Annotated in this window: 44 protein-coding genes and 1 pseudogene (1 of these 45 running past the window's edge); 22 read left to right on the top strand and 23 right to left on the bottom strand. The window is 54.7% G+C overall.

Features of this window, described 5'->3' with window-relative positions:
- Both cyoB and cyoA read right to left on the bottom strand, forming a co-directional pair.
- Positions 1-1,396: the 5' portion of a cytochrome o ubiquinol oxidase subunit I gene (cyoB, locus tag TMES_RS20350; protein WP_085586013.1), read on the bottom strand. The gene continues 608 nt to the left of window position 1, outside the view; only the first 1,396 of its 2,004 coding nucleotides appear in the window; it begins with the start codon at positions 1,394-1,396; its stop codon lies beyond the left edge, outside the window.
- 75 nt (positions 1,397-1,471) lie between these two features.
- On the bottom strand, positions 1,472-2,521 hold the full coding sequence (cyoA, locus tag TMES_RS20345; RefSeq protein ID WP_085586011.1) for a ubiquinol oxidase subunit II: 1,050 nt from the start codon (positions 2,519-2,521) through the stop codon (positions 1,472-1,474).
- A 394-nt stretch (positions 2,522-2,915) separates the two neighbouring features.
- On the opposite strand from cyoA, the gene TMES_RS20340 reads away from it, so the two are divergent.
- Positions 2,916-4,256, top strand: coding sequence for an MFS transporter (locus tag TMES_RS20340; protein ID WP_085586009.1), 1,341 nt, complete (start codon positions 2,916-2,918; stop codon positions 4,254-4,256).
- A gap of 174 nt (positions 4,257-4,430) precedes the next feature.
- Here the strand turns inward: TMES_RS20340 and TMES_RS20335 are convergent, their stop codons facing one another.
- From TMES_RS20335 to TMES_RS20325, 3 genes are all read right to left on the bottom strand, one after another.
- Positions 4,431-5,642, bottom strand: coding sequence for a methyl-accepting chemotaxis protein (locus TMES_RS20335; protein WP_158091282.1), 1,212 nt, complete (start codon positions 5,640-5,642; stop codon positions 4,431-4,433).
- A 153-nt stretch (positions 5,643-5,795) separates the two neighbouring features.
- Positions 5,796-6,278, bottom strand: a complete 483-nt coding sequence (locus TMES_RS20330) for an RrF2 family transcriptional regulator (RefSeq protein ID WP_085586006.1) — start codon at positions 6,276-6,278, stop codon at positions 5,796-5,798.
- Between the two features lie 165 nt (positions 6,279-6,443).
- Complete coding sequence (locus tag TMES_RS20325) at positions 6,444-7,361, bottom strand: LysR family transcriptional regulator (RefSeq protein ID WP_085586004.1); 918 nt, start codon at positions 7,359-7,361, stop codon at positions 6,444-6,446.
- Positions 7,362-7,501: 140 nt separating this feature from the next.
- On the opposite strand from TMES_RS20325, the gene TMES_RS20320 reads away from it, so the two are divergent.
- On the top strand, positions 7,502-8,356 hold the full coding sequence (locus tag TMES_RS20320; RefSeq protein ID WP_085586002.1) for an oxidoreductase: 855 nt from the start codon (positions 7,502-7,504) through the stop codon (positions 8,354-8,356).
- A gap of 111 nt (positions 8,357-8,467) precedes the next feature.
- Here TMES_RS20320 and TMES_RS20315 read toward each other — a convergent pair whose 3' ends face one another.
- The gene (locus TMES_RS20315; RefSeq protein WP_085586000.1) at positions 8,468-8,686 is read right to left on the bottom strand and encodes a DUF3126 family protein; all 219 of its coding nucleotides are present in this window, start codon (positions 8,684-8,686) and stop codon (positions 8,468-8,470) included.
- A 309-nt stretch (positions 8,687-8,995) separates the two neighbouring features.
- Between TMES_RS20315 and TMES_RS20310 the strand changes: the two genes are divergently transcribed.
- Together TMES_RS20310 and hpt are read left to right on the top strand one after the other, a co-directional pair.
- The gene (locus TMES_RS20310; protein WP_245835528.1) at positions 8,996-9,730 is read left to right on the top strand and encodes a glutathione S-transferase; all 735 of its coding nucleotides are present in this window, start codon (positions 8,996-8,998) and stop codon (positions 9,728-9,730) included.
- Between the two features lie 63 nt (positions 9,731-9,793).
- A complete protein-coding gene (hpt, locus tag TMES_RS20305; RefSeq protein WP_085585998.1) occupies positions 9,794-10,330 on the top strand; it encodes a hypoxanthine phosphoribosyltransferase in 537 nt (178 codons plus the stop codon).
- 105 nt (positions 10,331-10,435) lie between these two features.
- Here hpt and TMES_RS20300 read toward each other — a convergent pair whose 3' ends face one another.
- The 6 genes from TMES_RS20300 to TMES_RS20275 form a co-directional block, all read right to left on the bottom strand.
- The gene (locus TMES_RS20300; RefSeq protein WP_085585996.1) at positions 10,436-11,074 is read right to left on the bottom strand and encodes a phage holin family protein; all 639 of its coding nucleotides are present in this window, start codon (positions 11,072-11,074) and stop codon (positions 10,436-10,438) included.
- Complete coding sequence (locus TMES_RS20295; RefSeq protein ID WP_085585994.1) at positions 11,071-11,370, bottom strand: ElaB/YgaM/YqjD family protein; 300 nt, start codon at positions 11,368-11,370, stop codon at positions 11,071-11,073. Before TMES_RS20295 ends, TMES_RS20300 begins: the two co-directional genes overlap by 4 nt.
- A gap of 107 nt (positions 11,371-11,477) precedes the next feature.
- Positions 11,478-12,650: a 4-hydroxybenzoate 3-monooxygenase gene (gene pobA / locus TMES_RS20290; RefSeq protein WP_085586053.1), complete on the bottom strand. Its 1,173-nt coding sequence runs from the start codon at positions 12,648-12,650 to the stop codon at positions 11,478-11,480.
- Between the two features lie 222 nt (positions 12,651-12,872).
- On the bottom strand, positions 12,873-14,453 hold the full coding sequence (locus tag TMES_RS20285; RefSeq protein WP_085586051.1) for an OpgD/OpgG family glucan biosynthesis protein: 1,581 nt from the start codon (positions 14,451-14,453) through the stop codon (positions 12,873-12,875).
- 222 nt (positions 14,454-14,675) lie between these two features.
- Positions 14,676-14,975, bottom strand: a complete 300-nt coding sequence (locus TMES_RS20280; protein WP_158091281.1) for a type II toxin-antitoxin system RelE/ParE family toxin — start codon at positions 14,973-14,975, stop codon at positions 14,676-14,678.
- On the bottom strand, positions 14,975-15,223 hold the full coding sequence (locus TMES_RS20275) for a type II toxin-antitoxin system ParD family antitoxin (RefSeq protein WP_085585990.1): 249 nt from the start codon (positions 15,221-15,223) through the stop codon (positions 14,975-14,977). Before TMES_RS20275 ends, TMES_RS20280 begins: the two co-directional genes overlap by 1 nt.
- 288 nt (positions 15,224-15,511) lie before the next feature.
- On the opposite strand from TMES_RS20275, the gene TMES_RS20270 reads away from it, so the two are divergent.
- Positions 15,512-16,339 carry an HAD-IIB family hydrolase gene (locus tag TMES_RS20270; RefSeq protein WP_143589755.1) on the top strand — a complete coding sequence of 276 codons (828 nt, stop codon included), beginning with the start codon at positions 15,512-15,514 and terminating at the stop codon, positions 16,337-16,339.
- 2 nt (positions 16,340-16,341) lie between these two features.
- Entirely contained in the window at positions 16,342-17,580 is a 1,239-nt protein-coding gene (locus tag TMES_RS20265) for a glycosyltransferase family protein (RefSeq protein ID WP_085586049.1), read from the top strand.
- Between the two features lie 87 nt (positions 17,581-17,667).
- Here the strand turns inward: TMES_RS20265 and TMES_RS20260 are convergent, their stop codons facing one another.
- Positions 17,668-18,510, bottom strand: coding sequence for an SDR family oxidoreductase (locus tag TMES_RS20260; protein WP_085585988.1), 843 nt, complete (start codon positions 18,508-18,510; stop codon positions 17,668-17,670).
- Positions 18,511-18,616: 106 nt separating this feature from the next.
- Here TMES_RS20260 and TMES_RS20255 point away from each other — a divergent pair, with 106 nt between their 5' ends.
- Complete coding sequence (locus TMES_RS20255) at positions 18,617-19,561, top strand: LysR family transcriptional regulator (protein ID WP_085585986.1); 945 nt, start codon at positions 18,617-18,619, stop codon at positions 19,559-19,561.
- Here the strand turns inward: TMES_RS20255 and TMES_RS20250 are convergent.
- Positions 19,537-21,351, bottom strand: a complete 1,815-nt coding sequence (locus TMES_RS20250) for an alpha-amylase family glycosyl hydrolase (protein WP_085585984.1) — start codon at positions 21,349-21,351, stop codon at positions 19,537-19,539. The genes TMES_RS20255 and TMES_RS20250 overlap by 25 nt on opposite strands.
- A 184-nt stretch (positions 21,352-21,535) precedes the next feature.
- Positions 21,536-23,251 (bottom strand): thiamine pyrophosphate-requiring protein, encoded by a 1,716-nt coding sequence (locus TMES_RS20245; RefSeq protein WP_085585982.1) that lies wholly within the window; start codon positions 23,249-23,251, stop codon positions 21,536-21,538.
- 214 nt (positions 23,252-23,465) lie between these two features.
- Here TMES_RS20245 and TMES_RS20240 point away from each other — a divergent pair, with 214 nt between their 5' ends.
- Both TMES_RS20240 and coaA read left to right on the top strand, forming a co-directional pair.
- Positions 23,466-24,236 carry an IclR family transcriptional regulator gene (locus TMES_RS20240; protein WP_085586047.1) on the top strand — a complete coding sequence of 257 codons (771 nt, stop codon included), beginning with the start codon at positions 23,466-23,468 and terminating at the stop codon, positions 24,234-24,236.
- Between the two features lie 236 nt (positions 24,237-24,472).
- A complete protein-coding gene (coaA, locus tag TMES_RS20230) occupies positions 24,473-25,429 on the top strand; it encodes a type I pantothenate kinase (protein WP_085585978.1) in 957 nt (318 codons plus the stop codon).
- 21 nt (positions 25,430-25,450) lie between these two features.
- On the opposite strand, the gene TMES_RS20225 is transcribed toward coaA, so the two are convergent.
- Positions 25,451-26,431: an AraC family transcriptional regulator gene (locus tag TMES_RS20225; RefSeq protein ID WP_085585976.1), complete on the bottom strand. Its 981-nt coding sequence runs from the start codon at positions 26,429-26,431 to the stop codon at positions 25,451-25,453.
- 90 nt (positions 26,432-26,521) lie between these two features.
- Here TMES_RS20225 and TMES_RS20220 point away from each other — a divergent pair, with 90 nt between their 5' ends.
- The gene (locus tag TMES_RS20220; protein ID WP_085585974.1) at positions 26,522-27,730 is read left to right on the top strand and encodes an MFS transporter; all 1,209 of its coding nucleotides are present in this window, start codon (positions 26,522-26,524) and stop codon (positions 27,728-27,730) included.
- A 124-nt stretch (positions 27,731-27,854) separates the two neighbouring features.
- On the opposite strand, the gene araD1 is transcribed toward TMES_RS20220, so the two are convergent.
- Both araD1 and TMES_RS20210 read right to left on the bottom strand, forming a co-directional pair.
- Entirely contained in the window at positions 27,855-28,844 is a 990-nt protein-coding gene (gene araD1, locus TMES_RS20215) for an AraD1 family protein (protein WP_085585972.1), read from the bottom strand.
- A 47-nt stretch (positions 28,845-28,891) separates the two neighbouring features.
- Positions 28,892-29,665 (bottom strand): SDR family NAD(P)-dependent oxidoreductase, encoded by a 774-nt coding sequence (locus TMES_RS20210; protein ID WP_085585970.1) that lies wholly within the window; start codon positions 29,663-29,665, stop codon positions 28,892-28,894.
- Positions 29,666-30,319: 654 nt separating this feature from the next.
- Between TMES_RS20210 and TMES_RS20205 the strand changes: the two genes are divergently transcribed.
- On the top strand, positions 30,320-31,066 hold the full coding sequence (locus TMES_RS20205) for a FadR/GntR family transcriptional regulator (RefSeq protein WP_085585968.1): 747 nt from the start codon (positions 30,320-30,322) through the stop codon (positions 31,064-31,066).
- A gap of 14 nt (positions 31,067-31,080) precedes the next feature.
- On the opposite strand, the gene TMES_RS20200 is transcribed toward TMES_RS20205, so the two are convergent.
- The 4 genes from TMES_RS20200 to TMES_RS20185 form a co-directional block, all read right to left on the bottom strand.
- Positions 31,081-31,665 carry a DoxX family protein gene (locus TMES_RS20200; RefSeq protein ID WP_245835527.1) on the bottom strand — a complete coding sequence of 195 codons (585 nt, stop codon included), beginning with the start codon at positions 31,663-31,665 and terminating at the stop codon, positions 31,081-31,083.
- Complete coding sequence (locus tag TMES_RS20195) at positions 31,662-32,474, bottom strand: HvfC/BufC N-terminal domain-containing protein (protein ID WP_085585966.1); 813 nt, start codon at positions 32,472-32,474, stop codon at positions 31,662-31,664. The genes TMES_RS20200 and TMES_RS20195 overlap by 4 nt, the downstream gene beginning before the upstream one ends.
- Entirely contained in the window at positions 32,471-33,391 is a 921-nt protein-coding gene (gene bufB, locus TMES_RS20190; protein WP_085585964.1) for an MNIO family bufferin maturase, read from the bottom strand. The genes TMES_RS20195 and bufB overlap by 4 nt, the downstream gene beginning before the upstream one ends.
- 77 nt (positions 33,392-33,468) lie before the next feature.
- Positions 33,469-33,765: a BufA1 family periplasmic bufferin-type metallophore gene (locus TMES_RS20185; RefSeq protein ID WP_085585962.1), complete on the bottom strand. Its 297-nt coding sequence runs from the start codon at positions 33,763-33,765 to the stop codon at positions 33,469-33,471.
- 557 nt (positions 33,766-34,322) lie between these two features.
- On the opposite strand from TMES_RS20185, the gene TMES_RS20180 reads away from it, so the two are divergent.
- The 4 genes from TMES_RS20180 (at position 34,323) to TMES_RS20165 (ending at position 39,423) form a co-directional block, all read left to right on the top strand.
- Complete coding sequence (locus TMES_RS20180; protein ID WP_085585960.1) at positions 34,323-35,369, top strand: aldo/keto reductase; 1,047 nt, start codon at positions 34,323-34,325, stop codon at positions 35,367-35,369.
- 66 nt (positions 35,370-35,435) lie between these two features.
- Complete coding sequence (locus TMES_RS20175; RefSeq protein ID WP_085585958.1) at positions 35,436-36,746, top strand: MFS transporter; 1,311 nt, start codon at positions 35,436-35,438, stop codon at positions 36,744-36,746.
- A gap of 459 nt (positions 36,747-37,205) precedes the next feature.
- Positions 37,206-38,228, top strand: coding sequence for a fatty acid desaturase (locus tag TMES_RS20170; protein ID WP_143589754.1), 1,023 nt, complete (start codon positions 37,206-37,208; stop codon positions 38,226-38,228).
- Between the two features lie 58 nt (positions 38,229-38,286).
- Complete coding sequence (locus tag TMES_RS20165; RefSeq protein ID WP_085585954.1) at positions 38,287-39,423, top strand: extracellular catalytic domain type 1 short-chain-length polyhydroxyalkanoate depolymerase; 1,137 nt, start codon at positions 38,287-38,289, stop codon at positions 39,421-39,423.
- Between the two features lie 117 nt (positions 39,424-39,540).
- Here the strand turns inward: TMES_RS20165 and TMES_RS20160 are convergent, their stop codons facing one another.
- Complete coding sequence (locus TMES_RS20160; RefSeq protein ID WP_245835526.1) at positions 39,541-40,197, bottom strand: Crp/Fnr family transcriptional regulator; 657 nt, start codon at positions 40,195-40,197, stop codon at positions 39,541-39,543.
- 233 nt (positions 40,198-40,430) lie between these two features.
- Between TMES_RS20160 and TMES_RS20155 the strand changes: the two genes are divergently transcribed.
- From TMES_RS20155 to TMES_RS20120, 7 genes and pseudogenes are all read left to right on the top strand, one after another.
- Positions 40,431-40,667 (top strand): hypothetical protein, encoded by a 237-nt coding sequence (locus TMES_RS20155; protein ID WP_085585950.1) that lies wholly within the window; start codon positions 40,431-40,433, stop codon positions 40,665-40,667.
- A 1,380-nt stretch (positions 40,668-42,047) separates the two neighbouring features.
- The gene (locus TMES_RS23435; protein WP_281253502.1) at positions 42,048-42,179 is read left to right on the top strand and encodes a hypothetical protein; all 132 of its coding nucleotides are present in this window, start codon (positions 42,048-42,050) and stop codon (positions 42,177-42,179) included.
- A gap of 199 nt (positions 42,180-42,378) precedes the next feature.
- Positions 42,379-50,925, top strand: a complete 8,547-nt coding sequence (locus TMES_RS20145; protein ID WP_085585946.1) for a glycoside hydrolase family 94 protein — start codon at positions 42,379-42,381, stop codon at positions 50,923-50,925.
- A gap of 323 nt (positions 50,926-51,248) precedes the next feature.
- A complete protein-coding gene (locus TMES_RS20140; RefSeq protein ID WP_085585944.1) occupies positions 51,249-52,451 on the top strand; it encodes an IS1380 family transposase in 1,203 nt (400 codons plus the stop codon).
- A 126-nt stretch (positions 52,452-52,577) separates the two neighbouring features.
- Positions 52,578-53,527, top strand: a pseudogene (locus tag TMES_RS20135) (IS481 family transposase).
- A 402-nt stretch (positions 53,528-53,929) separates the two neighbouring features.
- The gene (locus tag TMES_RS20125) at positions 53,930-55,708 is read left to right on the top strand and encodes an ATP-dependent nuclease (protein ID WP_085585940.1); all 1,779 of its coding nucleotides are present in this window, start codon (positions 53,930-53,932) and stop codon (positions 55,706-55,708) included.
- Positions 55,705-57,600: an ATP-dependent helicase gene (locus tag TMES_RS20120; RefSeq protein WP_085586043.1), complete on the top strand. Its 1,896-nt coding sequence runs from the start codon at positions 55,705-55,707 to the stop codon at positions 57,598-57,600. The genes TMES_RS20125 and TMES_RS20120 overlap by 4 nt, the downstream gene beginning before the upstream one ends.
- Positions 57,601-57,671 lie beyond the last annotated feature (71 nt).

Genomic DNA, 57,671 nt, shown 5'->3' with positions numbered 1-57,671 from the left:
ACATTTTGCCCCAGAACGGATCAAGCTTGAAACCGAACGCTTTCGGGAACCAGTAGGTGATACCGGCGAAAACACCGAACACCACGCCACCAATGATCACGTTATGGAAATGTGCAATCAGGAACAGGCTGTTATGCAGAACAAAGTCGGCCGGCGGCACGGCAAGAAGAACGCCGGTCATGCCACCGATAACAAAGGTCAGCATAAAGCCGATGGTCCACAGCATCGGCACTTCAAACCGGATGCGGCCCTTATACATGGTAAACAGCCAGTTGAACATTTTCGCGCCCGTCGGGATCGAAATGATCATGGTGGTGATACCAAAGAACGAGTTCACACTCGCGCCAGAGCCCATGGTGAAGAAGTGATGCAGCCAGACCAGATAGGACAGGATCGTGATCACCACGGTCGCATAGACCATCGAGCTGTAGCCAAACAGACGCTTGCCGCAGAAGGTCGCAACGACTTCAGAAAATACACCAAAGCAAGGCAGGATCAGGATGTACACCTCGGGGTGACCCCAGATCCAGATCAGGTTGATATACATCATCACGTTGCCGCCCATATCATTGGTAAAGAAATGGGTGCCGACATAACGGTCAAGGGAAAGCAGGGCTAAAACAGCGGTCAAAACCGGAAACGCTGCCACGATCAGAACGTTGGTGCAAAGTGCGGTCCAGGTGAAAACCGGCATCTTCATCATCGACATGCCCGGCGCGCGCATTTTAACAATCGTCGCGATCAGGTTAACCCCGGAAAGCAGGGTGCCCAGACCGGCGACCTGCAGGCCCCAGATGTAATAATCAACGCCAACCCCGGGACTATGCGAAATATCGGACAGCGGCGGATAAGCCAGCCAGCCGGTTTTTGCAAATTCACCAACAAACAGCGAAATCATAATGATCATCGCGCCAGCGGCCGTCATCCAGAAACTGAAATTGTTCAGATACGGAAACGATACGTCGCGCGCACCAATTTGCAGCGGCACAACAAAGTTCATCAAACCGGTGACGAACGGCATTGCTGCAAAGAAGATCATGATCACGCCATGCGCGGTGAAGACCTGGTCATAATGGTGCGGCGGCAAAAACCCGGCCGAGTCGCCAAACGCCATTGCCTGTTGCGCGCGCATCATCAGCGCATCGGAAAAACCGCGCAACAGCATGATCAGGCCGAGAATGATATACATCACGCCGATCTTTTTATGATCAACGCTGGTAATCCATTCCTGCCACAAATAGGTCCATTTGCCGAAATAGGTGATTGCGCCCAGCACCGCCAGGCCACCAATCATCACACCAATAAAGGTCACGACCAGAATGGGTTCATGGTAGGGAAATGAATCAAGGGAAAGCCGACCAAAGATCAACTTTAACAGATCCGGATTTGAAGGCATCGGTTTACTCTTCTTTTCAATGCGGCTGTGCCAGGCACAGCCGCCAAGGTCCGATAAATTAGGATCGCGGTTCGATCAGGGCTTCTGTGCCGTGGCGCCATCGTCCGACATGCCCGCCATTGGCGCACTTTCGGGGGAATGTTCGCCATGTGACATATCGGCCGTCGGCTCGCCTGCTTGTGAATGCTCCCCGTGCGGCATGCCGCCCGCGTGACCATTCTGGGCATCGATCATCATCATCTCGTTCATGCACATCTTGGACTTGTCGACGCACATGTTAACCACCGCATTAAACAAATCCGGGTCGACACCATTGTAATAGTGTACCGGCTCTGCCGTGGTCGGCTTCGCCAGATCCAGATAATGCGCCCGATCAAGATCACCTTCGCCGTCAGACTTCACCTTTTCAACCCATTGGTCGAAATCGGCCTGCTTCATACCGTGAAACTTGAAATGCATGTCCGAAAAACCGGCCCCGCTATAGTTCGCGGAGAAGCCTTTATAGACACCTTCCTTGTTGATCACAGCGTGCAGCTTCGTTTCCATACCCGCCATCGCATAGATCTGACCGGCAAGGGCAGGAATATAGAAGGAGTTCATGATCGACGAAGACGTAATCTTGAAATTGATCGGCACATCAACCGGGGCTGCCATTTCGTTAACCGTGGCAATGCCAAGTTCCGGGTAAATGAACAGCCACTTCCAGTTCATGGAAACGACTTCAACGGTCAGCGGTTTCATGTCCTGCGTCACAGGCCGCGACGCATCAAGCCGATCGAGCGGGCGATACGGATCCAGCGTATGCGTGCTGACCCAGGTAATCGCGCCCAAGGCAATAATGATAAGCAGCGGCGCAGACCAAATGATCACTTCAAGACGGGTGGAATGATGCCAGTTCGGCTCGTATTCCGCCTCTTTGTTTGACTGGCGATATTTCCAGGCAAAAAACACTGTCAGTGCCATCACCGGAATGATGATGATCAGCATCAGAATGCTGGAGATAATAATCAGGTCGCGTTGCTGCACCGCAACGTCGCCCGAGGGGTGCATCACAACCAGATTGCATCCGTTTAACAGAAGCAAAAGAGGTGCAATCAGCAGGCCGCGTGAAAGTTTTGATGACATACGCTTGATCTTTTGACCAGTCTCAGGACGAGACCATTTGCAAACAAAACAGCAATATCCGGATTGCGCCCCAAGAGCCCCAATCACGTCAATTACCTGTCGTTCCCGGATTTAGTTTCAAAAACATGACGATAACGAACCGCCATGTCTGACGAAAATTAAGCTGGTCAAATTCCAACCAGTGGCAGGATTGCTACATCCGACAGCCAATTTTGTCAACCCCGGCACCCCAGCTTTTCCGCCACATTTGCCATGCCTGTGCGTCATAAGTGCTATTCCCAATCAAGAGGCGATTTGACACCAATGATTTACAGGCTCATAGTTGTTTTAAGACCAATTCCAAATCTGGCTTTGACCCAACCATAAAGGTCATAAAACATAAGGGAGGGGTATAATGAGTTATCCCAGTGAGTCCTACGCAGCGGCGTCCTCCTCACAACTCGAGCGTGATGTTCGCCAGCTTTCAACGCGTACCCAGGTCGACCCCGGCAAGATCGCTTTGGGTGTCATTATTGGTCGCACGTCGGAGTTTTTCGACTTTTTCACATATTGCATTGCAGCAGTAATTGTATTTCCCCGCCTTCTGTTCCCGGCTGACGATCCGGTCACCGGAACGCTTTATTCCTTCGCCATTTTTTCACTTGCGTTCATTGCCCGTCCGGCAGGGTCGCTTTTGTTCATGGCGGTTGACCGGCGTTACGGGCGCGGGGCAAAACTCACAGTTGCAATGTTCCTGCTTGGTGGTTCCACCGTCGCCATCGCCTTTATACCCAGCTATGAAAGTGCTGGCGTATTGGGGATTTACCTGCTTTGCGCCTTCCGTTTTGCCCAGGGACTTGCCCTTGGCGGCGCATGGGACGGGCTGGCATCCCTTCTGGCCCTTAATGCCCCGCAAAACCGCAAGGGCTGGTACGCGATGATGCCACAACTGGGCGCACCGCTGGGCTTTATTGTGGCTGCCGGGCTGTTCGCCTATTTCTTAATGACGCTAAGCGATGCCGACTTTATGGACTGGGGCTGGCGTTATGCCTTCTTTGTCGCCTTTGCCATCAATGTGGTGGCGTTGTTTGCCCGTCTGCGGCTGGTAGCAACCACCGAATTTGGCCATTTGCTTGACCAGAACGAACTTCAGGCCGTGCGTGTCACCGACACCTTCAAGGTTCACGGTCGCACCATCCTGATGGGGGCGTTTTTGCCGCTGGCAAGTTATGCCCTGTTTCATCTGGTTACCGTGTTTCCGTTAAGCTGGGTCAACCTTTATACCGACCATTCCGTGGGCCGGTTCCTGATTATCCAGCTGATCGGCGCGGTTATCGGCATGGGCACCATTGCCGCATCGGGCATTATTGCCGACCGGATCGGACGGCGTAAATTGCTGGGCATTTGTGCGGTTATCATTGGTGTGGGCAGTTTTGCCACCCCGTTCCTCTATCAGGCCGGGGCCATTGGCGAAGACATTATTGTTCTGGGCGGCTTTGCCGTGCTGGGCCTGTCCTTTGGTCAGGCGGCCGGTGCCCTGGCATCAAACTTCCGCCAGCAATACCGCTATACCGGGTCGGCCATCACATCGGACCTTGCCTGGCTGATCGGGGCCGGCTTTGCCCCGCTGGTCGCCTTGTTCCTGTGTGACCGGTTTGGTCTGATCATGGTGGGGGCTTATCTGTTATCGGGCGCGATCTGTACGCTGATCGCGCTTTATTTCAACAAGCAGATGGTCGAAACCCAGGTTGACTAACACCTGACGCCAACCACGCGCACCACCTTCTGGGCGCGCAGCGTGAACTGGTATTATCGAACTGACATCAAGGGCGGCATCATAACGATGTCGCCCTTTGCAGTTTAGCAGCCCTTTGCACATCCGCACGGATCATGCCACGCAACTCCCGTCAGGCACGGGCGGCACGGCCCATTACTGCTGCGTGCGGATCATGCGGCGCAAACGCTGCATCACCTCGTAATTGCTGGCTTCCATCACGCTTAATGCCTTCAGGGCCTGTTCCATGTTTCCGGCGCGATACTGCCCCACAGCAATGCGGGCATTTTCATGCACCTGGCGATGTGGTTCCTCCATCGCAGCAAAGTCAGGCAGGCGGGCAAATTGCCCCTGCCCCGACCCGCCATAATACCATTGCCCCAACCGACAATCGGTTTCAGGGGGAAAATCGGCCTCGGTTGCGTTTGAAAGCCCCATAAACACCCTATAAACCTCCAGCTTCAGCTCCAGCTCTTCAAGATTGGCAAGCTCGACCTCGCTTAGCATCGCCGCCGTCGCCAGCGCCCGGGACGACTGGTCGGAAATTTCAACAATTCGGCCGGTACGGGCCAAAATGTCCCCCGCCTCGTTTTTCAAATGGCTGGCGGCATGGGAATTGGCCCGCATATTGTCATCGGTGGTGCTGGCGGTCTTTTTAATGTCGCGCACCAGCGACCCGATATCGCTGGTCGCAGTTGCGGCCTGCCCGGCAAGGGTGCGCACTTCGGTTGCGACCACGGCAAACCCTGCCCCGGCCTCTCCGGCGCGCGCGGCTTCCATACTGGCATTAAAGGCCAGCAACCGGGTTTGGCGCGATACATTGTCAATCAACGACAAAATGGTGCTGATACGGTTGGCATCGGCATTTAATTCCGAAATTTTCTGCGATGCCTGATCAACCTTGGCACTGATTGACACAATCTCGGCAACCATTTCCTGCAAGCTGGCCTGGCTGGCCTCGGTTTCACGCCGCGCATCCTGATTGGCGCGGCTATGATCAATCAGCAATGACGATAACTCGCCAAATGATTCCCGCACCGACACCAGCGAATGACCAAACCCGTCCAGATTGCGAAAAACCACCTGATAAACGTCGCGCTCATGCTCAAGCTCGCCAATGCGCGCCAAAAGCCCGGCTTCGCGCGCGGTCGCCATATCTGCACCTTCGGGTACGCTGCCCGCAGCCCCCAAATCGCCCCCGTCACGCACGGGCAACCCGGCCTGTGCGGCTTGCCAAACATCCTTGCGGGCGCGACCCTCGCCCGCGATTGAAACCGCCCCCGAAACCGAACCGGCCTCGGCCGCTATTACCGGCGCAGAACCCGCGCCTGTCGCCCCGCCATCCGGTCTTTCCTGCACTGCGTACATGCTATCCTCCGTGCTTTGCGTCCATTCATCCCGTCCCTCGCTGCACCGGTTTCGGGCAACAAAAACAGGTTCTTTTAACATATATTTAAAATACATGTTAAGCCACAAATTGCATGGCTGATGTGACGCTGCGCCGCCCCGCAAACGGCACATTCATTTTAGCACGGTAGAAATACGCGGCTTAACTAGCCTGTGTGCAGGCACCAGCCCCAATATGTCGGCAAGGGCTGCTTGCGGCGCAATCAGGTCGGCCAGCACATAGCCATCCAGCACGTCATAAAATGCCTCGCGCGCCTTAAAAAGGGCACCGCGCAAAATGCAGGCGGCTTCAATTTTGCAACAGCCCGCATGTACCGGGTCGAAACATTCAACAATATGGCTGTCTTTTTCGGTTTCACGCACCACCGCACCAACATTAATATCGCCCGCCGGGCGCGCCAGCATCATGCCACCACCCTTGCCACGCACGGTGGTGATAATGTTTTGCCGCGCAAGGTGATGCACAACCTTCATCAAATGATTGCGCGAAATATCATAGGCCGTGGCAATTTCATCAATCGTTGCCAAACCATCGCCATGCAGCCCCAGATAAATCAGGGTGCGCAAGGTGTAATCGCTAAAACCCGTCAATCGCATTGTTAATCCCCGACATCGCCATTACCAATCGTCCCAATACCGCCAACACGCACCAGAACCAATAGAACCAATATTTTTAATGCATCTTATATTCTAAACAAGCATCGCCCGGCAGCGCAGGTAAAAATCGCACAGGTTTCGCATCCGCAAAATCACACACAGCCATCATGCCGGGTCATCACATCGGTTGGCCGCCCGCAAAAAATCAATCACGGCCCGGACGGCAGGCGGGGTGTGATGCTGGCGGGCGTAATACACATACCAGCCGGGGAAATCGGGCGAATAACTTTCCAAAAGCGGCACCAGTTTCCCGGCATCAATCAGCGGCTGCATCCATTGCGACGACCAATAGGCAAAGGCAATGCCAGCCCCTTGCGCCGCCGCCTGCAGGGCTGTGTCACGGTGCGATACAATCAACGCGCCATTCACCGCCACATTGAACCAGCGCCCGTCGTCGTTAAATTCCCAATTATAGATTTTATTGCTGCCCGGTTTGCGCCAGTTAATGCAGTTATGCCCCAAAAGGTCAGCCGGTGTGTGCGGCCTGCCATGCTGCGCCAGATAATCGGGCGATGCCACTGCCACCTGGCGCAAATCCGGCCCCAGCTTGACCGCGATCATGTCTTTTTCCACAAGCTCGCCCAGGGTAATGCCAATATCAAAGCCATCGCCGACAATATCGATCATGGCATCATTAATGCCCAGTTCCAGGGTGATGTCGGGAAATTGCTGATAAAAATCGCCCAAATGCGGCTCCACCAGGGTTGCCAGTGCCAAACGCGGCAAAACCAGCCGCACCGTCCCGGCCGGGCGCCCCGGCAGGTTTCGCACCTCGCCAAGGGCGGCTTCCATTTCGCCAAGGGCGGGTTTAAATCGGTCAAACAGGCGCTGCCCGGCCTCGGTCAGGGCGGTGCTGCGCGTGGTGCGGTTCAGCAACTGCACCCCGATCCGCGCTTCAAGCTGACGAATGGTCTGGCTTAAGGTCGAGGGCGAAATCCGCAGCCGGGCCGCGGCACGCGAAAAATTGCCTTCCTCCACAATGGCGACAAACGCCCGCAAATCGGCAAATTCACTGCCTCGCATTATACACCATTCTCCACATAGTCTGTTTCATTCTTACATTATAGCCCAAACAATGCGTCGCCACTAGCCTGCCCTTCCCATGCCCGGGTCCGTCAAAAACGCCGCCCCGGGCACGACCGAAAAACCGAAAGGGCCAAAAAATGGCAAATCCCACCGCAAAAACGTTTCTGATTACCGGTGTCAGTTCCGGCTTTGGCAAAGCCTTTGCCATCGCCGCCTTGCAGGCTGGTCACAAAGTGATTGGCACCGTGCGCAACGACGCCGCCAAACAGGCATTTGAAAAGCTGGGTGGTCATGCCACCGCGCTTATTCTTGATGTCACCGATTTTGATAACATCCCCCCCGCCATCACCGCCTTGCACCAAACGGCTGGGCCGATTGATGTTTTGGTCAACAATGCCGGTTATGGCCACGAAGGCATTCTCGAAGAAAGCCCGCTTTCCGACCTGATTGCCCAGTTCAACGTAAATGTGTTTGGCGCGGTTGCCATGATCAAGGCGGTTTTGCCCACCATGCGACAGCGCAAAAGCGGTCATATCATCAACATCACCTCGATGGGGGGCTTCATTACCATGCCGGGGATTTCGTATTATTGCGGGTCGAAATTTGCGCTGGAAGGTATTTCCGAAACCCTTGCCCGCGAAGTCGCCCATCTGGGCATCCATGTCACTGCGATTGCGCCGGGGTCTTTTCGCACCGATTGGGCCGGGCGGTCCATGGTGCGCACCGAACGCAGCATTGATGATTATAACACCCTGTTTGACCCTATTCGCGATGCCCGCACCGCCAAAAACGGCCAACAGGCGGGCGACCCGGCCAAGGCCGCCCAAGTCTTGCTTGATATTATCAACCACGAAACACCCCCGGCCCATTTATTATTGGGGGCGGACGCCGTGGTGCTGGTTCGCGACAAAATGGCATCACTGGCCGATGAAATTACCCGCTGGGAAGATGTCAGCCGGTCGACAGCCTTTGCTGACACCCCGTCGGCATAGCGAATAAGGCAGCTTCTTTCATCAGCCATAAAAAAACGCCCCTCATCGCGGGGGCGTTTTTATACTTTGGTTCGTCGTGGCGAAAACAGCCCCCTGAACAAACAGGTTTGCTTAATCCAGCGACGGCAAATCTTCTTCAAGGATCATGATCTGCAAGGAATAGCTGACTTCACCTTCGTCTTCGTCGCGGTGCAAAACACCCAGAAATTCGTCGCCGACGCGCATTTCAATCGGATGATCCTTGGCCCGCGGCGGGTCAATGACAATGCGGTTATTATCAAAAGTGCGACGCAAATACTTGGTTACCCGCGCGATTTCGGTCGGTGTCATGGTCTGTTTCCTTGTTTCCATCTGTGGTCGTCGATCCACCGTTCCAAACAACGGCCCCCGGCGCGTTTATGTTCCGGTTCGGTGGAAGGCGATAAATTACGTGCTTTTCCTTTCACAAACCGGACCGATAAATCAAGCCCGTCGCGTGTAAAATGTCCAAAATTTTACCTTGTTCGGGCAAAATAGATAGCACAACCCATTATAACCGGCCAATCACACCGCGAAAACCAAAACTGCCCCCCCGCGTCTTCACGGCTGATGGCCGCAAAGATGGTTGCAAACCCGACACCATGTCTGTACTCCAAAAACATGACCGATCAGATGCAAACGCCCGCCACCATCCTTCCAGATACGACCGCAATGCCGGTTTTATACAGCTTTCGGCGCTGCCCCTATGCCATGCGCGCCCGTATGGCGTTGCTGGCTGCCGGTATTGTTGTGGAACTGCGCGAAGTTGTCCTGCGCGACAAACCCGCGGCATTGCTTGCGGCATCGCCCAAGGCCACTGTGCCTGTGTTAATCCTTGGCGATGGCACCGTCATTGATCAAAGCCTGGAAATCATGGTCTGGGCCCTGGCCGAGGCCGACCCGCAGCAATGGCTAACCCCGCAAAGCGGCGACCTTGATGATATGCTGGTATTAATCGCGCAAAATGACGGCCCGTTTAAAAACCACCTTGATCGCTATAAATACGCATCGCGCTATGACGGGGCCGATCCGGCTTTTCATCGCCAACAGGCCGAAAAAATTCTGAACCGGCTTGATGGTCGGCTTGCGGTTGGCAAATATCTGTACGGCACCCGCCCGGCCCTGGCCGACTATGCCATTGCCCCGTTTATTCGCCAGTTTGCCCGCATCGATCCGGAAAAATTTGATGCCCTGCCCTTTGCCCACCTGCAACGCTGGTTGCACGACATGCTGCAAAGCCCGTTTTTTGCCAATGCCATGACCAGATATGCCCAGTGGCACGATGGCGATAAACCGGTATTGTTGCAGGCCACCGCACCAATAACATCAGATATTCAACCGCAAGCAGGCTGGTAAAGGCCCATTGCCTGTGATAGCAACGCCTGCATTGAACCATTCCACCTTCGGGGACCCGGACTGATGGCCGATTATGATATCAAGCCGTTGATCACTGCTGAGGAAATTGCCGCGAAAATCGATACGCTGGCAGCCCAGATCAACGAGAATTTCAAAGATACCGAAAAGCTGATCGTGGTCGGCTTGTTGCGCGGCTCGTTCGTGTTTATCGCCGATCTGGCGCGTAAACTGACCGTTCCGGTCGAAGTCGATTTCATGGTCGCGTCAAGCTATGGAGACTCGACCGAAAGCTCGCGCAATGTCCGCATCATCAAGGATCTTGACGGGCAAATTCGCGGCAAGGACGTGCTTCTGGTCGAAGACATCATCGATACCGGCTATACCCTGTCCGAAGTGGTGCGCCTGCTTAACACGCGCGACCCCAATCGGCTTGAAATTTGTACCCTGCTTAACAAACCGTCGCGGCGCGATATCAACATTGCCATCGATTATTGCGGCTTTGATATTCCCGACGAATTTGTGGTCGGTTACGGCATCGATTACGCCCAGAACAATCGCAACCTGCCCTATATCGGCACGGTGCATTTTCACGGCGAATAATCCCGGCCTCCATCCACGCAAAAATACAAAACCGGCGATCGGGCTTTCCCGTTCGCCGGTTTTTCATATCTCGTACGTCAATGGCAATAACGACAATCTGGCAGGTTATTTTTGCGTCATTCCCGGATCACGCGAAAAGGCATCCGAAACGGGTTCAGGTTTGGCGCCATCAAAACCGTCGGGGTGATCGGGGCCATCAGGGTCAACGGCAAACCCCGCCACCCCCGGATCATCGGCAGCACCACCAGCAGCGCGGGCGACACGCTCCTGTGCTTGCGCATAGGCCGCCTCGGCCTGCGCCACAGCAGCTTCTGCTGCGCGCCGGCGTTCAAACGTGCCCAGACCATCAAGGTTTTGTAAAATACGTTCAAACCCTTGGCTCATGCCGTTTTTATCGCCTTGCCCGGTGGCAAAACCGGCCTTTGCCGCATCCATCAGCATATCAATAATAATATCATCTTCGGTGCGACCGGCTTTATGGGCGTTGTCGGGTTTATCCTGCTCGAATGTCGGGCTTTTACCAAACCAGATTGCCATCGTGACAAGGCCCAGCACAATCAGCACAACACCAATGGTCAGCGCGCTGACCACCGGCCCGACCTGGGCCGCAAGCCCCATATAAATGGCGGCCAGCACAAACCCGGTGCCAACCAGCATCACCAGCCCGATTATGGCGATGGCCGCAAGCCTTGCGGCTGCGGCCTGCGCCATGTCACCGATGGCATCGATGAGCTGATCGATCATCGACGCATCAAGCGGCCAAGTATCAGGCCGACACCAAAGGTTGCAGCAACCGTCAGCAGCGGACGTTCGCGCACCTGATCAACGGCCACGTCACGGGCATGGTCAAACTGCTCACGCGCCTGACCCGAAACTTCACGAACCCGCTGGGCAGCCTGTGCCGTGCGGGTTTCAATGTTGTCGCCAGCAATCGATTTCAGAGTTTTGGTCACTTCTGCCAGATCCTGGCGCAGAATTTCGACCTCAGCCTGAAGTTTTGAGGTGTCGGCGCTCGTTTCGGCTTCATTCTTGGTCACCATTGGGACCTCCTGTTTTGTTTTAAACCGTTGCCTCACACAACACCCACCTAACGCGCCGCAGAGCTGCCGGTTCCAAAACAATTGTGATAATTTAGAGGCAGCTGATATTAGTAAGGTAACCCGACATAATTCTCCGCCAGCATCGTCTTGCCGGCATCCGATGACAGGACATAATCCAGTTCGGCCTGGCGCACCCGGCCATCAAAACTGTTTTCATCGCCAAACCGGTGCAACATCGATGTCATCCACCACGAAAACCGTTCCGCCTTCCACACCCGTGCGGTTGCCGTTGCCCCGTACCCCGCCAGAAGGGCGTCGTTATTGTCCTTGAATTTGGCAATCAACGCCTTTGAAAGATAATGCACATCGCTTGCCGCCAGATTTAGGCCCTTGGCCCCGGTGGGCGGCACAATGTGGGCAGCATCCCCCGCCAAAAACAACCGCCCGTGCGACATGGGTTCGGCAACAAAGCTGCGCAGCGGCGCAATGCTTTTTTCAAACACCTCGCCTTCATTCACCAGCCCGGCGTCTTCCTCGCCCAGCCGCAGGCGCAATTCATGCCAGAAGCGGTCATCGGACCAGTCTTCAATTTTATCCTCGATCGGTACCTGCACATAATGGCGCACCACTGTTTGCGATCGCATCGAACACAGGGCAAAACCGCGTGAATGGCGGGCATAAATCAGCTCGTCGGCAACCGGTTTGGCCTTTGCCAACACACCTAACCAGCCAAACGGATAAACCCGCTCAAAGGTTTTGAGTTTATCCTGTGGCATGGTCTGGCGACCGACCCCATGGTACCCATCGCACGCGGCGATATAGTCGCACGTTACCCGCTGTTCGGTGCCATCGTGCAGATACCGAACATAGGGCTGATTGCTTTCAACATCATGCAAGCTGACATTTTCGGCGTTAAAGACAATTTCGCCACCATGCCCTAAACGCGCAGCAATCAAATCCCTGGTCAGTTCGGTCTGACCATAAATCATCACGGTCTGCCCGCCGGTCAGGGCTTTCATATCGATATGGTGGCGCTTGCCTTCAACACTGATGTAAATGCCGTCATGCAAAATGCCTTCGGCATTCATCCGGGCATCGACGCCCACTTCGCGCATCAGGCCGACCGTTCCCATTTCCAGCACCCCGGCACGAATGCGCCCTTCAACATAATCCCGGCTTTTGCGTTCCAGAATAATCGAACCGATGCCGCGCACATGCAACAAATGCGACAACAACAGACCCGCCGGGCCACTGCCAATGATAACCACGGGAACATGCATGACGTTTTCCTTTATGATCTTTTTATAAAACGGCCAAAGGCCGCTTCCCTGTTGATCACAGGATAAAACGCCACCGGTTTTGGCAAAATGGACAAACCGGGAAAAGAACAGCACAAAACGAACATCTATAACCAAACGGATATAGAAAATATTTTAATGCTTATAAATGCCAAACGGGCCGGAAAGACCCGGCCCGTTTAACTGTTTACATGTAATCTGGTTTTAAAACTGATGCTCGCGATGCTCAAACACCCAGCTTTCGGTCAATAATCGGTCACCTTCTTTAAGGGCGGCGCGCAAATTAACCGGCCCGTTGCCATCGGGGAAAATATCAAACACCAGCCGCCAGTAATCCTGCCCGACCACCCGCAAGCAATAGGCATTTTGAATGGCGGCGTTACTGGCGCTAACATCGGGCACCACAGTTTTTTGTTCGGTGGTGTAATTGGCCAAATCACCCCCGGCAAAATCAATGGCATATTTCAAACCTTTATCCGGGCGTTTTTGCCCCGGCACCCCGGCCCGGCCGGTACGCGTTGCAATGGCATGACCGACTTTTACATCGCCAAACAGGCCATCCCCCATCCAGTGCATGCGGTATTGAAAGGCACGTTCTTCCCCGGCGGGGACTTCTTCATCTGTTGTCCAATAGGCAACGATATTGTCGTGAATTTCATCATCGGTGGGAATTTCAAGCAGCTGAACCATGCCTTTTTGCCAGTCGCCTTTGGGCTCGATCCATAGCGAGGGACGGCGATCATAAAACACGCCATCATCTTCATAATTGGCAAAATTGCGGTCGCGTTGCATGAGCCCGAAACCCTTGGGCGACTGGTCAACAAAGCTGCTGGTACGGGTATGTTTTGGGTTATCAAGCGGCCGCCACAGGCGTTCGCCCGATCCGGTCCAAATCGCCAGCCCGTCATTATCGTGAATTTCCGGTCGCCAATCCACCGCTTCGTCGCGGTTAATTTCAGAAAACCAGAACATGCTGGTCAACGGTGCCACGCCAAGGCGACGCACCGCCTGACGGGTGAAAAACCGCACCGTCACATCCATAACAATGTCGCGGTCATTTGGTTTCTGGCACGCAATCTGCACCGCCCCGGTCAGGCTCGGGCTATCAAGCAATGCATAAATATGCATGCCGCCATCATGGGTCGGCTCCAGCCAAAATTCGGTAAACCTCGGGAATTCTTCGGTTTTATCATGCAACGCAGTGTTCACGGCCACCGCGCGCGCCGACAGGCCATATTGGTCCTGCGGCCCGGCCGAGCGAAAATACGATGCCCCTAAAAAAGCCAGCCAGTCGCGCGAAGGGTCGTTGTCATATAACAGGCGAAACCCGCCCCAACCGGCATCCTCGGGCATATCGGCAGCTTTTATATCGCCCTTATAATCAAAGGCGGACGGGTCATATTGCACTTCGCGGGCCTGCCCGTCGCTCACCGTATAAATCCGCACCTTTTCCATGGTGCCACGGTTCTGATGAAACGGGGCAACCGGCGGCACGCCATCTGTGTTGCGCCATAACGACTTTTCGGTATCAAACTTGATTTGCTGGTAGGCATCATAATCAATGCGCGACAGAACGTTTTTTAACGCATCGGAAATTTCCGGGGCCTGATAGGGCTTTTTTGCCTGTTCGCGCGCCCAGCCCAGAACCCCTTCAAACGAAAACGGTTTTTTCTCGCCCATTGGCAATGCGCCCGTTCCGGCGGCAAAGGCGCGCGACAATGTGCCGGGCACAAGGCCCGCTGCCGCTGCGGCACTTACAAAACCAATAAAACTCCGACGTCCCATTTTCACGCCCATCAAGCGACTTTCACCTTTAAAATCATGTTTCGGCATTCGTTTTTCTTAAATCACAAAGACATGCAACCAAATTTTGCAATCCTTGCTCCCGATATGCCGGTGAAAAATGGCATGGTCAGGGCCAGCATTTTCACATCGCCATCAATCGCCTGAAACAGCCCGGTATATTTCGACGTTCCACGCTATCGCGCCGATATCGCAGGATTTCAACTAGCTGGAAAGCTGTGATGTAACATCCATATTCTGGTGCAGAACACGAATGATCAATATGCCACCATCGCCATGGTGCGCGTAAATGATCAGATGTTTTTCATAATGAGAGATTCGCACAGGCGGAACAAAGTCCTGCCGTTCATGCGACATTTCCGGCATCCTTGCCAGCACTTCAAACTTTTCATTCAAGCCATCAAGATACCGACGCCTGCGTTCGATACCCCATGTCTTTTGGGTATTGGAAGCGATACCCCGGATATCGGCATAAGCGGCCTTACTAACCGAAAAACCGGACACTATTTTGCGCCCGTTTCCTGGTCCATGTCGTGCTGTAACGCTGCCATGCTGAACGTCTCGACAACGCCACTGTTTAAACCTTCCGTGATCGCCATTTGCAAAGCCTGAAACTTTGCCTCACGCTCCTCAAGGATGCGCAACCCGGCCCGAACCACTTCACTTGCCGACCCAAACCGGCCCGAGGATACTTGTGCCTCGATAAACCCCGTGAAATGATCGCCAAGGGAAATACTGGTCGTCTTTGACATGATTTATGCCTCCACTGTCAGACCAAAATACCAATATATACTATAATACAGTAATTTCAATTTTGGAAGCGGGCCGCCCCAATCCCGACCGCGACAGAACCCGATGCAGCAGCCCCAGAGCCCAACGACATCGGCAAACCTTAAGTGATGATTTTCCATACAGCTTCTTGCCGATACAAAAATGTGCGTAAAATTTAATCTTTGCACTGTCGCCCAATTGAAGGTGCTGTGCTAGACTTCAATTGCAAATGCTACAACATGCTGTTTTCACAACGTTTTGCGAGATAGATGCAACATCTGACCGGACTTGTCGTTTTCACCGACCTGGATGGCACCCTGCTGGATCACGATGACTATTCCTGGGAGGCGGCGCGCCCCGCCCTTACACGGCTGCGCGAAAACGACATTCCCGTGCTGGCGATTTCTTCCAAAACCCTGGCCGAATTACACGCCCTCAATGCCCGCCACCATCTGTTTGCCGGTTTGATTGGCGAAAATGGCGGCGCAATTGAAATTAACGGCGATATGCGCCAGCTTGGCCCGCAAACTGCCACCATTGATGCCGCCCGCGATGAAATTGCCAAAACGGTATCGGTGCCGGTCGCCGGGTTTCGCACCAGCACGGCGGCCGAAATTGCCAAGGCTACCGGCCTGCCATTGGCCGATGCGGCCCTTGCCGGGCAGCGCAACTGTTCTGATCCGCTAATATGGCAGCCCCCCCGCGCCGACATTGACCAAGCCGGGAACATTGCCCGTGAATTTGGGTTAAAACTGGTTAAAGGGGGCCGCTTTTACACATTATGCGGCGAAACAGACAAAGGAAGCGCCATGCAAACCGCACTGATGATGCTGCAAGAAACCGGCAAACTGCCCCAAAGCCGTGCGGCCATCACCACCATTGCCCTGGGTGATTCCCCAAATGATGCCGGGATGTTGGCCCATGCCGACATTGCGGTGCAAATTCCGGTTAAGCACGGCCCGGTCCCACAGCTTGATCTGGGTGGAAAAACCGCCCGTCTTGCGCCAAAACCGGGGCCAGCGGGCTGGAACATCATGATAAATTCAATACTCGACGATCTGTCGCAAACGCCAACATCAATAACAAAAGCGAGGTAAAAATGGCCGATTTTCATCAGGGTGGCCCGATCACAACCCTTCATTCGATTATTGATCGTGACCCGGAAGAACTCGCTTATGAAATGACGGCCTTTGCCCGATCTCGCCGTCAGACCCTTATTTTGCCGTGCCTGTATTCCGAGCTTGAAACACCGGCAATGACCACCATCCTCGAAGGGCTTAAAAAGGCCACCTATATTGACCAGATCGTGGTCGGGCTGGACCGCGCCAACGAAACCCAATACGCCTATGCGCGCGAGTTTTTTAAAGACCTGCCCCAGCGCACCCGCATTCTCTGGAACGACGGCCCGCGTCTGCGCGCCGTGCATGACCGGCTGGCCGATTATGATCTTGCCCGTTACGAACCGGGCAAGGGCCGCAATGTGTGGTATTGCATGGGCTATACGCTGGCAACCGGGCGCAGTTCGGTCATTGGTATTCACGATTGCGACATTGCCACCTACACCCCCGACCTGCCCGCCCGCCTGATGTATCCCATTGCCAACCCGGCCTTTAATTTTGCCTTTGCCAAGGGATATTACGCGCGCGTTGCCGGGGGCACGCTGAAGGGCCGGGTGTGCCGCCTGTTTGTCACCCCGCTGATCCGGGCGTTAAAACAGGTGGTCGGCAAAACCGATTTTCTGAATTACCTGGATTGTTTCCGTTATGCGCTATCGGGCGAAATTGCCATTCGCACCGATGTGGCCTATGGCCTGCGCGTGGCATCGGACTGGGGTCTGGAAATTTCCATGCTGTCGGAAATGTATCGTAACCATACCGTTCACCGTTTGGCGCAGGTCGATATCGCCGATATTTACGACCATAAACACCGCGAATTTGACCCGGCGCAAAAAGACGATGGCCTGTCACGCATGGCCAGCGACATTGCCAAATCGCTGTTTCGCAAGCTCGCCACCCAGGGCACGGTTTTTTCCCACGAAACATTCCGCACGCTTAAAGCCACCTATTACAGAACGGCCCTGGACCTGATCGAGCAATACCGCGCCGACGCCTTGTTTAACGGCCTTAAAATCAACCGCGACGAAGAAGAAAAATGTGTCGAGGTTCTGGCCGAAGTGATCATTAGTGCCGGGCAGCATTATCTGGATAACCCGCTGGAAAGCCCGTTTATTCCCAGCTGGCAGCGGGTTGAAAGCGCGATGGACGACATTTTCGAACAGCTTTCCGCCGCGGTCGAAGACGATTTGAATGACGGCGAGATTGGCAAAGTTGCCAGATAGCAAACACCAAAGAAAACCCGTTAAAAAACAGGCCGGGGTGGCATATATCCCGGCCTGTTTGCATGTCAGATGTCTGTATCAGCCATATTATTTTGCGGCCTCTGGATCAAAATAACGGTGCATATGTGCGATATAGGCATCTTCGCCCTTATGCAGGCGCGCATCGACAAAGCCGCGTGCATCATCGCCAACGTAATAGCGCAACCGGCTGCTGCCATCGGTTACAGCCTGCTCAACAAAACCCGCGACATAATCGGAATCCATTAAACGGCCCCCGGCCATTTTGGCGAATGCGGCGTTCATTTTCTCTACAAAATCCTGATAATCGCTCAGGCTTTCGGTTTTGGAAAATTCCTGTGCGCTGCGGGCATGAAATTCGGTGGAACTGACCCCGCCATGCGGAATAACCAGTTTTACCGTAATGCCCTGCGAGGCCAGTTCATAAGAAACGGCTTCGCTAAAGCCTTCAAGGGCAAACTTGCTGGCACAATAAAGCGAAATCATCGGCAGGCCAAAAACACCGGCCCCGGAACTGACATTTACAATCGTTCCGTTTTTATGGCTGCGAAAATGGGGCAAAATTGCCCGCGTGACATCCATCACGCCAAAGACATTTACCTGAAACTGCTGGTCGATCTGGCTTTGGCTTAGCCCCTCAAACAGGCCATATTGACCAAAGCCCGCATTGTTTACCACCGCATCAATCCGGCCAAACCGGTCGATGCCTGCCGCTATCGCATCCTCAATGCTGGCACGGTCCTGCACATCAAGCCGGGTGACCAGCACATGGGGCAACGCGCGCAATTCGGTGTTTTTTTCCGGGCTGCGCTGGGTGGCAACCACGTTCCAGCCCAGCGCGGCAAACCGTTTTGCCGTGGCCTTGCCAATCCCGGACGATGTTCCAGTGATCAAAATTGTTTTCGGGTTCATTTCAGGCTCCACCAGTCTGTGTCATTGACGATAGCGCACCATAGAAAGGTTTTATTGTTCGAATAAGCGAGATATTATTGCATGAAGTAATGCAGGAAATTGCACAATGAACAAAGGTGGCCTTTTAGAACTTCACGGTGTGGTCGCGGTTGCTGCGCACCGCAATTTTCGCGCCGCTGCGGTGGAACTTGGCCTGTCGCCATCTGCGCTGAGCCATGCGATTTCCAGCCTGGAACAGCGCCTTGGCGTGCGCCTGTTTAACCGCACCACGCGCAGCGTCTCGCTTACCGAGGCCGGGCGCGAATTTGTCGAGCGCATTCGCCCCGCCCTGACCGACCTTTCCGATGCCATGGAAATCGCCAACAAGTTCCGGCAAAAACCGCGCGGCACCTTGCGCCTTAATACGTCCGAGGGGTCAGCCCGGCTGTTTTTAATGCCGGTGGTGGCCCGCTTTATTGCCGCCTATCCCGATATGCATGTCGATATCGTCACCGATGGCAAACTGGTGGATATTGTTGCAGGCGGGTTCGATGCGGGCATTCGCCTGTTTGAAACCGTCCCGCAAGATATGATCGCTGTTCCCTGTGGCCCGCCCGAACAATTTGTTGTTGTCGCATCACCTGGCTATTTGCAAAATTGCGGCTTGCCCGCCCCGATAAATCCGGCGGACCTCGCGGCACATGCCTGCCTGCGGTTACGCCTGCCCAGCGGCAAAATCTATCGGTGGGAGTTTGAAAAACGCGACCAGCAAATTGAAATCGATGTAACCGGCCCGATCACGCTAGATAGCTCGAACATGATTGTCGAGGCCGCGATTGCCGGGTGTGGCATTGCCTATGTTACCCGCCATCAGGCAGCCCCACATTTACAATCGGGCGAGCTTACCCAAATGATGGATGACTGGACACCGCCCTTTCCCGGCCTGTGCCTGTATTATCCCGGCCACCGCCATGTTCCGGCGGGCTTGCGGGCCTTTATTGATGTGCTGAAAGCATCGGTTTCAACCGCGCCCGAAACACCGGCCCCCTATACCGGCATCGCGTCGCGGTAACGCTGCAACAACCGGCTTTCGGTGCGATGGCGGCCATCAAGGTTGGAAATCCACAAAATCTGATAAGGCGCCAGCGTCATAATGCCATCGTAATCAGTGATCACTTTGGCTGTAATCAAGTCCTGCCAGCCCTCATTCATGATCAGGTTAATGCGCGACAGGTCCAGATCCTGATCTTGCGCGGTCAGGTTAAACACACAAAAAATGCTTTGATCATTCAAATGGCTTTGCCGCCATACACCTAACAATTCCGAGCCCAGATTAAGGGTATATTGCGTGGCATTGGGGTGAAAGGCCGGTTGCCCCTGACGGATCGACATCAGGGCGCGCAACTGCCCGAAGGCCTGCTGGGGCATGCCCGGTGTTTCAAGGGCGGCTTCGGCATCGGCCAATTGCCAGATTTTGCGGTTCAAGCGGCGGGGAATCCCGGTGAGTTCATAACCGTTCTGGTCATTTTCCGATGCAAAAATAGACTGCACATAAATCGCGGGAATACCTTCCAGCGACATGGCAATCGCCTGCGACATCACAAACCGTTCCAGCCCGAATGCCCGCTCGCCGGCAAAGCTTTCGGCCAGCATGCTAAACAATGTCACGTTTAGCTCATAAGGGCGTTGCCCGCCCCCGGCCACCGAGCGAAAGCTTACCTCGCCACCCATTTTGCGCGCATGTTCGGTCATTTGGGTAATGTCTTCATCGGGCACGATATTTTCAGCCGGGCGCAAGCCAATGCCATCGTGGCTGGCGGTAAAGTTAAAAAAGGTGCAGCCCGCCGGGGCTGGCGGCATCGCCATGATGCATTTACGGATATAATCCGACCGGCCACTTAGCAGCGCGTGCAAAATAACCGGCGGCAGGGAAAAATTGTAAATCAGGTGCGCTTCATCCTGCTGGCCAAAATAGGACAGGTTTTCAACCATCGGCAGGTTGGTTTCGGTAATAAACACCAGATCGGGTGCCACCGCGTTGGCCGCCAGCCGCAGCGCCTTGATGATTTCATGGGTCTGATCAGCATTGATCGACGCTGTACCGGATTCCTTCCAGATAAACCCGATCGCATCGAGCCGGATCACGCTGACACCGTGGCTGGCATAATCGAGCACGATTTTCAGAATTTCAAAAAACACATCGGGGTTGCTGTAATCCAGATCAACCTGATCATAGCTGAACGTACACCAGACATGCTTTGGCCCCAGCGCCGTTTCGACCAGATTTAACAACGGATGGCTGCGCGGGCGCACCACCTGTGAAATGTCGTCATCGGGGTTGGCGGTTTTAATGTAATTAACGCCCGGTTCCTGCCCGGCCAAAAACTGCCCGAACCATTCATGCGATGCCGAAATATGGTTCGCCACCAGATCGGCCATCACCTTGGCATGTTTGGATAAATCTTCGACATCTTCCCACGTGCCCAGTTCCGGGCGCAGCGTGGTGAAATCGGAAACCGAAAAACCATCGTCGGATGTGAACGGGTGAAAGGGCAAAATATGAATGCCCGGCAACCAGTCTTTCAGCCATTTCTGATGAAAATCGCGCAAGGATTTAAGGCCCTGATAGCCATTGCGTGAAATGCTGTCGCCATAGGTAATTAAAAACGCGTCGCGCTGGTCCCATTTTCGCAAGGATTCCTCGGCAGGTTCGGGGCCGTCGCCGTCAATTGGCAAGTCCAGCACCTCGAACACACGCCGCACCAGCAAAACCGGATCATGCTGTGGATAAACATCGGCCAACAGATTTCGCATTGCACTGGCAAAAGCAATCCGTCCAGACGTCCCAACAACCCGGTCCATTCGACCTCCTTAAAACAGGCAATTCAATTGATTGAATCCAATCAAATAATTTTTCTGCCTATGATGCAAGCAGCGATTTGTCGTTGCCTGGCAAACAGGCACGACAAACCCCTGCATTGCAGCATGGTGGCGACTACCGGTTGGCAAATCAAACCGGCAACATGGCGTTTGTTAAAACAACCCGCTATGGCGCAATGGTAATTTCCACCAGCGCATGGGTGCCATTGGTTTCGATATGGGCGATGGCGTCGTTTAACACCGCCGCCAGATCGGCAGGCTTTTCCACCCTGGCCGTCCACGCCCGGCTGGCTTGCGCGGTTTTGGTAAAATCGGGGCTGGGGGTTAACGATGTCAGCGGCATGCGATTGGTTTTTGATGCATAACCATCGGGATACATCCCGGTGACAGACTGTCGCACCGCCCCCCATTCGTTATTGTTTAAAACCAAAATAAGAACGGGCAGGTTCAATGCCTCGGCAATCTGGTGGCACGCGGTCGGGTTGGCAAACATATACGAACCATCGCCCATGGTTGCGACCACCAACCGGCCCCGATTGGCCAGTGAAAACCCCATTGCCGCCGGAAACGACCAGCCCAAACCGCCCGAATGCGGTTCCTGGTACCACGCCTGATGATGGGTTAAATCCATCGGTTCTAACGGGCAGCCCAGTTCGGAAAACACCGTGGCATTCTTGCCCGCAATCGCGGCTGAAACACCGCGCGACACATAGGCCTTTGTCATTGGTGTGGTGGCACCGGCAGCCGCTGCCGCCAGTGCCTTTTGCCGGGTTTCGCGGTTACGCGTGGCCACCGCGTCATAGCGGGTTTTGCATTTATCGGCGTGATCGGCATGTTTAGGGGAAAGCACCTCGGCCAGTGCCAAAATAACATCGGCGGTTTCACCGACCAGCGATATATCCGCCGGGAAATTTCGCGACGGAACCCGGGCATAAAGCGGGTCTTGGCCGATCTGGATCACCTTGCAATCATCATGCAGGGTATGAATATCGGGTCCCCACGGGGCCAGACAATCTATCACCACCACAAGGTCGGCCTCTTTCATATAGGCCGTCGGGTCGATCCCGCCAAACATGGCATGATCGGTCGCAATCGCCAGCTGGATCGCCCAATATTGCACCACCGGAACGCCCCACTGGCTTGCCATCTGCGCCAACGCCGCAAACCCGGCAGCGGACCCTGCCCCGCGCTGGGCAATAATCAGCGGGCGTTGCGCCTGTGCCAGCATTTCGGCGGCCTCGGCCAGCAAATGGCGCGGCGGTGCGATCTGCACGGGTTGCATCCGTGACGGGCCTTCGATGTGCTCGCCGGGGCATGGCTCGCACAAAACCTCGCGCGGCAGGCTGACATAAACCGGGCCTTTGGGCACGGAATTGGCAATGGCATAGGCACGGTCCACGGTTTCGGGTACCTGCTCGGGGAATTTCAGTTCGTAATCCCATTTTACCGCTTCACGCACCAGGGCGGTCTGATCGCGCATTTCCTGGCCCCAGCCAATTGGCACGGTACGCGCGCCCAAACGCCCCTTTTCCATGACCGGGGTACGGCCGGAAAACAGCAAAATCGGCACATGTTCGGTCGCGGCATTAATCGCGCCAATGGCACAATTGGCCAGGCCGACATTGGTATGCGCCATCACCGCTTGCGCGCGCCCTGTTGCCCGATAATAACCATAGGCCATGCCCATGGCGGCATTTTCGTGCGGCATAATCAGGGCTTCGGGCAGGTCAATGTCCTTGGCGGCGGCTTCGGCCAGCCCTTCAATGATCGGCGGAAAATCGGTGCCGGAATTGGCAAAAATATAATCAACCCCCACCGCTTTCATCCGCGCCAGAACCGCCCCCCCGGCTGTCAGTGTTAATGCTGCTTTACGATCCGCCATGTCCCCGCCCTCTTTTTCATATTTCTATATTTGAAATATAATTTACAATATAGTATATTACGTGAAATTTGCCGCCGTCAAGCTGCGGCGGTATTTGCGTGGCCGCGATCCAGGTCCGACGGCGGCATTACAGGCGCGGTGGCCTGACAACGCCTTTTCACACCGGGAAACGCACATTCCCGCCCCGATCAGGTTCTTTTGCAAAGGCGATGACATGACCACACAGTTAAACGGATCGGTGCTAAAGGCCTTTCGCATTCTTGAGCTGTTTGCCGCAGGGCGCAGCGAAATGAGCGCGGGCGAGGTCGCGAAAGAATTAAAAATCAACCTGATTACCGCACACAGGTTTCTTCATACCCTGGAACAGGCCGGTGCGCTGCGCGTGACCGCACGCGGGGTTTTTCGTTTGGGCTATATGTTTGCCGATCTGGGCGAACGGGTTTTGCGCGATGGCGGCCCGGCCCTGGCCCTGCAACCCGTACTCGATGATCTGGCACGGGCCACCGGTGAAGCCTGCATGGCAACCCGGTTTGAAAACGACATGGCGGTTTGCATTGCCAAGGCACTGCCGGGCAGGTCGCTTTATGTCGATATCCGTATTGGCACCAAACTGGATGCCTTTTGCACCGCACATGGCAAGCTGTGGCTGGCCTTTATGGAAGATGAAAAACGCGACACCTACCTCGCCACCGCCCATCTTTCAGCCCTGACCGCCACCACCATTACCGGAAAGTCGGCGTTAAAACAGGAGCTGCAGCGCATCCGCGAGGATGGCTTTGCCCTTAATGACGGCGAACGCGAAAGCGACATTTACGCCATTGCCGTGCCGGTTACCAACCGCACCGACCGCATGGTCAGCGCCCTTTCCACCTTTGGCACCGCCCGCGAAATTGTCCATCAGCGCCGCGCCCGCCTGTTGCGCCATCTTCAAGATGCCGCCCTTGCCGCCCAAAGCGCCCTTTACGGGGGCAGCGCCGGCACCTGAATTGACAAAGGCCCAGCGCAGACTACATGCAAGGCGCGTTTTTAACGAGACCCGCCAACCCCGCCACCTGCCCGGCTAAAAAATACGTAAAACTGCGGAATTTTCGGCCTTTTTCGACGAAATTGCCCCTGTTGGTCAAAGTTATTGACCAAATCATCACCGTTAACATTGCATCGCCCCCGCCCAAACGGCATAAAGCGACAAGATAAACCAAACCAAAAGCAGAGAAGGCCGTAATGACCCTTTCCCCGTCGTCGCCTTACCCTGACCGCTATGCCCTGTTTGACCGGGACATGTGGCAGGCCGTAGGTGAAAACACGGCCTATCATCTTGCCGCTGCCGACCTTGATGCGCTGCGCGGCCTCAACGACACCACCGATCAGGATGACCTGTCGGCAATTTTTGCGCCGCTGATCCATTTGATCCGCACGCACCGCGACCATCTGGCATCCCTTAAAACCGGGATGGGCAATGTGTTGGGCACCCCGCCGCGCAAAGCACCCTATATCATCGGGGTTGCGGGCAGTGTTGCGGTGGGTAAAAGCACCTTTTGCCGGGTTTTGCGGCAAATGCTGGCGCAATCGCTGGGCAGTGCGGGCCGGGTTGATTTGATGTGTACCGACGGTTTTTTATGGCCGCTGGCCGATCTGGAAGAACGCGGCCTTCTGGCGCGCAAGGGTTTCCCCGAAAGCTATGATCGCCGCGCCCTGCTTGACACACTTGAACAGATCAAAGACGGGGCAGAACAGGTCGAAATACCGGTTTATTCGCACGTAACCTATGATATCGACCCGGATCGCAAACAGATTATTGATAACCCCGACATTCTGATTGTCGAAGGGTTAAATGTTCTGGAAATCAGCACGGTTGGCAGCCCGGTCGCCCAGACCCATGCCGGTGACTATTTCGATTTCACCCTGTATCTGGATGCCGATGAAGACGATATTCGCACCTGGTATATTCACCGTTTTCTAACCTTGAAAAACAGTGTGTTTCAAACCCCGGAATCCTATTTCCACCGCTATGCCCATTTAAATGACGACGAGGCGCGCATCCTTGCGGGCGACATATGGGCCAATATCAATGCCAAGGTGTTGGAACAGCATGTGGCCCCGTCACGTTTTCGCGCCGACGCAATTTTGCGCAAGGGCAAAGGCCACCGGGTGGAAACAGTTGCCGTGCGCAAACCGTAAAACAGGCTTTAGCGCAAGCCCCTAGGCCCGGCGCACACCGCCGGGCGAAGTGCCGGTTACCCGTTTAAATGCCCGGCTGAATGCAGCAGCGGAGCCATAGCCCAGCCGTTCGGCCACGGTATCAACCGGCATGCGGTCGCGGCTGATCCATTGGGTGGCCAGGCGCATGCGAAAATCGGCGACATAGCGCAGCGGGGTGATGCCCGTAACGGCCAAAAACCGTTCGGCAAAAACCGAGCGCGATGTTCCCATTTCCGATGCCATGCTTTCCACCGTCCAGTTACGGCCCGGATCACGGTGCAAGGCACCAATAACCCGCCCTAGCCGGGGATCACGCAGCGCCTCGACCCAGCCGGTGGCATCACCACAGCCACATTCCACCCAACCCCGGATAATGGAGGCCGAAACAACATCGGCCAGGCGGGTAACAATGGCACCATACCCGGCCCGTTCAGAACAAACCTCGCGCGCCATGGCTTCCAGAATCGGCAATATTTCGGGGTTACGTTCCAGCAAGGTGCCGACCTGCATGATTTCGGGCATCATGCCAATCAGCGGGCTCATACAGCCGAGATCAAATTCCATGCAGCCGCTAAAAAACAGTACGCTGTCATCCACACCCTGTTTCGGGTCGCAGGCGGTAATGGCGTCAAAGCGATTACAGATCGGGGCGGCAACAAAGTTTTCAATATTGTCCGCGGTAATATCGGGCGATGATAACAATTCGTGGCCCACGCCACGCGGCAACAACACGGCATCGCCGGTTTGCAGCACACATTGCCCGCCCGAAACACAGCGCAAATAAACCGGCCCACGCGCAACAAAGTGAAACTGGGCCCGCGCAACATCGTCGCCAAAGCGCACACCAAAAGGCGGGGCCATTTGCACCCGGCTGTAATGCAAGCCAAACAGGCGCATCCCCATCAGCAATTCGCTGATCAGGTCGGTTGCAACGTGCTCTGGTGCTGCACTGCGATATTTTTCGGACGATTGATCAATCATTCAAGAGTATCTGGCATAGATCGTCTGGGAATACCAGCCTATTTTAGGATCAATCAAAATTGCATCCTTACAGACAGGACATAGATAAGAATGAACGACACAAACACAAGCACCCCGATTGCTGGCGGGCCAACAGCCCCGGCATGGGGGGCAGTCATTTCCATGACACTGGGTGTGTTTGCTCTGGTTACGGCGGAATTTCTGCCTGCCAGTCTTCTCACCCCGATGGCGCGCGACCTTGGCATTAACGAAGGCATGGCTGGACAGGCCGTGTCGGCCACCGCCATTGTCGCCCTTATTACCTGCCTTTTGATCGCAACCCTAACCCGCCGTTTTGACCGCCGTCAGGTTTTACTGGGTTTTTCGGTTTTGCTGATCATATCAAACATTTTGGTGGCAATCGCGCCCAACCTTGAATTCCTTATTATGGCGCGCGTCTTGCTGGGTATTGCACTTGGCGGGTTCTGGACAATGGCCGCTGCCGTTGTCATGCGGCTGGTACCCGAACATCTTATCCCGCGCGCCTTGTCCATCCTGTTTAGCGGGGTATCGGTTGCCACCGTATTTGCCGCCCCGCTGGGCAGTTTTCTGGGCGATATTATCGGCTGGCGCAATATTTTCCTGCTGGCCGGTGGTTTGGGTGTGATTGCCCTGATGGTGCAGTTTGCCACCCTGCCTAAACTGGCACCAAGTGGCCATGCAAGCTTGCGTACCCTTTTTGAGGTTATGACGCGGCCCAGGATGCGGTTTGGCCTGATCATGACCATGCTGATCTTTACCGGCCATTTCGCCATGTTTACCTATGTGCGCCCGTTTTTGGAAAACGTTACTGGCGTGGCGGTTTCCGGCGTCTCGGGCATCTTGTTAGGCTTTGGTATTGCCAATTTCCTTGGCACCTATCTGGCTGGCGTGCTGATTGAGCGTAATTTAAAACTGACCCTGACCGTTATGCCCGTGATCATGGGTCTTGCCGGGTTGGGCCTTGCCACCTTGCAGGGCGACGCACCGGTGGCTGATGCCATCCTGATTGCCATTTGGGGCATGGCCTTTGGCGCCATGCCCGTTGGCTGGTCCACCTGGATCACGCGAACTGTGCCCGACGAAGCCGAAAGCGGCGGCGGGTTGCTTGTCGCATCAATCCAGTTTGCTATTGCCATCGGTGCGGCCCTTGGCGGGGTTATTTACAATGCCAGTGGTGCGCTTGGCGTGTTTAGCGTTAGCGGGGTTTTGCTGCTGACGACCGGTGTGATGGTTGCCATGGGGTTGCGCACCGCCCCGATTGCGGTCGAGCAAAACTAGGCACAACCGCCATATCCACAAAACATAAAGAAAACCCGGCCCCCAAACGGGGCCGGGCAAGTTCGCAGGGAGGCTGGTTCGATAGAGTGCCTGACAGGTTGGTACCTGTCGGCAAAACATGGCGTTAAATCGCGCGGATTTTTACCGGGCGTTCTTCACTAACTTTCAAGCGATTGCGGATCGGACGGCCAAAAGTTTCCGACACAATTTCAAATTTATCGCCATCCTGTGTCGTCACACCATCGGCAAAGCTAAGGGTTGCTGTGCCAAAATAATGGGCGTGAATATCGCCGGGGTGACAAAACAGGTCATATTTGAAATGGTGATATTCAAGGTTCGCCAGTGAATGCGACATATTGTCTTCACCGCTGACAAACGGCTTTTCCCAAATCACCTTGCCATCACGATATAACCGCGACGTGCCTTCGACATGGGACGGTAAATCACCCAACAATAATTCCGGCCCCAGCGCACAGGCGCGCAATTTTGAATGCGCCAGATAAAGGTAATTCTGGCGTTCCATCACATGGTCGGAAAACTCGTTACCAAGGGCAAAGCCCAACCGCACCGGAGTGCCATCGTCGTCAATCATGTAAATGGCGGCTATTTCGGGTTCTTCGCTGCCATCAAGGGCAAAGGACGGGCTGGGAATATCGGCCCCCGGTGCCACAACCACCGATCCGTCGCCTTTGTAAAACCATTCCGGTTGCACACCATGCTGGCCCGCACCGGGTTTTCCACCCTCGACCCCCATGCGGAACATTTTCATGGAATCGGTTTCATCAACTTTTTTGGTGTCCCCCGTATGCATATTGGCCCGCGCCGAGGCCGAGCCCAAATGCGTCAACCCCGTACCGGTGACCAGAAAATGTGCCGGGTCGGAATGGCTGATCGGGGGTAACAAACGGCCAGATCTGGCAACGGTGTCGTAATCAATCCGGGCATCGCCCATTTGCGCTGTTGCCGCCTTGGCAAGGGTAATGCCCTCGGCCAGCGCAATTTTCGCAAGCTCGCGAACCGACGCCACACCGCGCAGGGGCACAAGGGTAGCGTTATCTTCAACCACGGCAACGGCGGCATTGCCTTCTTCGTCACGAAATTGAACCAGTCTCATTTTTTTATCCTGCAAGAATACGTGCGGGCTTGGCCCAAAACGCGGATTTAAACCCAGCCACCATCGACAATGAAGTTTTGCGACGTAATCATCCGGCTTTCGTCAGACGCCAAAAACAGCGCCATCCGGGCGATATCGTCGGGCATGACCTTGTTTTTCAGGCATTGCCGTTCGGCAATTTCCTTTTCGGCGGCTTCATCCACCCACAGATCAAGCTGGCGCTGTGTCATCACCCAACCGGGCACAAGGGTGTTAACCCGGATACCATCCTTGCCAAGGTCGCGCGCCATGCCGCGCGTTAAGCCCTGCACGGCTGATTTTGCCGTGGTATAGCCGGGCATGCCGCCCTGCCCCATCATCCAGCTAACCGAACCAAAATTAACAATTGATCCGCCACCGGCCTTGATCATCATGGGTGCAATCGCCTGAATGGCGAAAAATGCCGGACGAATGTTAATCGCCTGGCGCTGGTCCCAATATTCCGGGGTGACGTCCTGCCATTTATGGCGGGTATCGTTGGCGACATTGTTCAGCAATACCGAAATCGACCCGTTCTTGGCGCTCGCATCGCTAACCGCGCGGCGAAGGGCGTCAATATTGGTTAAATCGCATTCGATAAAAAGCGGGGCGTGCGGGGCCGACGCTGCCAGTTCTTCAACCAGTGCCACACCTTCGTCGCGCAGAATATCCACAAAGGCGACCTTTGCACCCTGCGCACAAAAAGCTTCAACCAACGCCTTGCCAATGCCGGTGGCACCGCCGGTAATAAAAACCGAGGCATCCTGAAGGCTGGTATAATGGGTTGCTTTGCGATCAGCCATGATGGTGACGTCTCCCTTGATCGATATAATGCCAAACTTTTCGGACAATCGGCCCGAAACAGATAAATTTAAAAACGAAAAAACCCTACACCATCCGGCTCGACCGCCCGCACAACCAGCACCATCCGCCCCCTGATCATGGCTTAAAAGACACGACTGCGCCCTTCCGGCGCGGGCAACTTTGCCGCAAGGTCTCGCGCTCCGCCTGACAATAAACCCGATAATGTAAAACGTGGAAGCATGGAAACCCGAAAAAATCCGGGCGCCGTATTTCGACAAAGCTGTTACAACCTGACCGCGTTATGAACGCTCAAAGGGCTTGTTGCAAGAAAGTGCGCAGTGGGTATTGTCTCCTCCTGATCGGCGGTCGCCTTCTGGCATCCTTATTCTTCATACTATAACATTAATGCGCATTCCCGCGAGACCTGTCAAGATAGCAGGCAAACCAAGCCCGCCATGGCCGCTTTTACCCCTGCTGTCTTTGGTCTATAAACCAACAGGGCGCAATTCAAGCTATTGCGTTTTAGGCAAGGCCAGCAGAAAAACCCGAACAGGCGAAATGTTATTGCCTGTCAAATATGTTCATATGATATGAATAATGTGCCCAATGGGCAAACCGGACAGCATCGCGCGCGGGACCAGGGGAAACCATAAATGTCATCCATGTCGAGAACCTATGCCAGGCGCAGTCTGCACAGCATTATCGCCCATGATCTTGGTCGGCGCATTGTCTCGGGAAAATTAAGCCCGGGTGACATTTTACCAACCGAAGCCCAGTTGAGCGAAACGCTTGATGTCTCCCGCACGGCGCTGCGCGAGGCGATCAAAATTTTATCTGCCAAGGGATTAATCGAAAGCCGCCCCAAAACCGGCACACGGGTAAAGCCCCGCCATTTCTGGAACCTTCTGGATCCCGATGTTTTGTCGTGGCATTTTCCCGACCCCGAGCCGACCTTTTTATATGGCCTGTTTGAAACCCGGCTGATCATTGAACCCAATACTGCCGCCATGGCCGCCGAACGCCGCAGCGACAGCCAGCTTGAAGCCATTCATGCGGCCTATATCGGGATGGAGCAGGCAGAACCGGGCACGGAAGCGGTGTATCTGACCGATCTGGATTTCCATCAGGCGATACTCGATGCGTCGGAAAATGATTTCATGAAATCATTGGGCATGCTGATAGAAAGTGCGCTGATCGGCTCGTTTCGCCTGTCTAGCAGCGGGCCCAAGGCCCATGTTCAATCCCTGCCCCTGCACAAGGCGGTTTATCAGGCCATTGCCGACCGCAACCCCGATGAAGCCCGCAATGTTATGCGCAATTTATTGCGCCAGACCATGATGCAATTGCGCGACCAACTGGGCATGAGCGGCCCCACCGACTGGGACCGGATTACACTGTAACGCTGCCCCCCCAACTACCGTCCATCGTGCGCATCCCGTGCGATGCCACGTCGCCAAAGCCCGTCGACAGACCACTGCCCGGCGCCGATAGCGGCTAACAGCACCAGCGGAAATATCCACAACACCCGCTGGTCCATCACGCCGGTCGGATCGCCATCAAATAACGCCCCCGACATCGCCCCATGGGCATAAATATCGACCAGCGACTGCACAATGATAAAGCCGATCATGCCCAGTGCGGCCAGCCGCGTCACCACGCCCAAAACAATCAGGATTGGCAAAACAAACTCGGCCAGTGTTCCGGCAATCACAATGATATGCCACGGAAAAAAGGCAATTGCGCCGGGATCATAGGAATGGGCTTCGGCAATCGTCGGAATGATTTGGGCAAAGGCACCGGGGCCGGGCATAAAAATGCCCAACGGCCCCATGCCCGGTTTGGTCATGGCGCTGTTTAAATAATAGGGCCACAGCACAGCGGCAAAAACAAACCGCGCGGTCAAGCCGCCCAGCCAGTCGTCCCAGTGTGCCTTAACGGCCTCGCCCAGATTATGAACCTGACGCACCATTGCCTTGATCGCCGACTTTTCCAAAATCATTCGTCCCCCGCCGTAAACCCGCAAAACATGCCCGATGCCAGCAATTGCGCGAAAACCGGTGTCACATCAAATGCCGGGTCCTGTGCCACCGCGCCCTCATACGCCGCCCCAACCGACATTCCGGCCAGTAACGCGCGGGCAAAAACACACGCCCCGGCATCCAGCATCACTGTTTGCACCTTAAAATGCGGCCTTGTGATCAATGCCGTTTCGGCCCGGTCGGGAATTGCCACCGACCCCGACTTTTCAACACCGGGCTGATTGGCCCGCCACAGCGACACAATCGGAAAATCCGACACAATCAAGCGTGCAGCCGGATGGGCGGTGAAATGCAATGCCGCCAAACGGTTTTCCATCCCGGCCAGATCAGTTGCCCCCGTCACCGGTGCATCTGCCTCATGCAAGGCTTCCAGCCACGCCCGTTCCAACCGGGCCACATCGGGGATATAGGGCACAGGGGCAATCGCCTCATGCTGTGCCAAAAACCGGGCAAAACCCTTCCCATACAAGGCCAGGGATGGCGTACGTTTGCCTTCCGCCCGCATATACTGCGCTGCTATTGCATAAAAAAAACCCTCGCCGACCAGTGTCTTCACCACTGGATAAGCCGCCGCCAGTGCTTCTTGCAAACCACGATGGACATTGTTGCGATAAATGGCAAACCGCCGCGACGCTTGCGGGTCAAACCCGGCGGGAAAGGCTGCGGGGTTTTCATCCATCAGGGCGTTGGCAAAAGCGCGATGAAAACCGGCATTATCGTCATTTTTTGCGCCATTGGCATCGTGCCGGGCCTGCACTGTTACAGTCATGACGCCACCTTGCGCAGCGGTTTCTTTGCGCAGTTTTCACTGGCGTCGATGATTGCGTTGGCAAGGGCCGCCTCGTGCGCCAGCACCTGCCAGTCCGGGATGTCATTGTCCCATTCAATCAGGGTGGGTTTGGCGCCAATGCGGTCAATCAACCGCCAATACAGCGCCCAAACCGGGGAGGCAACCGGGCGGGAATGGGTATCTATCAGCACATCGTCACGGGCATCGGCGTCTTGCTCGTGCCCGGCCAAATGGATTTCACCAATCAGGTCAGCAGGCAAAACATCAATATAATCACGGGCGTCAAAACCCAGATTATAGGCACTGATGAAAATATTGTTCACATCAATTAATAACCCGCAGCCAGATTGCCGGGCAGCTGCCATGATAAAATCCGTTTCCGGCATCGCGTTTTGCGGCAATGCCAGATACGAAGTCGGGTTTTCAATCAATATCCGCCGTCCAACCGCGTTTTGCACTTCGTCAATCGCATTGACCAAATCGGCGAGCGCGGCCAATGTTAACGGTGTTGGCAACAAATCAGCCAGATATTTGCCATCATGCCCGGACCAAGCAATATGTTCCGAAACCTGGGCGGGTTCAAACCGGTCGACAAGGGCGCGCAAGGATCGCAGATGATTTTTATCAAGCGGTTCCCCGCCGCCCAGCGACAAGCCAACCCCGTGCAACGACAGGGGAAAGCGCTCGCGCAACTGTGTTAACATCTGCAGGCGCGGCCCACCCGACACCATATAATTTTCAGGATGCACCTCGAACCACGATACCGGATCGGCATTTTCAAAAACGTCGCTGGCATGTTCGGCCTTAAACCCCACGCCCGCGCGAGCAGGAAGCGGTGCTGTCGCCACAACGGGTTGGAAAATGCCGTCTCGTTTGTCTGTCAAGCTCGCGGTCATGGTGCCGGTCCTCTGGTCTGTCAGTCCATTGCCCAAAAGTTCCGGCGCGCCCGAAAACCGGCGCGCCGGGAAATGGCTTACATTTCAGGCAAATCACGATCAATTTTGGTCATGCTACCGTGCACGGTGCGGCCATCTGCCGTGGTAAAGGACATTTCTTCACAGGTGCCAGCCGGGACCAGCTTCCAGGAATTACCCTGGTAATCGACCTTCGAGGTACCGGCACATGTGGTGCCCGGGCCCGCTGCACATTCATTTTGCCCTGCCATGGAAACGCCAAAGCATTTTTCCTGGCCGTCTGCGGCCAAAGCATGGGTGGCGGCCATAGTCAGACCGGCCGAAAGTGCTGCGGCCAAAACAAGTGCGTTTTTCATTTTCTGTTTTCCCTTTGGTGAAAATTCCCGATTTTGCATGTCGCCACGTTCTTTCCAATGCGTGGCGACCTGTTTTTGATAGCAACCGCAAGGCACCTCGTCATTGCAACTCCTGCACACAGCCCTTCAACACGGTGTGAAGATAAATCCTTTTGAAATCACGCCCCTGTGAAGCCATGCGGGGTTCTCCTCGGCCCCTTCGGCGCTTTCACACGCAACACCAGCATCGCCAATGCCCCTGACACGACCCAACCAAAGGTTAAAAAACAGGGCCATCCCGATTAGCCGCACCGTGCGCCCTGACACCGCAATGACCCGTGCCTGAAATTCGCCTCCGCCCCTGAAAATAATGGAATAATCGTTTTAGAACCCCGGGGTCCGATCCCCTTCATTCCTCCGGCCAAAAGCATTTTCCGTCCGCTTGTCGCCATGCCTCGGCCCCACCCGGCGCGCGTAAAGCAGAATGCGCTTGACGTTTAAATGTTATTCATCATTTATAATGGTTAAATTATCACTATCATTTAACGGCGCTTTATTGCCGTTCGAAAGGATCACAGATGCGTTATCACCTGCTTGGCACGCATACCGGCTTACGGGTCTCGGAACTGGTTTTGGGAACAGGAACCTTTGGCACCCGGTGGGGCCACGGGGCCAGTTTTGACGAAACACGCCGCATTTTGACCCGTTACATCGAGGCTGGCGGCAATTTCATTGATACCGCCGACTCTTATCAGTTTGGCGAGTCAGAAGAATGGCTGGGGCAATTGCTCGGCAAAAATCGCCCCGAACTGGTGCTGGCCAGCAAATATACCATGGGGGCAACCCCGCAAAGCACGCTGGCAGGCAGCGGCAACAGCCGTAAAAACATGATTACCTCGGTTGAGGCCAGCCTTAAACGCCTTAAAACGGATTATCTCGACCTGTATTGGGTGCATTTCAGCGATGGCATGACGCCAACAGATGAAATTCTGCGCGGGTTTGATGATCTGGCCCGGGCGGGCAAAATTCTCTATGCGGGCCTGTCGGATTTTCCGGCGTGGCGGGTCTCGCGCATGGCAACTTTGGCGGAACTGCGCAATCAAATTCCCGTCGCGGCCCTGCAGGTAGAACACAGTCTGGTTCAACGCACGACCGAACAGGAATTGCTGCCGATGGCCGATGCGCTGGGGATGGGTGTATTGGCGTGGTCGCCGCTCGGCGGTGGCATGTTAACCGGCAAATATCGTAACGGCGAAACCGGGCGCGCCGAAGGCATGGGCGGCAGGGTCTTTCAGCCCGAAAACAGCGCGCAGCGCACCGCCATTCTCGATACCGTCATTGCCATTGCCAATGAACTTGGCGTAACCCCGGGCCAAGTCGCCATTGCCTGGGTTGCTGGCAAAGGATCCTTGCCAATCATTGGGCCGCGCACCGTCGTGCAGCTTGACGATAACCTTGCTGCAAGCAGCCTTGTGCTGTCGGCCGATGATTTACACCGGCTTGATACCGTCAGCGCCCTTGAACCGGTTTTCCCCTATAGCATGATCCATGCGCCCGAAACCCGCAATCGCGCCTGTGGCGGTTTGCTGTCGCAAATTGAAGGCCCCATGCGAACCGTCGCCTGATTTCGTTCAAGGCTCAATATTATCATTCACCGGGCATCACATTGTCCGGCTTGCAGGACCATTTCCATGCTTGCACATTTTCTTTCTTCCCGTCTGGACCAGCGCAACATCCACTATGGCTGGGTCATGGCGGCGGTTACTTTTTTAACCATGCTGGGCACGGCAGGCGCGGTGGGTGCCCCCGGTGTTTTTATTGTCCCGCTTGAAAAACAGTTTGGCTGGGATGCCGCCGAAATATCATCGGCCCTTGCTATTCGCTTTGCCTTGTTTGGCATGATCGGCCCGTTTGCTGCGGCCTTTATGAACCGCTTTGGTGTGCGTCAGGTGGTTATGGCATCGCTGCTTATTGTTTTATCGGGCCTGCTTTTATCGCTCGCGATGACGCAGCTTTGGCAACTGGTTGTGTTATGGGGTGTTGTTGTTGGCCTTGGCACCGGGCTTACCGCCATTGTTTTGGGGGCAACCGTCGCCACGCGCTGGTTTCATGCCCGGCGTGGTTTGGTGATTGGCTTGCTTACGGCCAGTTCGGCCACCGGGCAACTGGTGTTTCTGCCCATTCTCGCGCGCGTGACCGACCAGTATGGCTGGCAAACCGCGCTGGGGCTTATTTGCTGTTTTCTGGGGTTTGTGGCCTGTGTGGTGTGGTTGCTGATGCATAACCACCCGGCAGATGTCAATTTACCACCCTATGGTGCCGATGACATCACACCTGTTGCGCCCCAAAACAGTGGCCTTGGCCAGCTTTTCCTATCCCCGCTTGTGGTTCTGCGCGATGCGGCCAAACACAAAGCCTTCTGGGTCCTGTTTGTCAGTTTCTTTATCTGCGGGGCCAGTACCAACGGCCTGATCCAGACCCACTTTATCGCCCTGTGTGGCGATTACAGCATTGCCGCGGTTGCTGCGGCCAGCATGCTCGCGATGATGGGTATTTTCGATTTTGTCGGCACAATCGGCTCTGGCTGGTTATCCGACCGGTTTGATAGCCGCAAATTGCTGTTTGCCTATTATGGCTTGCGCGGCCTGTCGCTGGTCTATCTGCCGTTCTCCGACTTCACCCTGTATGGCCTGTCGATCTTCGCTATTTTCTATGGTCTGGACTGGATCGCGACGGTACCGCCCACGGTTAAACTGGTGGCGCAAAACTTTGGCGGGGCAAAAACCAACATCGTCTTTGGCTGGATTTTCGCCGGGCACCAGCTTGGTGCGGCCACAGCAGCCTTTGGCGGCGGGCTTAGCCGCACCACCTATAACAGCTACCTGCCCGCTTTTTTTACCGCCGGTATCCTGTGCATCGCCGCAGCGCTTCTGGTTCTGATGTTGCGTCACACTAACGGCCAAACCCAGCCGCAAAAACTGGCAATGGTGGGAAACCGATAACCAAAACGCGCCAGCCTTTCCTGTGAGCACTCACGACAGAACCCTGTCAGGATTTGGCCGGGTTCTGTCGTTTTTGGGCCGGACATGCGAAAATAGTGAGGGGGATGACCAGAAAACGAAATCACATGCTCTGCCAAAAAAAGGACCGTTTTTTAGGGGACTTGCCAAATAGAAATCTGAAAACACCGCGATCAGATTGGCGTATGTTCCGGACGTGTAATCGCGTTGCGCCGTCGACGACGGCCAAAACCTGTCAGGTCCGCCGTCAGGCTGCTTGCGAATACCTCATCGAAACTTGTATGGCGCCCCTAATTCTCTGCGAGACTTCGTCGCATTGGTCAAGACGACCTCATGACGCGCTAACTTGCATCAGTGCGTCGTAGCCAATTTGTCAGATACCCTCCATTCATGCAAATCGTGCCGCCACGGGTTTCCGAGCGGCAGAACAAAGGATGCAAGATGATCACTGCCGATACTGGCGCTGTAAATGACCCACAGAGCGGGCGGGACTGGGTACGTATCCTTGCGCGCTATCGCGATCCGTCACAATTGCGAAGCATCATTGAACTCCTGATTACGCTTGTTCCATTCGCATCGCTGATGGCACTCGCCTGGTGGTCACTGTCAATCAGTTATATGCTTGCGGCGGTTATCTCCACCCTGAACGGCGCGTTTCTTGTCCGCCTCTTTGTGATTCAGCATGATTTCGGCCATAGATCGTTCTTTCGCAGCCGACAGACCAACGACTGGACCGGCCGGGTTCTAGGTGTTCTGACGATGACTCCTTACGACGTTTGGCGAAAAAAGCATTCGATCCATCACGCGTCGGCCGGAAACCTTGATCACCGCGGGATTGGCGATGTCATAACGCTGACAGTTGCCGAATATCGCAGTCGGTCCAGGGCGGGACGGATCGGCTACCGGCTCTATCGCCACCCGCTCGTCCTTTTTGGTATCGTGCCCACCTATCTGTTCTTTCTGGAAAACCGGGTTCCGGTCGGGCTAATGCAGTCAGGGTCATCCTGGTTCAGCGCCATGACGACGAACGCGGTTCTGGCATCCCTTCTTGGCGCGGCCATCTGGATGGCCGGGGTCGTTCCTGTGCTATTGACGGTTCTGCCGACAGCACTGGTCGGGGCGTCGGTTGGCGTGTGGCTATTCTACGTTCAGCACCAGTTCGAAGATACATCCTGGGAATGGGCGTCCGCGTGGGAATTGCACGTAGCCGCCATGGAAGGCAGTTCATATTACGTGCTTCCCCCGGTTCTACGCTGGTTCACCGCCAATATCGGGATTCACCATGTCCATCACCTCTATTGCCGGATTCCCTTCTACCGCCTTTCCGAAGTCATGCACGATCATCAAGCCCTTTCCCATACACAACGCCTGACGCTGCGCCAAAGTCTCGGCTGCGCGCGTCGGCATCTCTGGGACGAAAACAGCCGGAAACTGCTCTCTTTCGCCGATGCGCGAAGGGCATAACAATCTGGCGTGCCGATGGCAAGATCACTTGGCCATTCCCCATGAAAGTTGAAGTTAGATGTACGACCCGTTCAAACACGCACGTGCGATAACCAACCTGCAAATGCTGCAAACGATGGAGGCGGTATTCAACAATATATTGAGTACATCGTTTTATCCGGGGGCACCTGCGAAACGCACGGCACCCGAAACAAAAACCGTCGCCAGGTTGCCTTCAAGACCCGGCAAGGTAGTTGGCAAAAGCCGCCAACGGGCCAAAACCATTCATAAATCCGGAATACCCGCGACGTTGCGCGCAAAACCAACAAAAAGAGGCCGCGCGTCATTCACAAAAGGCATTCACATTTGTGAATTTGGCCAGCGTTCGTTCAAACTATACATTCCGGCCATCGCAAGAATAGCCGACACGCGCCTGCCTCTGCTTGTGATGTTACACGGGTGCAAGCAGACACCGGAGGATTTTGCGCGTGGCACCGGCATGAACGCCCTCGCCGAAGAGTTCGGGTTTCTCGTCCTCTATCCCGCCCAGGAAGCAAAATCCCAAATTTACCGCTGCTGGAACTGGTATAAACCCGACGATCAGGTTCGAGGATCCGGTGAGCCGGCACTGCTTGCCAGCATGGTGAGCCAAATTATTACCAAATACCGGGTCGATCCGGGAAAAGTGTATGTCGCAGGGCTGTCAGCAGGTGCGTCCGCGGCCTTGATTATTGCCGATGCTTATCCCGACATCTTTGCTGCGGTCGGGACGCATTCCGGCTTGCCGGTCGGTGCAGCCCACAATGGTCTCACTGCCGTTATTGCAATGAAATTCGGTGCGCCGGGTTTGCAGCATTCCGACCCGATGCCAACCATCGATTTCCACGGCAGCTCCGACAAGGTGGTCAATCCGCGCAACGGGCGTTTTATTATTTCGCGGGCACTCGATCCATATTCCGATCTTGGTAAGACGGTTAAATCGGGGCAAAAAACCGATGGTCGCAAATATGTGCGTACGTCGTACCGTTTGGGAACGGGACGGTCATTCATAGAACACTGGGTTATTGAGGGGGCAGATCACGCATGGTCTGGTGGCAACGCTGCCAACAGCTATACGGACCCTGCCGGCCCGGATGCTTCCCGGGAAATGGTGCAATTTTTTCTACGTCATCGAACCACAGCAAAACGACGATCCAGACGCCCGCCGGGCTTTTGACATGTCTTCGCCCCCCCCTCCAGCCAACGGCCCGTTATCGCGCCGGTTGAAACAAGTTTGCGCCATTGCTCTGGTAACCTGCGTCGCCCGCGCCGAATTACTCGAAGTCTCCCTGCATCATTTGAGAAGGGGCCCGGTATGGTCGAGATAGGACGGATCAAATCCTGCCCGTGCGGCCAGCCGATCGAAATCATCAAACGTCACGCGGCCATTGCGAAACGTCGCCAACCCGTCTTCCCTTAGCTTACGCAAGACACGATTAACATGCACCGCACTCAGTCCCAGCACATCGGCGAGATGATACTGGGTAAGCGGACAGTCATAACCGTCCCTGCTCCCCAATCCGACCAGAACCAGTTTAGCGCCAAGTTCGAGCAAAAAATGCGCCATCCGTGCTTCTGCGTCGCGCTGTCCCAGCCCGACAAGATGTTCAACCACCATGGCCTCGTCACGGGACGCCGCCCAGAGGATCGCCGTTGCCAGACGCGGGGTCTGTTCGAAAGCATCAAAAAGGTCGCTTGCCAGCACTTCAACCGCCTGTATGTCCACAACAGGTTCAAAACTGTGGTCCGACGTTCGCAAAAGAATACTGCGCAATCCCAGAAAATCCCCTGGTATCTGAAAATCGACAATCTGGCGCGATCCGTCGGGCTGAAGCTTGTAGGAACAGACCCATCCAGAGGCAAGAATGTAGGCGGCCTGATCTGACTGCCCCTGATGAACAAGATCGTGCCCGGCAACGAAGGATTTGCGGCGCTGGTGCAGACGTGCCAATACTGCCAGCTCTTTCGAAGACAATGCGACGAAGGCAGAGAGTTTTCGCATCAGTGGGCTATTTTCTACGGTGTTCAAAAGCCCCTCCGGATTTGGGCCAGATTAGCAAAATCATCGTCGCAGGCACTGCTACAGATCAGCTTAGTATAAGCCATTTCCTGACAAGCTGGTGTAAATCATCAGGCGCTCGTTTCCGGGGGCCGAGATTATCTTTTCAGAAGGGACCGACACCGATGTCCGACCAGAACGATCATTCAGGAATAGCAGCTCTCACAATCTGTGAGGCGCTCCTTCTTGCCATGAACGATCACAAGCTTCTCCCTGAACAGGAGATTATAGGCGTTCTGCGCGATTCCGCAGCCGCCCACGAGAACGGTATCGGTTCCGAAAACGAAATGCAAACGCACCGGGCCGTCGCCGCACTCATCAACCGAATCATAGATGGTGGTAATTCAGTGCGGCGCCCATGACACGGGCGCACCAAAAACAGGACGTTTCGCCTGCCGCAATTGTCAGTCTTGAGAAATTGCAGTCTGTGCCCTGAAAACCGGATCGGTTTTAATTAAAGTTTTCCGCGCCAACGTTCTGGTTGAAAATAAGGAACTGCAAGGCCGACATCAGTCTGGCGCCGCGTTTCAGCCGAAGCCCCTTAAAGACGAGAACAGCCGTCTGAAGATGATTGTTACCGACCTGACACTTGATCGCGCGATGCTTCAGGATATCGCTTGAAGGCCTGCCTGATCAGGTTGTTGCCATACAGAACCCTATACGGCATCACCAAACCGACCGGCAATCGAGTGCCAAAAGCATTCGATTCATGCATTTATTTCATTGTCACAATCACGGCTCTTATTGAGCAAGTGAGCATTCCGATATTCAGAGACCAGAATAAAGCTTCTGACAATAACCCGTGAATTGTGTGCCGCATCCCGCTGGAAGGACTTTTGATGAAGCCATTTGACGTGAAAATGCCGTGGCACAGAGATGGCGAACGGTTGCATTTACCGAACCCGTCATAACCCATAAACACAATGTCGCTGTTCTTGCTTATCACATATCGGCAGAACGGGCAGTTGAGCCAATTTACGAAGCGCTCTGCACCACCGTCCATTTGCCTGAGGAAGACGAATGGTTCCGGCTTTGGCATCAGCAAACACCGAGTGCTGAGCAAAACTAAAAGCCGCCCGGAACACTATTTTCTGCCTATCGGGATGAACTTCAACCTCTCAAAAACCTGCTCAGTCTTGGGAACAGCTATTTCCAAGGACGGTACATTCAAAAACGGGGATCTAAAATCTCCTCACAAGCGAAAAATCACCTTCAGGTCGATTTTCGAAATAATTTTTCTCTTTCAGATTGAGTTGATAACGCCTATAAATGAGATATATGAGAAGTATGGAAAGTAGTTGTTATGCATGCAATTCACTTACCCTGAGATTTATCGACTGAAAAATCCTCCTACTTGCAGCATACCGCAATCAAACGCCCTTTTCTGAGCCGACCACACCTCCGTCCCCACGCGATCCTGACCTTCAAAGTCCTGTCGGCGTAGTCCCCCGATCGCGAAATCGGCCAATCGGCCATTATTGACGAATGCAAGATTCCCAACTTGGTGCTGTGTCCATCCCCTTTGTGCCGCGGGCACAGAACCGGGTTGCCATAAACCTACCTGAAAAACACCGACACCTGATGTCGCTCAACTCTGCTCAACACATTCTTCAGAACTCTTCGGCATGTGGCATTACCAGCATATGCGTGCGTATCGGAACCGGTAACTTACAGCCATACCTTTCGCCGAACGTCGAGGTTTGGCGACGATTTCACAGCTTCAAACATCACAGGAGAAAGACATGGCCAAAGGCAAAAACCGTCAAAACCGGGAAGAAAAGAAACCGAAACAGAAAAAGGTAGAAGTCGCTGCGGTCCCGTCATTCAACAAGGGACTGACCATCGCGACGAAACCGAAAACCAAAAAATCCTAATCGGAATTTTTGACACTGGTCTTCTTTTCCAAAACCGGATGAGAAGTACAGCGGACCGCTTCAAGCGCATGCAGGACAGGTCCGTGCCTGTCTCGCAGCTAATTTGCAACGCGGGTATTTTCACAGACATCGTTCTGCATGCGTTTTTTTTTCATTTTACGGCCCGTGTTTGGCCAAATTTTGCCCTGGAGGCCTATAAATGAACGGTCGGTTACTTGGATTGTTACCGTTCTACCGTGACAGCACCACCCCCTGGGATGATGTTAATCCTGTCCGAGCCGAACTTTTCGGGCTGGAACGGCTGGAACAGCATGCGAGAAGTCTTGCGCAAGAACAGCAAATTTCTGCATCTCCCCCGCATGTTGCCTCGTTGCAGCACCGACTGGAAAATAACGCCATCGCCCTGCTGGCCACCCGCAGAGCCTGTAGCCTTGAACTTACCGCAGGTCGCCCGATTGTGCCCGCCGCACAGTGGTTTCTCGATAATTACCATCAGGTCGACGCCCAGATACGCGAATGCCGCACCGACCTGCCGCCAAGCTACTATCGAATATTGCCCAAGCTCGCCAAAGGACCGTTTCGGGGATATCCGCGGGTATTCGGGCTGATCTGGGCCTATGTCGCCCATACTGACAGCCATCTCGACGGGCCTGCATTGTCCCGGTATTTGCGCGCATATCAACGGGTACAGCCGCTCACCATTGGCGAGCTTTGGGCTGTGCCGATTACCCTGCGCCTTGTGCTTTTGGAAAACCTTCGCCGTTTGTCTGATCAGATCGCCTTTGGGCATCAACGTCGCCACGACGCCGACCTGCTCGCAGACCGTATTTTGGGAATAGACAGTGCGCAACCCATCGTGTTTTCTGACATCGATGCTGAGCCTGATAAGGATCTTCCCGAAGGTTTTGCCGCACAACTGGCCAAACGGTTGCGCGACTGCGATCCGCTGACCACCCCGGCCATTGCATGGCTTGAAAAACGGCTGGCAAAACAAGGCACTGAAGTCGACCTGGTAGTGCAACATGCCCAGGAACGACAGGGGGCATCCAACGTCACGGTCCGCAACGTCATTACCAGTCTGCGCACAATCTCCGAAATGGACTGGCCGGACCTGTTTGAAGGCGTCAGCCTTGTCGATGCAAAACTGCGGGAATATCCCGGATTTTCCGCCATGGATTTCGCCAGTCGGAATCTTTACCGTACGGCCATTGAGGATCTTTCCCGCCATAGCGACAACAGCGAAATCGAGGTGGCCGGACAGGTGCTGGCGGCGGCAAATGCCGCGCCGGAACCGGTTAAAGGCCCGCTTGCAGATACCGAAATTTTACGTCGCAGCGATCCCGGCTGGCATTTGCTGGCCGAAGGACGCTCGGCCTTTGAACGCAAGATCGGCTATCGGCAAACAGGATGGCGCCGGATCCGTTTCCAGCCCGGCCTGACGGGCTATATCGGCAGTCTTGTTGGTGTCACCATTGCATTGCTTGCGCTGAGTCTCTGGCTGCTTGGCATTCTCGCCGGACCGGTCGCACTCGGGCCGTCTCCGGCCTTGTGGGTGCTTTGGTCGCTTGCGGCTCTGGTTCCGGCCAGCGCCATGGCGCAGCTTCTGGTTGACCGCGTTATTGGCTGGACTGTGCCCGCGGCAGCACTTCCGGGCCTGTCACTTGAAGGCGGCATCCCGGCAGCGTTGCGCACGATTGTGGTCGTCCCCACCCTTCTGACCAATTCCCGCGATGATCTGCAAGAACAAATCGACGGATTGGAAATGCATTTTCTTTCCGGCGCGCAAGGGGATATCACCTTTGCGCTTTTAACCGACGGGCTGGATGCAGCACAACAAGACATGCCCGGCGATGCCCCTCTTCTGGCCCTTATCGCCCAGGGGATACTCGGACTAAACCAGCGCTACGGACCGGGTCCGTCGGGCGTGCGTTTTTTACACCTGCACCGCCAGCGCCGCTATAATCCGGTCGACCGGATATGGATGGGATGGGAACGTAAACGCGGCAAGCTGCACGAGTTAAACCGCCTGCTGCGCGGTGCCACCGACACCGATTATCGTACACCCGATGGCGGCACACCTATTGTGCCGGCGGGCGTGCGCTATGTCCTGACACTCGATTCCGACACGCGCATTCCGCGCGACGCAGCACAGCGGCTGATCGGCAAGATGGCTCACCCGTTAAACCGGCCGGTGATTGACCCGGACCTGCGCCGGGTAACCGCTGGCCACGCAGTTTTACAACCCCGCGTCACCCCTTCCCTGCCTGCCGGAAGAACCGGCACTGCCTTTTTGCGTGCCACATCCGGACCGGGCGGGATGGACCCCTATGCCGCTGCTGCATCGGACATCTATCAGGACCTCTTTGGCGAGGGGTCCTTTACCGGTAAAGGCATTTACGATCTTGACGCCTTTGAAACAGTCATGACCGGACGTGTACCCGAAAATACACTGCTCAGCCACGATCTGCTGGAGGGGATATTCGCGCGGGCGGGGCTTGCCTCGGACGTGGAGCTGGTCGAAGCCTTTCCCGACCGCCAGGACCTCGCCGCACGCCGCGTACATCGATGGTGCCGGGGCGACTGGCAGCTTCTGCCGTGGCTTGGCCCGGATGGCGGGCTCAGCGCACTGGGCCGAATCAAGGTGCTCGACACGCTGCGGCGTTCACTGTTAGCACCTGCTACCCTGACAATGCTGATACTGGGCTGGTTGTTGCCCGATCTGGCGGCACTGCTGGCGACAGCACTGGCGTTGGTCGTCCTGATGCTTCCATCTTTTTTGCATGCTGCAATCTCGGCTGTACCGCACCGGACAGGGCTGCATTTACGCACACATTTGCGGGTCATGCGCGAAGATATGGTGTTGGCTTTGCTCCAGACGGGGCTTGCCGCCGCGTTTCTTGCCGATGCCTCCTGGCGCTCGCTTGATGCCATCGTGCGCACGCTCTGGCGGCTGTGTGTTTCCCGGCGCAACCTGCTGGAATGGACCACGGCCGCCTCTGCCGCTGCCGCCCCCCGCCCCGACCTGCGCGGTTTTGCCCGTGCCATGGCACCGGGCACCGCATTGGGGCTGGCTGGCGCCGGGCTGGCGGGCATGGTGGCACCTGCTTCGCTGCTGTTGATCCTGCCGTTTGCCGGGGTCTGGCTTGCCGCACCGCTTATCGCCTTTCGTGTCAGCCAAGTGCCCGAACCCCGCCCCGATTCAGCCCTGACCTCTCAGGATGCAAATGCCCTGCGCCTGATCGCGCGTCGTACATGGCGCTATTTCGAAACTTTCGTCACCGCCGAGGATAACTACCTGCCACCTGACAATTTTCAGGAGGAACCCCGCCCGACTGTTGCGCACCGAACCTCACCAACCAATATCGGCCTCTATCTTCTGGCAACAGCCGCTGCCCGGGATTTCGGCTGGATCGGCCGCAAGCAGGCCGCCAAACGGATCGCCGCAACCCTCGACGCCATGGCAGCACTACCGCGTCTTCACGGGCATTTCTACAATTGGTATGACACGCGAGACGGTCGGGTTCTCGACCCGCCCTACATCTCGTCGGTCGACAGTGGCAATCTGGCCGGCCATCTGATTGCTCTAGCAAATGCATGCGACGAGTGGGCAGAAGTCCCCGCATTTGATCCACAGCACCGGGCAAATGGCCTGACAGATCTTCTCGATCTGATCGAGTTTGACGCCTCCCGGTCCCAGGCTCCTGTCGATCCGTCCTTGCACAAAACACTCCTTGCGCTGCGCAACAGCCTGAAGCAAGCCGAGATCGACTGGGCCATTCTTCAATCCCTTGCAAACGGGTCTGACAGGCTACCAGACGAAATTGTCCCCTCGTGGATGTCGCTGCTACACGACGGGTTGGCTGAAGCCGCAACCGACGCTCTTATGACAGAAGCCGAAAGCGCGGAACTGACGAATCACTTGCACACGCTCGGCCAAACTGCGCGCCAACTGGCCATGGAAATGGATTTTACATTTCTTTTGGATCCCGACCGCAAGCTGCTTTCGATTGGCTATTCTGTCCACGAAAACGCGCTGGACCCATCCTGCTACGACCTGCTGGCCTCCGAAGCGCGTCTGGCCAGTCTTTTTGCCATCGCCAAGCTGGATGTTCCTTTACGTCACTGGTTCCGTCTGGGCCGGGCTGCAACCGCTATCCAAGGCGGGACAGCACTGGTTTCCTGGGCCGGCTCAATGTTTGAATACCTGATGCCCGAACTGGTAATGCGCGAACCGGAGGGGGGCCAGCTTGGCCGCACCTGCCGCCTGGTCGTCGCCCGCCAAATCGCCTATGGCCGCGAGCAGGGCGTTCCGTGGGGCATATCCGAGTCCGGCTTTAACGCACGGGATGTCGAATTCACTTATCAGTATTCGACCTTCGGCGTGCCGGGGCTGGGGCTAAAACGCGGTCTTGCCGGCGATCTTGTGATTGCTCCCTATGCAACCGGGCTTGCCACAATGCTTGACCCCGGTGCGGCGAGACGCAATTACGACGCACTGGACGCATTAGGCGGGCTTGGCATTTGCGGTTTTTACGAAGCCCTGGACTTTACACCCGGCCGGGTACTGCCGGGGCAGCGTGTGTCTGTCGTGCAAAGCTATATGGCCCATCATCAGGGCATGACCATCGTTGCGATCGCCAATGCGCTTAGTGACGGGTTGATGCGCCAGAGATTTCACCGCGAACCGATGATCCGCGCCAGCGAATTGCTGCTGCAAGAACGTCTGCCGCGCGACATCGCCCGTGTCTTGCCGCCGCTCGAAGAGCCTACAGCCCCTCGTGCTCTTCCATCCGATGCAGAACGCGGTCGCCGGATTGCAGGTTGCCCCGGCGGGCCGCCCGTCAGTCATCTGATGTCAAACGGGCGTTATGCCGTCATGCTGACCGCCACCGGTGGTGGTTACAGCCGCTGGGGCGACATCGCCCTGACCCGCTGGCGCGAAGATGCAACGCGTGACGATCAGGGTGCCATTTTGCATCTGCGCAACCTTACCGAAAAGACAGAGCACAGTTTCGGTCCCTGCGGACCCGGCAAGGTAAAAACGCAGCAAGATGTGCAGTTTTTTGAGGATCACACGACATTTACCGCCAGAACGGGCCAGATCGATACGGTGCTCGATATACTGGTATCGGGCGAGGCCGATGCCGAAGTGCGCCGCCTGTCGATTACCAATTCAGGTCGTAAATCATGCGACATGGAGGTCAGTTCCTATGTCGAGCTAACACTTGCTTCGCCCGCCGCCGATACCGCACACCCTGCCTTTTCTCGCATGTTCGTACAGACAGAATTTCTGCCCGAATACGGTGCCCTTGTTGCCTGGCGTCGTCGCCGCAGCCCGGAAGAACCCGAAATCTGGGCGGCACAGTTCACCGTTGTCGAAGGCGAGACAACTGCGCCGCTGCAATATGACAGCGACCGGACAACAGCACTTGGCCGCGACCATGCTCAGATACCGCCGCGCGCCATCAGCGACCCCGCGCCGTTGGCAGGGCATACAGGCACCGTGCTTGATCCTGTTTTTGCCTTACGCAACCAGCTGCATATTGCCCCGGGGCGTACTGCACACGTCATGATATGGATGGTGGCCGCCGACAGCCGCGAAGCGCTGATCGACCTGATCGACCGTCATCACGATCGCCATGCCTATGACCGTGCCCGCACACTGGCCTGGACACGCGCGCAGGTGCAATTGCGCCACCTTGGCATCTCGCCAGACGAGGCCGCCGATTTTCAACGTCTTGCCGCCCCGATCCTCTATCACGACGCCCGTTTCCGCCCGCCTGCCAAAATGATAGCACGGGGCGCGGGGCGTCAGTCGGGGCTCTGGCCGCTGGCAATATCGGGGGATTTGCCGATTGTATTGCTGCGCATTGACGATCCCGCCGATATCGGGCAGGTCCGCAGCCTGCTTCAGGCCCATGAATATTGGCGCAACAAACAGCTCACTGTTGATCTGGTTATTCTCAATGAACACCCTGCATCCTATGTTCAGGATCTGCAAATAGCCATCGACACCGCCCTTCGCCGTAGCCAATCTCGACCCCGCAGCGGTGAACATCTGGCACTGGGATCGGCATTTGCGCTCCGCGCCGATCTGATAGCGCCCGAGGCACGCGCGCAGCTTTTATCCGCCGCCCGGGTTGTCTTGCTGGCACGGCGAGGAGACATCGGCGGCCAGCTTGGCACACTGCTCCATGAACCTGTCGTTCCCATAGCGGAGATCACAGCTCCAATTGTACGTGCACCCCGCGTCAACACAACCATTCCCCGAGCCAGTGGTGAGGGGCTCGAATTCTTTAACGGCATTGGCGGCTTTGATCGAAACGGACGGGAATATGTCATTCAGCTTGGCCCGAACGACACCACCCCTGCGCCATGGATCAACGTCATCGCAAATCCCGGCTTCGGCTTTCAGGTTTCAGCCACCGGCAGTGGCTTCACCTGGTCCGAAAACAGTCGTGACAACCAGTTAACCCCATGGTCCAACGATGTCGTCGCAGACCCGTCCGGCGAGGCCTTCTATATCCGCGACGACACCAGCGGCGTCTTGATCTCGCCAACCGCACGCCCGCTTCCTGCAACCGCAAACAGGCCGGGCCATGAAGTTGGTCTGCATATCGTACGCCACGGTTTTGGCTATAGCCGGTTTACCCATCAGGCCGACAATATCGCGTGTGACATGGTGCAATTTGTTCCGCGTGAGGCACCAGTACGCATATCGATATTACGTTTAAGCAATACCGGAACAAAGCCGCGTCAGCTCAGTGTTGCGGTCTATAGCGAACCTGTCATGGGGGTGTCGCGTGCGGCCTCGGCACCGTTCCTCATAACGTCTCGCGATCATAACACGGGCGCACTTCTGGCGTGCAACCCCTGGAACACCGCCTTCCCCGGCCGTGTCATGTTTGCCGACCTTTTCTCCCCCGACAGCAACGCCGAAAGCTGGACTGGCGACCGCACAGAGTTTCTCGGATCAGGCGGCAGTCCGGCCGCCCCTGCCGGACTGCGTCAGCATGTAACACTCTCGGGCCGGCTAGGCGCCGGGCTCGACCCCTGTTTAGCTTTGATGAAAACGGTCACATTGGCGCCTGGCGAAAGCGTGGAACTGGTACATCTGCTGGGCCAATGCCCCGACGCGACAGCAGCGGTTGCGCTCGTCCACGAAATGCGCGCCACCGATCCACATGCGGCGTTGGCAAAGGTTCAGAATTATTGGGAAGAGACCCTGGGTGATCTTCAAGTCGAGACGCCCGACCGCGCCATGGACATCATGATTAATGGCTGGCTGCCCTATCAAACACTTGCCTGCCGGATCGAAGCACGGGCCGCCTTCTATCAGGCCAGCGGTGCCTATGGTTTCCGCGACCAGTTACAAGATAACATGGCGTTAACGCTGACACAGCCGACACGCACCCGCGCCCATTTGCTGCGCGCCGCCGCACGCCAATTCCCCGAAGGCGACGTTCAACATTGGTGGCTCCCTCATTCCGGTCAAGGTGTGCGCACCCGTATTTCCGATGACTGCGTCTGGCTCGGGCACGCGGTTGCCGCCTATGTCAACGCCACAGGTGACACGGCAATACTCGACGAACAAATCAGTTTCCTCGACGGGCATCTCCTTGGCAAGGACGAGCATGATGCGTTCTTCCTGCCTGATGATGCCGGCCACGGTGCCTCGTTGTTTGATCACTGTGCGCTGGGGTTAGACCGTGCCTTGCGGCTAACCGGTCAGCATGGTCTGCCGCTAATGGGGACTGGCGACTGGAATGACGGTATGAACCGCGTTGGCGCCCAGGGCCAGGGTGAAAGCGTATGGCTTGGCTGGTTGCTGTTGCAAACGCTGCTGGCTTTTGCAGCACTGGCCGGGAAACGCAATGTCGTCATGGCAAATCGCTGGCGCGAACAGGCCGAGAAACTGCGCCAGTCCATTGAAACCCATGCCTGGGACGGGGCGTGGTACAAACGCGCCACCTTTGATGACGGCACATGGCTGGGCACAGCATCGGCCCCGGCCTGCGCCATAGATTCTATCGTGCAAAGCTGGGCGGTACTATCGGGGCAGGCCGAACCCGCGCGTGCGGCACAGGCGATGGAAGCGTTCGACCAACATCTCGTCCGCCACAAGGACGGTTTGTCACTTCTGTTCGAACCGGCATTCGGTACAGGACCCACCCCCGAAACCCACGATCCGGGCTATATTGCCGGGTACCCGCCTGGCCTGCGCGAGAATGGCGGCCAATACAGCCATGCCGCCATGTGGGCCATTCTCGCCTGGGCCCGACTGGGCGATGGCGATCACGCCGCCGAGTTGTTTGCGCTGCTCAACCCGATCAACCACGCACGCACGCCAGACGCCGCACAGTGCTACAAGACCGAACCCTATGTCGTGGCTGCCGATGTCTATTCCATTGCCCCCCATATCGGGCGTGGTGGCTGGAGCTGGTACACCGGCTCGGCCGCATGGATGCACCGTGCCGCAATCGAGGGTATCCTTGGCATAACCCGCGAGGGGAACCGCCTGCGTATCGCCCCGAACATCCCCAAAGACTGGCCAGGTTTTTCCGCCCGACTGACAGTGGCCGACACCGTGTGCGATATTCGCGTGGAACAGACAGACATCGCGGTAACCCGACTTGACGGGCGGGTCATTCCCGCCGCTCCGCTGGTCTATCTCCCGCTTGACGGCGTCCCGCACGATCTGTTTCTTGCTCTCAGCCGCGACCAAGCTAAAACGCCTGCCAAATGATAAGACCCTGTTTGATACAAACGAACATCATCTTGCCCGCCATGAACTGCCAAACAGCAGGACTAACAACTATTGACCGACGGTCAGTTCAGATATGCCAGATTTTTAACTGCCAACCCCGAGGCGCCGTAAGGCTCACAATCTCGGGCAATATATAATTTTGAACAGTTTCCCGAGTACAGTACTCTGGGATCCAACCTTGGATCTCAGAGTACTCTAACCCGGATCCGTCACCAGATTTTGGTGTTATCCTCATTTTCGCAATGATATCTGGATGTTAGAATGAATTCCCGGTTTCCAAAAAATAACAGGGTGTTTTTCCGATGCAGTTCTCGGATTTCGGTCAACGAAGGGTTCTGGCGGCATTCGACGGCGGAGAAATCACCTCTGACGCGGGCGGATTATTGCTGCGCGAAACCGCCGCTCGATTGAACCTCTGGTCGCGCATGGCGCGGTATGTCGACGACCACCGGGATCCTGCCCGGGTGGCGCATGGCCTGTCTGATTTGTTGGCCCAACGCATCATCGGCATCGCGCTGGGCTACGAAGATGTCGAGGATCATAACGATCTGCGCAACGATCCCTGCCTGAAGCTGACGGCAACACCAAACACGCAGCAGGGTGCGCCGAGACGACTTGCCGGCGCGTCCCCCCTTGGACGGCTGGAGCAGGATTTCATCAAAGGGGATCGCCGCTATCACAAATTCGCGGCAAGAACGTCGCAACTTCAGGATCTCTATGTCGAGCTGTTTGTGGAAAGCTACGATGCCCCGCCCGACCGCATCACACTCGACATCGACGCGACCGACATCAAGACCCATGGACATCAGGACGGCGGTTTCTTCAATGGCTATTACGAACACCGCTGTTTCCTGCCGCTTTATATTTATTGCGGGCCCCACTTGTTGTTATCCCGGCTGCGCGCGGGCAATGCCGACGGGGCGCGCGGCGCGAAGAAAGCGATCAAGCGGATTGTTGGCCGGATCCGCGCCCATTGGCCGAAGGTGAAAATTCTGATCCGGGGCGACAGCGGGTTCGCGCGCAAGAACCTGATAAACTGGTGCGAGGCCAACCGCGTGGATTATATCTTCGGCCTGCCCCGCAACACCTGGTTGCTGCACAAGGCCCGCAAAATCAGGAGCCGTGCTGCCGTGGCGATGGTCGAAAGCAACGCTGCCGTAGAGATATTCGGCCATTTCTCTCATCAACCCAAATCGGGAAGCTGGCCGCGACCGCGACAGGTCATCTGTAAAACCCTGCACCGCCCGGGTCAGGACCAGAGGGTCCGCTTTCTGGTCACCTCTCTAAATTGGAACACCCCGCTGGTGATCCGCGAAGTGAAGGCATTTCCAAACGACCGCGATGCCATGGCCCGGGCGATCTATCAGAACATCTACTGCCCGCGCGGCGACATGGAAAACCGGATCAAGGATTGCCAGCTCGACCTGTTTGGCCACCAAACCTCGGCCCATGGCTTCAAACCCAACCAGCTGCGCCTGATCTTTGCGAAGCGACAAGACAGATGACAGCTTTCGCGCCATGATCTATGCCGTAACTGCGATTATCAATGGACGATGATACTCAACAGGCCCTAGATGTTTAGTCCCAGCATTTGATGGCATATTATTATCTTCGGCATGGAGGGATGCGCTATGGGACAAATTCTACACGGCTGCGCCACGACGACAGAGGCAATCCGTCGAACAATACAAAATAGTGAAGAGAGCCTGAGGGTGCTTTCGAAGCGATACGGGATCAATCAGAAAACCGTTGCAAAATGGAAGAGGCGGACATCCCTTGCCGATTTGCCGACCGGGCCGAAGGAACCGCATTCAACGGTTCTTTCGCTGGAGGAGGAAGCCGTTATCGTTGCCTTTCGCAAGCACACGCTATTGCCTCTGGATGACTGTCTTTATGCGCTCCAGCCGACCATCCCGCATCTGACACGCTCATCCTTGCATCGATGCCTACAACGACACGGCATTTCCCGTCTGCCGGATGTTGAAGGGGGCAAAGAACCGAAGAAGAAGTTCAAAAGCTACCCGATCGGCTATTTTCATATCGATATTGCCGAAGTGCATACGGCGGAAGGCAGGCTTTACCCTTCGTCGCCATCGACCGGACATCCAAATTCGCCTTCGTTGAACTCTATGCCAAGGCCGGAAAAATGAATGCCGCACAGTTCCTGCGTAATCTGATCGCCGCCGTTCCCTATACCATCCATACCATTCTGACCGATAATGGCATCCAGTTCACCAATCGAACCTGCGACCTCTATGCTGGTCTTCACATCTTTGACCGTGTCTGCGATGAAAACGGGATCGACCACCGTTTGACCAAGGTAAAGCACCCCTGGACCAACGGGCAGGTCGAGCGTATGAACCGGACGATCAAGGAAGCCACCGTCAAACGCTTTCACTACGATGATCACGAGCAGCTAAAAAAGCATCTCGCGAATTTCATCGACGCCTACAATTTCGGACGAAGACTGAAGACACTCAAGGGCCTTACGCCCTACGAATTCATTTGCAAACAGTGGACAAACGAACCCGAAAGATTCATCATAAATCCAATCCATCAAATGCTGGGACTAAACACCTAGACCGGACCTATTCAACGATGCCTGTTATCGTTAACGAGCCGTCAGAGACCGTTGAAACGACGGTTATTAAAACCGTTGAGGCTACGGATCAGGAACCGTTCATTCCGGATGACTATGAGGAAAGCCAAAATCGCGCAGAAAAGCCTGATATATTAAGTGAAGAGGGTGCAAAGAAAGAAATCATCCGCAAGGCTATGTCTGAGCTTAGGAAACGGAGTGCCGCGGCAAGAACTAAACGCAAAAGCAAACAGCGACGACCCGCATTTGCGGCCACGTGCACACAGTGCTTACGTGGCCGCATCGCGGATCCCCATCGACGCGCACACCCTTCTGTTGTATGTATTAAACGATTTTCACGCTCGCTCTGGCTCTAAATATCTTTATTTATTGGAGAGACCCTAAATGAGCATACTCATTAACGAAATCAGAATTTGCGGATTTCGGGGATTAGAAAACCTCTCAGCAACGCTCCCAAAGACCGCGATTGTTATTGGTACAAATAATTCAGGAAAAACATCTCTTATCAAAGCGATGCAACTCGCACTTGGTGATTATTCTCGATACATTACTGATGAAGATTTTTTTATAGATAAAAATGAAAAACGCGCAAGTCGAATAATCGTTGATATACGTATTATTTCTGTAAATGCGGACGGCCAGCGACAAAAGCTGTTTGCGGATGAGTGGGTTCAGGAGTTTGGGGATAAAATTAGGTCTGAGGCAGACGGCAATCAGTTCCATGCAATACGAACGCTTGTAAGGCCCGACCATGCCAAAGGGGGTTTCACCGTAGAGCGGCATGTCCTTGATGAGTGGCCGACTTTTAACGCTTGGCAAGAAGCTCCCACTAGCCCAAAGGCTAAATTTACCAAAAGGTATGATTTAGTTCCATTTATTTCAATTGATGCCCAACGCGATATTCATAATGAATTGAACAATAAAACATCTTTTGTTGGTCGGGTATTATCTAGCATTCAGTATGAAGATAGTGACATACAAAAACTCGAAAAAATGATCGCAGAAATTAATGAGGAAGCTGTAGAAAAAAGCGCCCCGCTAAAATCACTTAAGCAGCATTTAAGCTCTCTCAACCAGTCATTCGGTGGCACGGGCAATGCGGAGGTGACTCCATTTCCAAAAAAAATGCGAGACCTATCGAAAAGATTTAGTGTCCATTTTGGCGACTCTGCATCAAATTCGTTTTCAATGGAATATCATGGCATGGGAACACGAAGTTGGGCATCGATGCTTGCAGTGAAGGCTTTTACAGACTTAATGGCCCAAAAGCATGAAGAAGAGGCAGAACCTTTCTTTCCGATTCTTGCTGCAGAAGAACCGGAGGCCCATTTACACCCCAATGCTCAACGTTCTCTTTTTAGGCAACTTGTATCATCTCCTGGCCAAGTAATTATCAGTACGCACTCCCCCTACCTGGCGGCGATGTGCAACCTAGGCAGCATTCGTTACCTGACAAAAGTTGAGAATAGCGCCACATGTCTAGAGCTAATAAAGGGCTTAAGCGTCGAGGAGCTGAATGTTCTTCATAGAGAGGTTTTGCGGCACAAGGGAGAGCTGCTATTTGCTAAGGCAATTATCCTATTTGAAGGCGCCACAGAGGAACAAATTTTTCCAGCAATGTTCGAGGCATACTTCGGGGTCTCACCCTTCGAGAGAGGTGTAACGCTTATGCAAGTCGGGGGCAAAAACTATCCCCCATTTGTTAAACTCGCAATCAGCTTCGGTATTCCTACATTTATCGTAAGCGACAATGACAAAAACACAAAAAAGGAAATAGAATCCCAAATTTCAAAAATGGAGAAGTTAGATGGGCTGAAACTAGGATCCGGTTTATTTTGCGCTGCGTTTCTCAGCACAGGAAATGACCTAGAGGCTGAATTGATAAACGAGCTTTCTCTCGAGAATGAAATTATTGAATCTTTAGTAAACTCTGAAACCTCTGACAATGATAACAGCCAATATGTAACAGCAAAGACTGCCGAAATATCGGCCCTTGGAAAAGATGACCTGATCGAGAGGATGAGGGGAAAGAAAACATCCTACTCTAGCTTCCTTTCAGAGGTTGTCCTAAGAAACCCAAATGACCGACCAAAAGGAGATCTGATACCAAAGGCCCTTTTGGCTGCATTCACCCAAATCGAGAAGTGGCTCGCAAACTCATGATGCTCTCAGCAGAACAGCAGGTCATCGTCGAGATGCCAACAAATTTCGGAATACAAGTTTTGGCGTCCGCTGGCTCCGGGAAGACACGCGTGTTAACCGAAAGAATTGGATTCATTCTATCAACAGTTAAGAAGGAAGGGATAATAGCCCTTACTTTCACAAACAAAGCTGCTGAAGAGATGGCTGATCGACTAGCCAGAAATGAGCATTTAGATGACAGAGTATGGATTGGCACTATTCATTCGGTGGCGCAGCGCGTGCTTGAACAATATGGACACTCGATTGGTCTTCCGTCCAATTTTCAAATATATGAACGAGACAAAGACCGAATGGAAGTCTTCCTTCAGTCGTTACGTGAGGATGGGGTCGATATTGATGAATATTTGAACGTTGAAGATCAGAAACAATTGCGTGGTCGAGAAAAGGTTCTCCAGAATTACATGAATGGTTTTTCCGTCATAAAACGCGAATTGATGGATGAAGAGCAGGCACTAGCGCACTTTCCTGACACGCCAAACGTTTGGAAAATTTATCAAGATTATCAAGAAGCCCTTCTTGCGAGCGGCGGAATCGACTACGACGATATTTTAGTATTCGCGCACAAGCTATTACTAAGACAAGAATGGATAGCCGATATATACCGCGCAAAATACAAACATCTTTGTGTAGATGAGGCGCAGGACCTCAACAGAATTCAATATGAGTTTATCAAAGCACTTTGCGGGTCAAAAATTCAAAGTGTTTTAATGGTCGGAGACCCGCATCAGATGATCTATGGCTTTAATGGATCATCATCGGAGTATTTGTGTGAGAGGTTTGTCGTCGACTTCAATGTGAAGACCTTCCATCTAAAGGAAAACTATCGCAGCACAAGGGCAGTAATTCGGGCAGCAAATAAACTAAAACATAACTCATCGAAAGAGCATGAATTTGCCGTCGAAGGTAGTTTAAGGATTGAGTCATTTGAGACTGAAACCGATGAAGCTAATTGGATCACATCAACGATAAATTGCATTTTGGAACTTCATTCTCATGAAGAGATTGAAGGCGAATTATCACTAGACAATATTGTTGTAATCGCCAGAAATCGCTTTGTGTTTTCAAAGCTTGAAGAAGCCTTAAGCGCAGCAAATATAGCTTACTCCTTGCGGAAAAGTGAACGAGGAGAAGAACCGTCATCTCTATTCGGCAAAGTCCTAGACTATGGGATCCGAGTAAAATTGAACCCAAAAGATTGGGTAGATGGCAAGAAACTCTGCTCTCTTCTATCAATTTCGCCTCCCCTTGATTGGACGGATTCAGACATCCTCTCAAATTGGTCCAGACAGGTATTGGATAAACCTGTTCATTTTCCGGAAATTCAATCAAAGCTGCTTCAAGCAATACACGACATTGATTCGGAAGCCCCAAATATCCGAAAACTTGTGAAGTCATTTGATGCTGCGCTGTCCTCACTCTCGGAACAAATTTCAGATGAAAATCAAAAGCTGGAGCTCGAGCGCAGCATAGAGGAACTCCGTTATTTTATGAGTTTATGGACGCGGTTCAAAAGCAAAGGAATCGGTTCAACCCTAGGTGCGTTCAGAAATGCCAATGCGCTTGGGCAGCTAGCTATAGATACCTCAAATTCCGGTCTTACTCTCAGCACGGTTCACACGATGAAAGGCCTTGAGAAGGATATCGTTTTTCTAATTGGTATGTGTGAGGGAGTATTTCCAGACTATCGCGCAAGCCAAAAAAAGCAAATTGAGGAAGAGCGAAACGCTGCATTTGTAGCCGTTACGAGGGCACGGCGTTGGCTCTATATAACCTACCCAAAGCAACGCATGATGCCATGGGGAAGCACAAAGTTTCAGGTGAAATCTAGGTTTGTTGAAGAAATTGAGAGCTAGTGTCTAAAACGCCATTAGCCAGTCAGGGCTCATAAGAGAGGCAAGTTGCCTACAAATCTAGGGGCTATTCA

Origin of the sequence: Thalassospira mesophila (assembly GCF_002115755.1) — a bacterium.
GTDB lineage: Bacteria > Pseudomonadota > Alphaproteobacteria > Rhodospirillales > Thalassospiraceae > Thalassospira > Thalassospira mesophila.
The sequence above is the reverse complement of the archived record's forward strand: the minus strand, read 5'-3'. Positions and strand labels throughout refer to the sequence as shown.

Coding starts and splice junctions, on each gene's coding strand:
- cyoA (WP_085586011.1), bottom strand. CDS start 2,521: ATGTCATCAAAACTTTCACGCGGCCTGCTGATTGCACCTCTTTTGCTT.
- TMES_RS20340 (WP_085586009.1), top strand. CDS start 2,916: ATGAGTTATCCCAGTGAGTCCTACGCAGCGGCGTCCTCCTCACAACTC.
- TMES_RS20335 (WP_158091282.1), bottom strand. CDS start 5,642: ATGTACGCAGTGCAGGAAAGACCGGATGGCGGGGCGACAGGCGCGGGT.
- TMES_RS20330 (WP_085586006.1), bottom strand. CDS start 6,278: ATGCGATTGACGGGTTTTAGCGATTACACCTTGCGCACCCTGATTTAT.
- TMES_RS20325 (WP_085586004.1), bottom strand. CDS start 7,361: ATGCGAGGCAGTGAATTTGCCGATTTGCGGGCGTTTGTCGCCATTGTG.
- TMES_RS20320 (WP_085586002.1), top strand. CDS start 7,502: ATGGCAAATCCCACCGCAAAAACGTTTCTGATTACCGGTGTCAGTTCC.
- TMES_RS20315 (WP_085586000.1), bottom strand. CDS start 8,686: ATGACACCGACCGAAATCGCGCGGGTAACCAAGTATTTGCGTCGCACT.
- TMES_RS20310 (WP_245835528.1), top strand. CDS start 8,996: ATGACCGATCAGATGCAAACGCCCGCCACCATCCTTCCAGATACGACC.
- hpt (WP_085585998.1), top strand. CDS start 9,794: ATGGCCGATTATGATATCAAGCCGTTGATCACTGCTGAGGAAATTGCC.
- TMES_RS20300 (WP_085585996.1), bottom strand. CDS start 11,074: ATGATCGATCAGCTCATCGATGCCATCGGTGACATGGCGCAGGCCGCA.
- TMES_RS20295 (WP_085585994.1), bottom strand. CDS start 11,370: ATGGTGACCAAGAATGAAGCCGAAACGAGCGCCGACACCTCAAAACTT.
- pobA (WP_085586053.1), bottom strand. CDS start 12,650: ATGCATGTTCCCGTGGTTATCATTGGCAGTGGCCCGGCGGGTCTGTTG.
- TMES_RS20285 (WP_085586051.1), bottom strand. CDS start 14,453: ATGGGACGTCGGAGTTTTATTGGTTTTGTAAGTGCCGCAGCGGCAGCG.
- TMES_RS20275 (WP_085585990.1), bottom strand. CDS start 15,223: ATGTCAAAGACGACCAGTATTTCCCTTGGCGATCATTTCACGGGGTTT.
- TMES_RS20270 (WP_143589755.1), top strand. CDS start 15,512: ATGCAACATCTGACCGGACTTGTCGTTTTCACCGACCTGGATGGCACC.
- TMES_RS20265 (WP_085586049.1), top strand. CDS start 16,342: ATGGCCGATTTTCATCAGGGTGGCCCGATCACAACCCTTCATTCGATT.
- TMES_RS20260 (WP_085585988.1), bottom strand. CDS start 18,510: ATGAACCCGAAAACAATTTTGATCACTGGAACATCGTCCGGGATTGGC.
- TMES_RS20255 (WP_085585986.1), top strand. CDS start 18,617: ATGAACAAAGGTGGCCTTTTAGAACTTCACGGTGTGGTCGCGGTTGCT.
- TMES_RS20250 (WP_085585984.1), bottom strand. CDS start 21,351: ATGGACCGGGTTGTTGGGACGTCTGGACGGATTGCTTTTGCCAGTGCA.
- TMES_RS20245 (WP_085585982.1), bottom strand. CDS start 23,251: ATGGCGGATCGTAAAGCAGCATTAACACTGACAGCCGGGGGGGCGGTT.
- TMES_RS20240 (WP_085586047.1), top strand. CDS start 23,466: ATGACCACACAGTTAAACGGATCGGTGCTAAAGGCCTTTCGCATTCTT.
- coaA (WP_085585978.1), top strand. CDS start 24,473: ATGACCCTTTCCCCGTCGTCGCCTTACCCTGACCGCTATGCCCTGTTT.
- TMES_RS20225 (WP_085585976.1), bottom strand. CDS start 26,431: ATGATTGATCAATCGTCCGAAAAATATCGCAGTGCAGCACCAGAGCAC.
- TMES_RS20220 (WP_085585974.1), top strand. CDS start 26,522: ATGAACGACACAAACACAAGCACCCCGATTGCTGGCGGGCCAACAGCC.
- araD1 (WP_085585972.1), bottom strand. CDS start 28,844: ATGAGACTGGTTCAATTTCGTGACGAAGAAGGCAATGCCGCCGTTGCC.
- TMES_RS20210 (WP_085585970.1), bottom strand. CDS start 29,665: ATGGCTGATCGCAAAGCAACCCATTATACCAGCCTTCAGGATGCCTCG.
- TMES_RS20205 (WP_085585968.1), top strand. CDS start 30,320: ATGTCATCCATGTCGAGAACCTATGCCAGGCGCAGTCTGCACAGCATT.
- TMES_RS20200 (WP_245835527.1), bottom strand. CDS start 31,665: ATGATTTTGGAAAAGTCGGCGATCAAGGCAATGGTGCGTCAGGTTCAT.
- TMES_RS20195 (WP_085585966.1), bottom strand. CDS start 32,474: ATGACTGTAACAGTGCAGGCCCGGCACGATGCCAATGGCGCAAAAAAT.
- bufB (WP_085585964.1), bottom strand. CDS start 33,391: ATGACCGCGAGCTTGACAGACAAACGAGACGGCATTTTCCAACCCGTT.
- TMES_RS20185 (WP_085585962.1), bottom strand. CDS start 33,765: ATGAAAAACGCACTTGTTTTGGCCGCAGCACTTTCGGCCGGTCTGACT.
- TMES_RS20180 (WP_085585960.1), top strand. CDS start 34,323: ATGCGTTATCACCTGCTTGGCACGCATACCGGCTTACGGGTCTCGGAA.
- TMES_RS20175 (WP_085585958.1), top strand. CDS start 35,436: ATGCTTGCACATTTTCTTTCTTCCCGTCTGGACCAGCGCAACATCCAC.
- TMES_RS20170 (WP_143589754.1), top strand. CDS start 37,206: ATGATCACTGCCGATACTGGCGCTGTAAATGACCCACAGAGCGGGCGG.
- TMES_RS20165 (WP_085585954.1), top strand. CDS start 38,287: ATGTACGACCCGTTCAAACACGCACGTGCGATAACCAACCTGCAAATG.
- TMES_RS20155 (WP_085585950.1), top strand. CDS start 40,431: ATGTCCGACCAGAACGATCATTCAGGAATAGCAGCTCTCACAATCTGT.
- TMES_RS23435 (WP_281253502.1), top strand. CDS start 42,048: ATGGCCAAAGGCAAAAACCGTCAAAACCGGGAAGAAAAGAAACCGAAA.
- TMES_RS20145 (WP_085585946.1), top strand. CDS start 42,379: ATGAACGGTCGGTTACTTGGATTGTTACCGTTCTACCGTGACAGCACC.
- TMES_RS20140 (WP_085585944.1), top strand. CDS start 51,249: ATGCAGTTCTCGGATTTCGGTCAACGAAGGGTTCTGGCGGCATTCGAC.
- TMES_RS20125 (WP_085585940.1), top strand. CDS start 53,930: ATGAGCATACTCATTAACGAAATCAGAATTTGCGGATTTCGGGGATTA.
- TMES_RS20120 (WP_085586043.1), top strand. CDS start 55,705: ATGATGCTCTCAGCAGAACAGCAGGTCATCGTCGAGATGCCAACAAAT.